We start from the raw sequence: 48,387 nt of genomic DNA, 5'->3' as shown, positions 1-48,387 counted from the left end.
GTTGAAGGAGGACGGGGCTCGTTAAAGGAGGGCGGGGGGTCGTCGTGAAGGACGGTGGGGGGTCGTTGCAGAAGTGCGGTTGACCTGTTGAAGGAGGGCGGGAGGTCGTCGTTGAAGGACGGTGGGGCCGTTGCAGAAGGGCCGGGTCGTGTTGCGAAAGGGCCGGGTCGTTACAAGAGGACGGATGCCTGGGCGCTCAGCGGGCGGGGACGGTGTCGGCCGCGCGGGCCAGGCGCGGAGCGCCGAGTCCCAGGCGCTCGCGGAGCGTGTCACCGGTACGGCCGATCAGGCCGCGACGACGCAGCTCGGGCACCGCGAGGCTCGTGAAGGCCTCGAACTGTGCCGGCTGGAACGCGGACAGCACGTTGAACCCGTCGGCAGCACCGGCGTCGCGCCACGACTCGAAGTGGTCGGCGATGACAGCAGGACCGCCGACGACGAAGTTCGCGGGCACGGCGTGGGCGGCGATGAGGTGCCGCCAGGTCACGGGATGCCCTCCCCCGACGTCGCGACCGGTTCGTGTGCGCACCGTTTCCAGCGTGCGGGCGGCCGCGTCGGCGAATCGGGCGGCCGTGGCCGCGGGCACGATGTCGTCGACGGCGGAGTCGCGCACCGGGTCGCCGGGATCGACGCCCGCGACGTCGAGGAACGAGGCGAGCGACCGGTTACCGGGGAAGCCCGGCCGCACAGCGTGCGCCGGGCTGCCGTCGTCGATGGGCACGAGCAGGAGCAGACTGTCGACGATGGCGCGGGCGGCAGCATCCGTCTCGGACACCACCGGCACGACGGGCACGATGACCTTGAGGTCGTCGGGGTCGCGACCCGATGCCGCCGCGAGCGACCGCAGTTCCGCGCGCGCCGTCGCGGCAACCGTCGGGTCGCCGGCTGCGATGAGAGCGAGATCGGCCTCGGTGGCGGCGAGCGCGCGCGAGCGCGCAGAGGTGCCGGCGTGCACGACGGGCGGATGCGATTGCGGGGGCCGGGCGACGTTCAGGGGGCCCTCGACCCGCACCTGGGCGCCGGCGAAGGCGGCCGGCCGCAGACCCTCGGCATCGATGAGCACCCCGCTCGCGGCGTCGGCCACCCAGGCGTCGGCATCCCACGACTCCCAGAGCAGCCGCAGCGCTCGCACGAACTCCTCGGCGCGGTCGTACCGCGTCTCGTTGTCGGCGTGGGCGTCGCGGCCGTGGTTCGCCGCGGCGCGGGGCTCGGCACCGGTGACGAGGTTCACGCCCGCCCGGCCCCCGGTGAGGACGTCCAGGGATGCCGTCGCCCGCGCCGTCGCGTACGGGTCCGCGTACGTGGAGTTGACGGTCGCGATCAGCCCGATGCGTTCGGTCACCCCTGCGAGATAGAGCACGGCGCTGAGCGGATCGATCCGGGCGAGCAGGTAGGGGTCGCGGAACTCGAGGTCAGGTCCGGTGGCGAGCCAATCGCCGAAGAAGAGGTAGTCGAGACCGGCGTCCTCGGCGACCTGTGCGATGCGGCGCAGGACGGGGGCATCCGCCTGCGGGTCGCGATGCGCGCCCGGGTACCGCCACCCGGACGGATAGGCGCCGAGCGTGCGCACCATGGCGCCCACGATGAGCGGGGCGGTCATACCGGCACCACGTCCAGCGAGGGCGCGGGCCCGACCGCCGCCAGCCGGCCCCGTGAGCGCGACCACTGGCTCCACGAGCCCGGGTACACGACGACGTCGATGCCGGCGATCACGCCGGCCAGCGCCGTGTGCGTGGCGGCGATGCCCGAACCGCAGTAGGCGGCGACCGCGACGCCGTCGCGCACCCCTGCGGCCGCGAACTCCGCGCGGATCTCGTCGGCCGAGCGGAACTTGCCGGCAGTCAGGTGCACGGTCGTCGGCAGGTTGACCGCGCCGGGGATGTGCCCGCCGACGGGATCGAGAGGCTCGCTGTCGCCGCGGTACCGTTCGGGCGCCCGCACATCCAGCAGCAGCCCGTGGTCGGGCCATTCCTCGACACCGTCGATGTCGGCGATACCCGTGCTGATCTCGTCGAGCACGACATCCCCGGGCGGACGGGGCAGCACGTCGCCGGTCTCCAGCGGCAGCCGCTCGGCCAGCCAGCCGCGCAGGCCGCCGTCGAGCACGCGCACGTCGGCCAGGCCCGATCGGGTCAGCACCCACCACGCGCGCGCGGCGGCGACCGAGTGCACGTCGTCATACGCGACGACGGTGTCTCCCGCGCGGATGCCCCAGCGCCGCGCGGCGGCCTGCAGCTGCTCACGCGGCGGGAGCGGATGCCGCCCCTCGCGCGGATCGCCGCGACGGGCCAGCTCGTGGTCGAGGTCGACGTACACGGCGCCGGGCAGATGCCCTTCGAGGTACGCCGGGCGTCCCTCCGGCTGGTCCAGGCGCCACCGGACGTCCAGGATGCGCGGCGGGCTGCCCGCGCGGATGAGGTCGGCGAGCTCGGTCGGCGAGATGAGTGGGGAGGCCATGCGGTCATGCTCGTCGCCTCGCTGCGCGTGCGGAACGCCGTGACGACACACACCGCGACATGGTGAAACGCAGCGTCATGAGAGGACTTCGTCGCCGGACCACGCGGATCGCGTGATGGCAGGAGTTCGGCGCCGCCCTACGATCGGCGCAGGTTCGGGAAGGGGAGTCGGATGCCGAAGCCGCTCAGTGGCAGACAGCGCCGAGGTGGTGGTCCGTGGCGCGGCACCCGCGCCACGGCCGGAGCCGCGGCCGTCGTCGCTGCATTGCTGCTCGCCGGGTGCGGGAACGGCACTGTCGCGCTTCCCACAGCCCTGCCGACATCGCTGCCCAGCAGCTTTCCGACGGCGTTGCCGACCGGTCTGCCCACGGCCCTGCCGAGCGCTCTCCCTACCGCGCTGCCGAGCGCTCTCCCCACCGCGCTGCCGACGGCCCTCCCCACGGCGCTGCCGACGGCGCTTCCGACACTCCCCGGGCGCCCGACCGCTACAGCCGAGCCAGCGCCGACCGGGGAGCCGGAACCCACGACACCGACAGAGCCCGAGCCGACGACGCCGCCGGCCGGGCAGCCGACGCCGACGGAGAACGCCGCGACCGAGTTCGCGCCGACGCCGACGCCCGCCACGCCCAGTCCGACCGTGGAGCCGACCCCCACCTCGACGCCATCGGTCACCGCGGAGGCGGCCGGCGCCGACGTGGATACGTGGCTCCCCTGGCTCGTAGGTCTCGGCGTGCTGGCGGCCGGTGCGGTGACGTACCTCGTCGTCCGCCGTCCGCGCCGACCGGGCCCTCCCCCCGCCGCGTGAGGCGCGCAGCCCCTGCCGTACGACAGGCGCGCAGCCCTGCCGTACGACGCACCCTCCCTCGGTGGCTTGGCCTATATGTATGGGAGCACCGGCGTGTCGCGTACATATAGGGCAAGTCGACATCGGGCAGGGGGCCGGGGCGTGCGCCACTGGGACGGAAGGCCGGGAGGAAGGTGCGAGCGGTGCGCCAGCACGTTCACGGCGCGCGATGCGACGGGGTGCGCACCCGGGGGGACGGGCCAGTCAGCCGCGGATCGCCAGCGCGAAGGGGAGGACCTCCGTTGCCCCCGCCCGCCGCAGCTCGCGCGCGGCGACCGTGAGCGTCCAACCGCTGTCGACCCGATCGTCCACGAGCAGCACCGGGCCCGACGGGATGTCCAGTCCGTCGGCTGAGAATCGCCCCCATACGCCCGCGACGCGGAAGGCGCTGTTGCCGCCGGGCTGACCGGTCGGCCCGCCGTCCACGAGGCCCAGAGAGCCGAGATACGGCAGGCGCCCGATGCCCGCGATCCCCCGAGCCAGCGAGTCGACAAGGTGCGGCTTCGCACGCGACGGCATTGCGACGACCGCGACGGGGCGGCGCTCCCACCCCCATTCGGCGAGCACGCGCACGCACCCGTCGAGGATGCTCTGCGACACCGGCCCGTCGGGCGCACCGGCCGCGAACAGCTCGCGCAGTGCGCCGCCCCAGCCGAGGTCGGTCAGGCGGGCGAGCGCGCGTCCCTCGGCGGCCTGCTCGTCCGCCGCGATGCGGCCCTTCACCGCGACGCCCAGGCGGTCCGCACCGGTCGGCCACTGGCGCCGCGGTTCGATCGGCACCCCGACGCGGTCGAGGGCGTGGGCTGCGGCATCCGTCGCCTCACCCGAGATGGAGACCGGGAACCACGGCCCCGCGCAGTTGTCGCATCGACCGCACGGTGCGGCGGTGTCGTCGTCGAGCGAACGCTGCAGGAACTCCATGCGGCACTGCGGTGTCTGCTCGTACGCGATCATGTGCTGCTGCTCGGCGACGCGCTCGGCCGCGATGCGGCGGTAGCGCTCTTCGTCGTACGTCCACGGCGCTCCGGTCCAGACCCACCCGCCGCGCACCCGCGCGACCGCCCCGTCGACGTCGAGCACCTTCAGCAGCAGCTCGAGCGGTGTGCGGCGGATGTCGACCACGGCCTCCAGCGCCGGCGTCGACATGGGCCCGCCGGCCTCGGCGAGGGCCGCCAGCACTCGCTCGGCGCGCTCACGGTCGGGCATGGAGGCCGTGGCGAAGTAGTGCCAGATGTCGCGGTCCTCGGTGCCGGGGAGCAGCAGCACGTCGGCGGACTCCGTGGCGCGACCGGCGCGGCCGACCTGCTGGTAGTACGAGACCGGCGACGAGGGTGCCCCCAGGTGCACCACGAATCCGAGGTCGGGCTTGTCGAACCCCATGCCGAGGGCGCTGGTCGCCACGAGCGCCTTGACGCGGTTCTGCTTGAGCAGCGCCTCGGACTCCTCTCGCTCGTCGGGATCGGTCTGTCCCGTGTACGCGCGGACGTCGTAGCCGTGTTCGCGCAGGAGCCGTGCGGTGTCGTTCGCAGCCGCGACCGTCAGAGCGTAGATGATTCCCGACCCCGGGAGGTCGCCGAGGTGGCTGATGAGCCAGGCCAGGCGGCTGGGCGCGTTGGGCAGCTGCAGCACTCCCAGGCGCAGTGATGCCCGCGCGAGCGGTCCCCGGATCGTGAGGACCCCGGATGCCGCGCTGCCCGCGTCGAGCTGCTCGGCGACGTCCGCGACCACACGACTGTTCGCCGTGGCCGTCGTCGCGAGCACCGGGACGGTCTCGGGCATGCGGGAGATCAGCTCGCGCAGCCGCCGGTAATCGGGGCGGAAGTCGTGTCCCCAGTCGCTGATGCAGTGCGCCTCGTCGACGACGAGCAGCCCCATGCGCGCGACCAGGGCGGGAAGCTGCTCATCGCGGAACGCCGGGTTGTTCAGACGCTCGGGTGAGACGAGCAGCACGTCGACCTCGTCACCGTCGAGAGACGCGAGCACGTCGGTCCATTCGTGGGCGTTCGTCGAGTCGATCTTGACGGCGCGCACCCCCGCTCGCGCGGCTGCCGCGATCTGGTCGCGCATGAGGGCGAGCAGCGGCGACACCAGCACCGTGGGCCCCGCGCCACGGCGTCGCAGCAGTAGGGTCGCGACGAAGTACACCGCCGACTTGCCCCACCCGGTGCGCTGGACCACGAGCGCACGCCGTCGCTCGTCTACCAGCGCCTCGATCGCCTCGAACTGGCCATCATGGAACTCGGCGTCCGCGCGGCCCACCAGCGAGCGCAGCACGGCCAGGGCCTCGGCGCGGGTCGTCGTCGTCGCGGTCATCCCTCCAGCCTGCCTCATGCCTCCGACGCGGTGCGGCGAACGCCCCCGCGGGCATCGGGTGGGCCGCGCGCGTGTTACCGTGACCACGACGGAGGGGGTGCACGTGCTCGAGAACCTCACAGCGCTGCTGCGCCTCATCGCCGAGGTGATCGGCATCTCCGCCCGGCCGTGGCTCGTGTTCCTCGAGACGCTCGGGCGATCGCTGGCAGAACTCACGGCTGCGGCCCTGCCCGCCGACGCCGGCACGCTGGTCCTCGTCACGGCCCTTGTCGCCGCGCTGGCCCTGCTGGCGGTCGCCCTCTCGCTGTACGCAGGCCGGGTTCCCGCCGGTATCGCCGTCGCGCGGCCACGCCGGGCCATCCGTGACGCCACGCGGCTCACCCAGTCCCACCCGGACGCTCCCGGACACCCGCGTCCGCGCGCGCCCGGCTCCGCGGCTCCGGCCGCGTAGACCGCCGTCCCTCCCTCGCGAGGACGCTCGGCGTCTTCGTGGCCACACGCCACGAATCGACACCGAAGAACGGACCCGCCATGGACATCTACGCCTTCCCCCCTGTCGCCGCGCTCCTGGATGCCGCCTACGCCATGCTCATGTGGCTCGCCGGCGCCCTCGAGCCACTGGCCGGATCCGCCGCGGCCGCGGCATCCGTTGTCGTGCTCACCGTGCTGGTGCGCGCGCTGCTGATCCCCGCCGGCATCGCACAGGCGAAGGCCGAGCAGACCCGCAGCCGGCTCGCCCCGCGTCTGTGGGAACTTCAGAAGCGTCACCGGCGCGATCCCGAGCGCCTGCAGCGAGAGACGATGAAGCTGTACGCCGATGAGAAGGCGTCGCCGTTCGCCGGCTGCCTTCCGGTCCTGGCACAGGCACCCGTCGTCGGCGTCGTGTACACGCTGTTCCTGCACACGGCGATCGCCGGTCACGCCAACGCCCTTCTCGCCGAGCACCTGTTCGACGTCCCCCTCGGCGCGAGCCTGGTCGGCACCCTCGTCGCCGGCACCGCCACGGCGGCCACGTGGGCGGTCTTCGGAGGCATCGTCGCGGTGATCGTCGTGGTGGCGGAAGTCACCCGCCGCGCGTTCCGGCCGCAGGTGCACGCGCCGTCCGGCGACGCGGGTTCCCCCGGCCTGCCGGGCGGCGCTGCGGTGGCGAAGCTCGCGGGCGCGCTGCAATTCACGACCGCGGTGTTCGCCCTGTTCGTCCCGCTGGCCGCCGCGCTCTACCTCGCCGTGACGGTGACATGGACGCTCGTGCAGCGCCTCGTGCTGCGCCGTCGGTACCCGCTCGCACCCGCCTGAGGGGCACGGGGAAGCGCTGTGCGGCGTTCCCACAGGATTTGCAAAGGATTCACCGAAGTCGCCGGATCGGCCTCGAACGACCCCATAGCCTGACCACGCATGGCTGGGGGACGTCCATGCCTCTGGGGACCCGATCGATGACCAACGACCCGAGAAACGGCACCATCATGAACCCAGAGCCCACCCTCATCGCTGCGCCCGACGAACACCGCCGCTCCCGCTCCGACCGCCGGCGCATGCTGCTGGCCGTCATCGCCGGCGGCCTCGTGCTCGGCGTCGGCACGGCTGTCACGCTCGCCGTCTGGAACGACTCCGAGTTCGCGACCGGGACCTTCTCGTCGGGCCAGTTCGACCTGCAGGGCAGCATCGACGGCACGGCGTTCGACAGCTCCACGACCGCACCCGGCAAGACGCTGACCTTCGCGCTGGACGCCGACGAGCTCTCACCCGGCGCCACCGTCTATGCGCCCTTCGCGGTGCAGCTGTCCACGGAGTCGGACTACGCGGCATCCGTCACGCTCGCCGAGGAACTGGGCGGCGCGATCGGTCAGAATCTCACGTACTCGCTGTACGAGGTCGCCTCGTTCGGCGCGACGTGCTCGGCTGCGACCCCACCGTCGGGCACGCCGCTCATCGCCGACCGCGCCGCGTCGGCGACCGGAACAGTGGCCGCCTTCGACCTCTCCGCCGCCGCGACTCCGACCAACCTCTGCTTCGTCGTGACCGCCGGTGCGGTGCCGCAGGGTGCCACGGGCACCGTCACGTGGGAGTTCGCGGGAACCTCGGGCGACCCGCTCCCGTGAGCACCGGCGCCGAATCCCGGCGTGGCGCGCGCGAACAGCGCTCCGGCGATCGCCGGCGACTGCGCGCGCGCCGCGTCCGCGCGCTCCTGGCCGCGGGCCTCGTGCTCGGCATCGGCACAGCGGTCACCCTTGCCGCGTGGACCGACACCGAGAACGCCACAGGCAGCTTCGGCGCGAGCGTCTTCAACACGGAGTCGCAGAGCGCCGGATCACCGGCGTACGCCAGCAACACGACCGCGCCCGGGGCCGCCCTGACCTTCAACGCCGCCCAGATGTCGCCGGGCGTCTCGTCCTTCGCGTGGCTCAACGTCCGCACGACACCGGCATCGACCGTAGGCGGAACCGTGGCCCTCAGCGCCGTCACGCCGAGCGCCGGCGGTCTGACTCCGGCCCTGCAGTACCGGGCCGTGCGGATGACCAACCCGAGTCCCGGCTCGACGTGCGACGCCACTGCGTTCACCACCGGCACGCCGACGTTCATCGCCGGAGGGTCGGCGACCTATCTGCCCGTGTCTCAGCTTCCGGCGACTGCCATCGCGAACACGATCGGCGCAGCGGGCGCGCAGCTCGGCTTCTGCTTCGAGGTGCGCATCATGACGGGCGCGGCGAACACGTACCAGGGCACGACCGCAACGGTCACCTGGAGCTTCACCGGCACGTCGGCGAACTGACACACGAGACGAAGAGGACGACGAGATGGCACCGCGGCAGCGATCCGCGTGGGGGCGCGCCGGGGATGCCGCCCTCGCCGTGGCCGCCGTGCTCGGTGCCGTCTGCATCGTGCTCGCGATCGCGGCGGCCGTGTTCGACGTGCGCATCGTGTTGTTCCGCACCGGGTCCATGTCGCCGACGATCCCCGCGGGCTCGGCGGCGATCGTGCACGGCATCCCGGCCGACCAGGTGGGGGTGGGCGACGTCGTGATGGTCGACCGGCCCGGCCAGCTGCCCGTCACCCACCGCGTGGTGGCCGTCGAACCCGCCCCGGACGCTGCCGACGCTCGCCTGCTCACCCTCCGCGGCGACGCCAACCCGGTGAACGACCCGGCGCCGTATCGGGTGACGGAGGTGCGGCGCGTGGTGACCTCGGCGCCCGGGGTGGCACCCGTGCTCGCGTCGCTGGGGAGCCCCTGGGTGCTCGGCTCGGTGACGATCGCCGCCACCGTGCTCATCGTGGCGGTGTTCTGGCCACGTCGCCGCGCGCGGCCGGCAGCCGGGGACGCGGTGCACAGCCGCGCCCCGGCCCCGGCGACCCCGAGCCGGGATGCGCCGGCGGGAGCCGAGGCGGATGCCGCCGCCTCCACCCCGGCCCCCGGTTCCCGGCGCGCCAGACGCGCCGCCGGCACGGCGGTCGCCGTCGCCCTCATCGCCGGCACAGCGGCGGGCCCCGCACCCGCCCCGGCACGCGCCGACGGCATGGATACCGTGATCCAGGGATCCGTCATCCGGCTGGTGTCCATCGAGGATCCGGCGATGCAGCAGCTCTCGCCCGGCGGGAGCGCGGTGTGGCAGGTGGGGGGGATGGCGGATGCCGACTCGCCCGGCACCGTGACCGTGTCGCTCTCCGGCACCGCCGCGGACGAGACCGCTCTCCGCTACACGGTGACCGGCTGCCCGCAGCGCTGGTCCGGAGACATCTGCGTGGGCGCCGCGTCCGGCTCGGACGAGCTCATCACCGACGCCCCCGTTCCCACCGACGGACAAGCCGTTCCGCTCGAGGAGATCCCCGACGACCGCCAGCTCTGGCTGCGCGTCGAGGTGCAGCTGCCCGCCGACGCCGATCCGATCGTGCCCCCGGTGCAGCTCACGGTGCGCGCCACCGGCGTCGGCGACGATGTGACGACAGGGCCGGTCGGCGGACTGGCCGCCACCGGCGGCACCGCCCGGTGGGCGCCCGCTGCGATGGCGACGGTCGTGATCGCGATCGGCGCAGGGCTGGTGCTGCGCGGGAAGAGGCGGTCGTGAACGGGGTGCGCCGAGTCGCCGCCGTGGTGGCGCTGGCGGGTGCGCTGTGCCTGGTCGCCACGCCGCCGGCGGCGACCGAGGCGGCATGGGCGGATGCCGAGAATGCCGGCGGCGCGTTCACCGCCGGCACGGTCACGCCCGTCACGCAGATGTCCTGCACGTCCGGACTGTTGCAGCCCGTCACTTTCACCTGGACCGCCCCGTCGGGAGGCCTGACGAGAACGGGCTACCGCTGGACCGTCACCGGCGGCCTCACGGGAAACGGCACGCTCGCGGCCGACGCGACGAGCGTCTCGCTCACCCGCGGTCTTCTCGGACTCGGTTCGGGCACCTTCTCGCTCTACGCGGTCGGCCCGGGCGGTTGGGAGTCGGTCGTCAAGACGGGCTCTCTGGGATTCGTGACGGTGGTGCTGGACGTCGTCTCCTCCTGCTCCGTCCCGTAGCACCTGCCCCCGCGCCCCTCACTCCTCCCGCGCGTGCAGCACGCCACTGAGGGCTCCCAGTGCCGCGCCGGCCAGCGTGTCGACGACGCGCTCCGTCGCGACGGCGACCGTGTCGACGGCCCCGGTGGCTGCCCCGGTGAGCAGCAGCACGAGGGGTGTGATGAACACGAGCGCCAGCGCGTAGTTGCGCACGACGACGAGCTCGATCGTGAACTGCAGCACGCCCAGCAGCAGCGCCAGCCAGAGCGCCGGGATCGGCAGCGGCGCCAGCAGCAGGTACAGCGCCGCGCCCAGGACGGTGCCGATCATGCGGTGGACGCCTCGCGCGTAGGCGGCGCGCCGGTCCGCGGCGACGCCCACGACCGCCACCGCGGCACCGACGATCCAGTACGCGCGGTCCGGGTCCAGGAGCAGCCCGATCCCGATCCCGGCGAGCGTCACCAGCGCGACCCTGGCCAGCAGCATCCGGGCTCCGGCAGAGAGCGCCGGACCGGGCAGCACCTCGCGCAGCGGCCGCGCCCTCACGCGCCGCCTGCTGGGCAGCAGGAGCGGCGCGAGAGATACCGCCGACGCGAACAGGATGCCGCAGCCGACGGCTGTGACGTACGTGGCGGCATCCGCCCCAGAGCCGATGATGTGCGCCGACAGCCCGTAGACCAGTACGACGAACAGCGGCCCCGGCGGTCCGACCGAGAAGGCGAACATCGCCGCCGCCGCGACGATCGGCACGACGGCGAGCCCCGCGATCGTCGCGATCGGGAACGGTCCTGCGACTGCACCGAGCACGGCCGCGGCCAAGAGCCCGGCAGCGAGGAAGGGCACGACGCGTGCTCGCTCGATGACGGGCAGGTGTGTGCCGTACAGCGCGACGAAGGCGCCGGTCGCCGCCTGGAAGCCGAGGTCCGCCCGCCCGGCGAGCGTCATCGCGGCGATGGGCACCGCGATGGCGATCGCCGCGCGCAGCCCGATCGGCCAGCGCGGCGCCGGCGCCGCCGTCAGCCGGAACAGACTCGACAGCGCGTGACTCAGATCGGCCGCGAACCGGCGGCCGGCACTCTTGCGCGGCATCCGCTCTCCCTCCCCCACCATCCTTGCGCCGCCCGGGTGGGACGGCACGGGATGATGGTCGGATGCGCAGCCTCTCCGCTCTCACCGACGACGGCGCCCGCTTCGTCTCGGAGCGCCATCTCGCGACGCTGTCCACCATGGGCCGCGACGGAATCATCCATGTCGTCGCGGTCGGCTTGACGGTGGAGGCCGGGATCGTGCGCATCATCACGTCCGGCGACAGCCAGAAGGTGCGCAACGTGGAGCGGGATCCTCGCGCGACTGTCGCGCAGGTCGCCGGACCGGTGTGGCTGAGCGTGGCCGGTCGTGCCACGGTGGAGCGCGATCCCGAGGCGGTCGCCCATGCGGTCGCACTGTACGCACGGCGCTACCGGCAGCCGCGGGTCAATCCGCGGCGCGTCGTGATCCGCATCGAGCCGACGAAGGTGATGGGATCCACCGGGTTGTTCCGTACGGGCGATGGTGCCTGAGAGGGGGGATGCCGCTGCCCCCGGCGCACCCGCGCTCACGCCGTGGGCTCCGACAGCAGCTGGTCGAGCAGGGCGAGCGCGGCACCCTGCGGTGCGGTCGCATCGAGGAGCCACTGGGTCTGCAGTCCGTCCGACGCGGCGATGACGAGCGCGGCGACCGCGTCCGCATCCACATCGGGGCGGATGCGACCCGTCTGCTGATTGTGGCGCACGCGCGCGGCGAGATCGGCGCGGATGCGGGCGAACCGCTCGGTGGCGAACTGCCGCGCGGCGGGATGGCCTTCTTCCAGCGCTGACGCCACAAGCGTCGAATAGAGCTGCACCAGCCCCTGCACCTCACGGTTGGACTCCGTCCAGCCGCGCAGCAGCTCCGTCGGGGTGGTGTCAGGGTCGACCGGATGATCGTCGCCGCGTCGTTCGGATTCCCGGTACACCGCGACGAGCAGCTCTTCCAGCGAGCCGAAGTAGTGCCGGAGCGCCGCGTGGGTGACCCCCACCTCCTCCGCGATCGCGCGCAGGCTGGTGCGGTCGGACCCCCGCCGTGCGAACACCTCGATGGCACGGTCGAGGATCTCCTGGCGACGCGCCACACCCTTGGCATATGACCCGCGTGGGGCAGCCGGGCGCTCCTCGTCGGACATGGGACCATGCTACCGAATGAAAACCTCCACCCGGAGGTTTTCGTGCTAGCGTGATCCCGACGCGATGCGCCGACGCGATCGCGCCGTCAAACACCCGTCACAGCAGACATCGAAGGAGCGCGACCGATGCCGGTCCAGACATCCATTCAGCTGTTCACCGTCAGGGACGCGCTCGAGGCCGACCTCGACGGCACGCTCGCCGCACTGGCCGCGCGCGGCTTCACGGCCGCCGAGCCCTACGACTTCGTGCATCGCGCCGAGCCGCTGGCGGAGGCCCTCCGCGCCCACGGGATCGTCGCGCCCACCGGCCACGCGTTCCTCGCCTCGACGTCGTTCGTGAATCCCGACGGCACGACGACCACCCGTCCGGTTCCGGCGCCCGAGGCCGTGTTCGACGCCGCCGACACCCTCGGCATGACGACGGTGATCGAGCCCTACACCGACCCGGCCCTCTGGCAGAGCCGGGAGCACATCGCCGACATCGCGCGGCAGCTCAACGCCGCAGCCGAGATCGGCGCCGCGCGCGGCATCCGTGTCGGCTATCACAATCACGCGCACGAGCTCGAGGCGACCTTCGACGGCAAGACCGGGCTGGAGGTGCTGGCAGACCTCCTCGACCCGCGCGTCGTACTCGAGGTCGACCTCTACTGGGTCGCGCGCGCCGGGGTGGACTCGCCGACGCTGCTGCGCACGCTGGGCGACCGGGTGATCGCCGTCCACGTCAAGGACGGCACACTCGACGCCGAGGCTGTGAAGGCCTACCCGCCGGCCGACCAGGTTCCCGCCGGTCAGGGCGTCGTGCCGCTGGAGGAGGCGCTCGCGGCGGCAGGCGCCCTCGAGGTCGCCATCGTCGAGTTCGACCACTTCGACGGCGACCTTTTCGACGCGGTCGAGCAGAGCCGGGTGTTCCTCGACGAGAAGGTGACCGCCTGATGTCGGGCGCACCTGTCGGTGTCGGCCTCATCGGTGCCGGCAACATCAGCGACCAGTACCTCACGCACCTCACGAGCTTCCCCGATGTGCGGGTGCTCGCGGTGGGCGACGTGATGGAGGAGCGCGCGAAGGCTCAGGCCGCGAAATACGGGGTGCCGCGCGGCGGCGGCGTCGATCTGGTGCTGAACGACCCCGACATCGACATCGTCGTGAACCTCACGATCCCAGCCGTGCACGTCGAGGTCTCGGAGCAGATCATCGTCGCCGGCAAGCACGTGTGGACCGAGAAGCCGATCGGCGTGAACCGCGAGGAGTCGCAGCGGCTGCTGGCGAAGGCGGATGCCGCGGGCCTGCGCGTGGGTGTCGCGCCCGATACCGTGCTCGGCCCGGGCGTGCAGACCGCCAAGCGCGCCATCGCACGCGGCGACATCGGCCGGCCGCTGTTCGCGACCACCACGTTCCAGTGGCAGGGGCCCGAGCTGTGGCATCCGAATCCCGCCTTCCTGTATGCCAAGGGCGCCGGCCCGCTGCTGGACATGGGCCCGTACTACGTGTCGACGCTCGTGCACGTGTTCGGCGCCGTCGCGTCGGTGGCCGCCCTCGGGTTGCAGGGAGTGCCCACCCGTACCGTGAAGTCGGGGGAGCTCGCCGGGCAGGAGTTCCCCGTCGAGATCCCGTCGACACTGTCGGTGCTGATGGAGTTCGAACGGGGTGGCCAGGCACAGAGCCTGTACAGCACCGACTCGCCCCTCCAGCGCCACGGCATCGTCGAGATCAACGGCACCGAGGGCACGCTCGTGATCCCGGACCCCAACACGTTCGGCGGCGACATCACGATCACGCGCCCCCTGACGGATGCCTCGGTGCGTGAGCAGGAGGTCATCCAGGTGCCGCAGGAGGGCGTGCTCGTCGGCCGCGGCCTCGGCCTGCTCGACATGGCGCGCTCCATCCGCGAGGGTCGCCCGCACGTGGCCACCGGGGAGTTCGGTTACCACGTGCTCGACACGCTCCTGTCGATCGAGGAGGCTGCCGAGTCCCGCAGCTTCGTCGAGGTGCAGAGCACGCTCGCCGAGGTCGGCTCGCTGCCGGCCGACTTCGACCCGCTGGCCGCCACGCTCTGAGGATCGGTCACGCGAACGGCCCCGCCCACTCCCGGGCGGGGCCGTTCGCGTTCTCGGCGGCGATCCATCCGCTGCGCGGGTCGACACGTCCCGCACGGATCGACACGTTTCGGCCGCGCGGAACGCATCGACTCGTGCGGGATGTGTCGACGCGCGAGGCGAGACGCGCCCAGGCGCGCAGCGTTCCGGAAGGGACCCACGCAGTCCACGGGCCACCCTGTCAAGCCTGTTCTGCGGCATCCGCATCACCGCCACAGTGGAGTCACGCCGGCGACGAACGGAGACGACACGGTGCCACGCGACTTCGGGATCGAGGAGGAGTTCGTCCTCCTGGATCCGCAGACCCTCACCGCCGTCGATCGCGCGCCGGAGGCCATCGCGGCGCTGCGCGACGAGGTGCGCGGTGTGGTGGGCAAGGAGTTCTTCCCCTCCCAGGTCGAGTTCGCCTCGCCCGTGTTCACGACGGCGGATGAGGCGCTCGACGCCGTCCACGACTTCCGCCGCCGCCTGGCGGGGTGGGCGGATGCCGCCGGACTGGTCGTCGCGGCCAGCGGCACGCCGTTCCGCACCCGGGCGCTCGCCGACATCAGCCCCGACGACCGCTACGCGCACATCGCGGGCGACATCGCCGGCGTGACCCCCGATCACCAGATCAACGGCATGCACGTGCATGTCTCCATCCCCGACCGCGAGAGCGGTGTGCGCGCCTCGAACGTCCTGCGCAGCTGGCTGCCGACCCTGCTCGCCATGGCGTCGAACTCGCCATTCTGGCACGGCGTCGACACCGGCTTCGACAGCTGGCGGGCGATCCACAGCCGCCGCTGGACGACGTACGGCGTGCCACCCCGGTTCGCCGACGCCGCCGACCACGACGCGACCATGCAGGCGTTGCGGGGCATCGGCGCCACGTCCGACCCGGGAACGATCAATTGGAACATCCGCTTGTCGGCGCGCTACCCCACGGTGGAGGTCCGCGTGTTCGACACTTCGCTCGACCCGCGATCGAGCGTCGCGCTGGCTGTGGTGACCCGTGCGCTCGTGGCCTCCTCGGAGCGGGAGGAGCCTGCCCGGCCGGAGATCGACATCACGGATGCCGCCCTCTGGCATGCCGCCCGCTACGGCGTGCGCCAGACGCTGGTCGATCCGCAGACCGATCGGTTGATGCCGGCTCGTGATGTGCTCGACGTGCTCGTCGGCGTGGTCTGGCCTCACCTCCGAGATGATGTGGAACGAGAGCTCGTCACCGACCTGCGCGATCGGCTGGTGCGCGAGGGTTCCGGGGCGCAGCGGCAGCGCGCGGCGCACGCGGCCGGCACCGACGCGCTGATCGGCCTCTACCGTCGCCTCCTCGACGATCCGGTCCGGCCGCTCCCCCAGCCCCTGCCCTGAACAGCCGGGTGATATCCGCGCGACCCCGTGGTCGCGCCCGGCTCATCAGTCGTCCGCGCGAGCCTCCAGGGCGCGCCGCGCGGCGGCAACCGCCTCGTCGGTCGCGGCGTAGCCGTGCTCGGCCGCCGGGAACACGCCCTCGCGCACCTCGCGCGCGTACGCCCGGACCCCGTCCACCATCTCGTCGCCCACGGTGCCGTAGCGCTTGACGAAGGCGGCCGTCTTGCCCTCGGTGATCCCCAGCAGGTCGTGCATCACGAGCACCTGCCCGTCCGCCGGTCCCGCCCCGATCCCGATGACGGGGATGCGCAGCTGCGGCAGGACGACGGCAGTGACCTCGGCCGGCACCGCCTCGACGACGAGAAGGCTCGCCCCGGCATCCTGCACGGCGAGCGCCTCGCGCACCACGCGCGCCGCCGACTCGGCCGTGCGCCCCTGGGCCCGCAGGCCGCCCAGTGCGACGGCGGTCTGCGGCGTGAGACCGACATGGGCGACGACCGCGATGCCCGCCTCCGCGATGGCGCGGATGCGGCTCAGCCGCGACGGGCCGCCGCCCTCGAGCTTGACCGCGTCGGCGCCCGCCTCCTTCACGAATCGCACGGCCGTGGCGACCGCCTGCTCGTCGGAGACCTCGGTCGATCCGAACGGGAGATCGCACACCACGAAGGCCGAGGTGACGCCGCGGCGGACCGCCGCGGCCAGCACGAGCATCTCCCCGACCGTCACCCCCACGGTCGATTCGTGACCGAGCACGACCTGGGCACCCGAGTCGCCCACGAGCACCATGTCCACGCCGGCGCGCTCCGCCGTCCGGGCGGTGGGGTAGTCGTACGCGGTCACCATGACGATCGGCCGGCCGTCGGCCTTCATCTCCGCCAGCCGCTGCAGCGTCATCCTCGCCGCCATCATGCGTCTCCCGTTCCGGTGTCGCCGGCAACGACGACGGTGTTGTCGATGAGTCTCGTCGCTCCCACGCGCGCCGCGATCGCCACCAGCACCGGCCGGTCGAGCCGGGTGACCGGCGCGAACGACGCCGGATCGACCAGCGCCACGTACTCGGGATGGATGCCGGATGCCTCGAGCGTCGCGACGGCTCGCGCACGCAGGGTCTCGATGTCGCGGAGACCCGCCAACGCGGCATCCGCCACCGCCTCCAGCGCCCGCGGGATCGCCAGCGCCCGGCGCCGTTCCTCCGGCGACAGACGGGTGTTCCGGCTGGAGCGGGCCAGCCCGTCCTCGTCGCGCGAGGTCGGGCACACCACGACGTCGACGGGTATGCCGAGGTCTGCCACCAGCCGCCGGATGACCGCAACCTGCTGCGCGTCCTTGGCACCGAAGTAGGCCCGGTCGGGAAGCGCCGCAAGCAACAGCTTCGTCACCACGGTCGCGACTCCGTCGAAGTGACCGCGTCCGCGCTGGGCACCCTCCAGCGTCTCGGCCACCGGTCCGGTGACACTGACGGTCGTCGAGAACCCGGACGGATACATCTCGGCCGCGTCGGGAGCGAACACGACGTCGACTCCCTCCGCCTCAGCGAGCGCGAGGTCGGCATCTTCGGTGCGGGGGTAGGCGGCGAGGTCTGCCTGCTCGTCGAACTGGGTCGGATTGACGAAGACGGAGGCGACGACGGTGGCGTCGGCGGCGCGCGCCGCACGGAACAGCGACGCGTGACCCTCGTGCAGCGCACCCATCGTCGGCACCATGCCGACGGCGCCGTCCCTCCGGCCGCGCAGGGCAGCACGCAGGTCCGTGACGGTGCGCACCACGATCACGGTGTCACCGTCCGGTCGCCCGCGACGAGTTCGCGTGTGGCGTCGACGAGGACGTCGAAGAGCGGGGTCCGCGCCGGCATCCGCTCGGCGACCGCCGCGCGCTGCAACGCCACGGTGTGCTCGTCTCCCCGCGCGACCGGACCGGTGAGCGCGGCCGAGCCGTGCCGCTCCCAGTTCTGGACCGTCGCCCGCACGAGCGGTGCCAGCGCGGCGCGATCGACGCCGGCACCGGCGGCCAGCTCTTCGGCGAACGACTCCAGCGTCACGAGGAAGTTCGAAGCGATGGAAGCGGCGGCGTGATAGGCGGCCCGATCTCGGTCGTCGATGCGGAAGGGCAGCATCCCCATGGTTCTGGCCAGCTCCTCCGCGGCGGCCAGCGCCCGCGGCGAGCTCCCGGCGACGGCGGCGGAGACACCGTCGAAGCGGGTGTCGCCCAGAACAGCGGTGAGGGGGTGGATGCCGAGTGCCTCGTGCGGTGCGAGCGGGTCGAGCGTCGTCGCCCCCGAGAAGTGCCCCACCATGGGTCCCGGCGCGATGAGCGCGGCGGCCGCCGCGATCTCGGCATCCGGAACCGCCAGGAGCACGATCTGCGCCCCGGCTCCGGAGGCTCCGCGTCCCAGCGGTCCGCGCACGGCGATGCCCGCCGCCGTCAGGGCTCCCGCGACGGAATGGCCGACGCAGCCCCGGCCCACGATCGCGACGGGACCGAGCGCCGCGCGAGACGCTGCCCCATCGACGGCGGCGAGCGGCGGGTCCTCGCCGTCGAGGTCCGGCATCGTCGTCTCCCGTCGTGCGCGGTGCAGTGGATCGGGTACAAAAATAGTCCACTTGGCCGCACGCTCGGTCTGCGCCTCACATGCCGCGTCCGACGGGGAGGAGCGGGTGCGGCCCCGGCCAGGGGTGTCCGGGGCCGCAACCGGCTTCAGGCCTTGGCAGGCAGCTTGTAGGCGACGTGCACCCGCGAGATGTCGCCGTCGAACGCGAACGGCATCTTGTCGAAGTACGCGCGTGACACGGCGCCGCCGTAGGCGCGTCCGATGTCGAGGCAGTCGTTCGCCGAGAACAGCAGCGGTGCGCTGATCGGCACGACCCCGGACCCGACCTCTTCGCCGTCCACCCGCAGTGTCACGCTGAGCGGGCCGCCGGGACGAGGCTCGACATAGGTCGTCTCGATCTCGATCGTGACGTCACCCGCCGGGATCGGACCGGACGACGCCACCGTCGTGCGCTGCACCAGGAAGAGGTTGTACTCGTACGTGAGCACGCCGTCCGCGAAGAACGCGGTCAGGCCGCCGCCGGCGCCGCCCAGCTTGTAGAGCACGCCGTTGGCCCTCTCGGGCAGCGACGCCTGGATCGTGACCACGTTCGGCTTGTTGCCGAGGGCCGGGGCGCAGAACTCGGGCACGCGGACGGTGTCGCCCGACATCTCCCACTCGCTGTACGGCACAGAGATGCGGTCCTCGGGGTGGTAGACGGGAACCCACAGACCGGCGCCGACCGGCAGCACCTCGTTCTTCGCGGCCTCGATCGCGAACAGCTCCTTCATCTCGGCGAGCTTCTCCGGCTGCTCGGCCGCGAGGTCGCGCGCCTGGCTCCAGTCCTCATCGAGGTGGTAGAGCTCCCACTTGTCCTGGTCGGGCGTCCACGTCGCGATCCCGGGAGGCGCTCCGGGAACCCATGGCAGTCGCGGGCCGGTGGCCGACGCTATCCAGCCGTCGGAGTAGATCGACCGGCTCGCCATGATCTCGAAGTACTGGGTGCGGTGACGGCCCTCGGCCGAGGCATCCTCCACCGCGTAGGCGAAGCTCGTCCCGTCGATGGGGTCCTGATGGATGCCGTTGACCGTATCCGGGTGCGAGATGCCGAGGATTTCGTAGATCGTCGGCGCCAGATCGATCACGTGGTGGAACTGCGTCCGCGGCTTCGGGTCGTGTGCGATGCGGCCGGGCCAGCGGAGGAACATCGGATTCCGGGTGCCGCCGAGGTGGGAGGCCATCAGCTTCATGCCCTGGTAGGGAGACGACCCCGCCCAGGCCCACGCGGCGTGGTACTGGTTGTCGGTCGCCGGCGTGCCCAGTGCGTCCAGGCCGCCGAGCTCCTCGAGCGCGGCGATGTGCTGGTCGATGGTCGTGGGGATCAGGTTCTGCGCGAGGAGCTCGCTGATCGTGCCGTTCTGGCCTTCACCCGACGAGCCGTTGTCGCCCCAGATGTAGATGACCAGGGTGTTGTCGGCGTAGCCCAGCTCGTCCAGCGCGTCCACCACGCGACCCGCCTGCACGTCGGCGTGCTCACCGAAGCCGGCGCACACCTCCATCAGGCGCGCCTGGAAGGGCTTCTGGTGGTCGGGGATGTCGTCCCAGCCCTGAAGGCTCTCCGGCCGCGGCGTCAGCTCGGCATCCTGCGGCACCCAGCCGGCGGCCTTGGCGCCCTCCAGCGCTCGCTCCCGGTAGACGTCCCAGCCGTCGTCGAACTTCCCCTTGTACTTATCGGACCACTCCTTCATGATGTGGTGCGGTCCGTGGATCGCCCCGGTGGCCCAGTACATGAAGAACGGCTTGTCGGGCGAGAGCGCCTTGTGATTGCGCAGCCATCCGATCGCGTCGTCGGCGATGTCCTCGCTCAGGTGGTAGCCCTCTTCGGGCGTCTTGGGCGGCAGCACAGAAGTCGTGTTGCGCACCAGATTGGGCTCGTACTGCGAGGCTTCACCGGCGAGGAAGCCGTAGAAGTACTCGAACCCGTACCCCGTGGGCCACCGGTCGAAGGGACCCGCAACGGTGGTCTCCTCGGCGGGGGTGTTGTGCCACTTGCCCCACGCCGCCGTCGAATAGCCGTAGTTGCGCAGCACCTCGGCGATCGTTGCGCTGGTCTTCGGGATATGCCCGGAGTAGCCGTCCCAGTCGTTGGCGAGCTCGGCGATCTGCCCTTGCCCGATGCGATGGTGGTTGCGACCGGTGAGGAGGGAGCCCCGAGTGGGCGAGCACATCGCGGTCGTGTGGAACCGGTTGAACCCGATTCCCTCTCCGCGCAGACGCTCGAGGGTGGGCGTCTGGACCGCGCCACCGAGCGGAGCCGGCAGTGCGGGGCCCGCGTCATCGATCAGGATGACGAGGATATTGGGGGCATCGTCGTTGAGGTGTCGCTGCGGCGGCAGCGGCGAGTACGTCGACTCCGCCAGGGTGCGCCCCGCGGTGCTGCCCGAGGGCTTGGGTGGGAACGGGAGCGTGCGTGCCGGCGGCAGCGGCGCTCCGATGATCGAGTTGCGGGTGTCGTCTGTCATCTCGGATCTCCTGTGTGTCGCCGATGTCTTCGCGCCGATGCCCTGCTCAGCCGAGCAGCTTGGCCTTCGCCGCCTCGAACTCCGCGTCGCTGAGCACCCCTTGCGACTTGAGGTCTGCCAGCTGCTGCAGCTGGGCGACCACGTCCGTCCCGCCGCCGGCCGGGGCTGGCGGCGCCGCCGCCACGGGTGCGGCGTACTGCTGCGGGGCCGCGTACTGCTGCTGGGGCGTGCCCATGGCGGCCGCCTGCTGCTGCAGCTCGTACTGCTGCGCTTCGTACTGCTCCTCCGCCTTGCGCTGCTGATGACGCATGACGCCGCCGCTCACGGCGGTCGCCGTTCCCGCCACCACCGCAGTGCGCGCGGCCATGCCGATGAGGCCAGGTCGGCCGAATCGTCCCAACACGTTCTTCTCCGTCTTCTCGATCAGGCGCCGACGGCCTCGGCCACGGCGGCGTTCACCACGGGTGCGGGGATGCGTACCGAGTCGACGACGAAACCGCCGGCCGCGGCAACGCGGGACGCGAGGCGCTTGGCCCAGAGCAGCTCGACCACCAGCAGGACCGCGGAGGTCCCAGGCGGCAGGTCGGCACCCAGTTCCTCGACGTCCTCCTGGGCGGCCAGCCCCGCGGCCGCCAGCTCGATCTCGCCGAGCTCGATGCCGGCCTCGTCGATCTCGGCGAAGCGGATGGCCCCGTCCTGGTCACGCGAGACATGCACGAGGTCGATGAGACGGATGGTTCCCGCTTCGACGAGTTCGGCGATCGCCGCGATGACGCCCGGGTCGGGCCGCTCTCCTTCGAATGCGGCCAGCACCATCTCGACCGGCCCGAATTCCAGATCTTCCATGTCGACTCCTTCCGGTCGCCTCAGGCCAGCGCCTTGGCTTTGAGCGCGTCGAACTCCGTCTGCGAGATGGCGCCCGATGAGAGAAGTCCCTGCGCGCGTTCGATCTCGGCGGCCGGGGACGGTGCACCACCGGCGACGCTGCGGATGTAGTCCGCGTTGGCCTGCGCCGCGGCCTGGGCATCGGCCGCCTGCCGCTTGGCCATCGATCCGCCGCGGGCGATGAGGTAGATGAGCGCGCCGAGGAAGGGCAGCACGATGAGGAAGATCACCCACAGCGCCTTGGCCCACCCGTTCAGCGTGTGGTCGCGGAAGATGTCGATGAAGATCCAGACGAAGATCCAGATGCAGACGATGACGAGGTAGATCCAGAGCATCCAGAGCAGGAAGTCGAAGAAGCCCATGCGCGGTCCCCTTTCCGAGCGGCGTTCGAGGGGCAGCCGACCGGCGGCCCGTCGTCACGGTATCCAGCGCTTTGCGACGGCCGCATCACTCGAATCGCGTGAAGCCACTGCGGCGGGGCGACGGGATCATGCGATCTGCATGGTGCGTGAAGCCCGCGGGCATTGTGCACTGGGTTCAGGTTGCCCGGGGGCAGGGAATGGAGGCCGAAGATGGACGACGTCGAGCGACTGCGGCGATTCTGCGTCGACCACCCCGCGCTCGCTGACGACGCCGCCGGCCACTGGTCCGATGCCCTCGATCCGCACACGGTCGCCCTGATCCGCATCGGGGCGCTCATCGCGACCGCGGCGCCGGCGGCCTCCATGCGCACCGCGGTCGACGAGGCCGTCGCGGCCGGCGTCTCGCTCCACGAGATCATCGCCGTGCTGGACGGACTGGTGGGCGATGTAGGCCTGCCGCGCGCCGTCGCGGCCGCACCGCGGATCGCTGCGGCCCTGGGCTACGGCGAGGACATCGTGCCCGAGTCGATGGTCTGACCCCGCGCCGCCGGCAGTCTCGGTCAGCCGCCGAGCAGTCCCAGGGCACTCGCGCGCTCGACCGCGGCGCCCCGCGTCGTCACCGCAAGCTTGCGATAGATGGAGCCCACCTCGGAGCTCACGGTGTTGCGCGAGATGAACAGCCGCTGGCCGATCTCGGCGATGGTGAGGTGCGTCTGCAGATACGGAAGGAGACGCAGCTCCGCCGGGGTGAGTGGCACCGACCCGCCGGCTGTCGGCTCGGCGGCCAGCGCCGCCCGCAGCTCCTCGACCTCCGCGGTGACGACTCCGATGTCGGGGCGCCGACGAAGCAGCTCGTCGATCTCCCGGACGAGGTGCCACGCCGCCGAGCGATCGCCCATCGCCACGTGCGCCTTCGCGAGCTGGATGCGTGAGCGGACGGAGTGGAAGGGCAGCAGGTGCGTGCAGCCGATGCGTGCGCGCATCCCACGGGCGAGCAGCCGACTGCCCGACTCCCGGTCCCCTTCGTGCAGGGCCACGCGAGCAGCCACGGCGAGCGCCAGTGCACTGGTGGGGTAGCCGTCCATGTGGCTCTGATCGATCGCGTCGACGCCGCGGTCGGCGTGGCGGGCGGCGAGGGACCAGCGGTTCTGGCCGATGGCGAACAGCGCCAGCTCCGGCTCGCTCAGGATCACGGTGTCGCTGTTTCCCATGATCGTCGCGACGTCGATGGCCTCTTCGAACGCGGCCGTGGCGGTCGCCGTGTCGTCGACGAGGACGTGCGCCGATCCCCACAGATGCAGCGCCTGATCGCGCCACGGGCTCGTCGTGGGCTCATGCTCGATCGCGAACCGCGCATCGGCCATGACCTGTGCCTGCCCGTGCTCGCACATCGCGGCTCGGACCATCGCACGAGCGGATTCGAATTCGAGCCGGTCGCCCTCGGGAATGGTCTCGATGTCGATGGCGGCGAGGATCCGCGCCCAGCGCTCTCCGGCCGGCACGTCGCCGAGCAGGAGCGCCGTCCACGTCATCGAGACCACCAGGGGCGGGTAGCCGCGCACCAGCGTCTCGCCGAGCTCCGACAGCCATCGCTTGACCGTCGACACCTCGCCTCGCTGGTACATCGGCAAGCCGAGCTCCGCGATGCGCTCGGCCGCGCGTTCGGTCTCCCCCGCCCACAGCAGGTGCTCGACGGCCTGCGCGGACGCGCCGTGCTCCTCGTGCCACGCGGCCGCGCGGCGGTGCAGGTCCGCGACGACCGCCGCGCCTTCGGCGCGCTCGAGCTCGATCATGAGGAACTCGCGGAACAGGGCGTGGAACCGGAACCAGCCGCGACGGCGATCCATCGCCACGAGGAAGAGGTTCGCCGCTTCCAGTTCGTGCAGGCGGGCGCGGGAATCCTCGATGCCGAGGACGGCGTTGCATGACGCCGCTGAGAGCTGATCGAGCACCGACGCCCGTCGCAGGAAGCTCTGCATGTCGTCGGGCAGGCGCGCGAGGCATTCGCGGTAGAGGTAGTCCGCCAGGTAGCGGTCCTCTCCGGTGACGGATGCCGCATCGCCGCCTGACTGCGCCACGAGGGCGCAGAGGTACAGCCCGGTCGCCCAGCCTTCGCAGTGCTCGACGATGGTGTGCAGATCCTCATCCGGGATGTCGGCCGCGCCGGCCGCGTCGAAGATGACCCGTGCGGCGGCATGGTCGAATGAGAGGTCCGAGACGGAGATCTCCCACGCGTCGCCTGCTGCCCGCAGACGCCCGATCAGCGGCGGCTCGCGGCGGCTGGCCACCACCATCTGAGACCCCGCGGGCAGGCGTCGCAGGAGCACTTCCAGGGCGTCCTGACAGTCGGGTGAATCCGCCCAGTGCAGGTCGTCGACGAAGAGGACGAAGCTCTCGGGGGCGGCCGCCAGCGCGCCGGCCAGCATGGGCGCGGAACGGCCGAGCGCCGTGGCGCCGATGCCGCGCATGTCGGCGGCGACGGCTTTGGCCGAAGGCGCGATCTTCACAGATGCCGCCGCGAGCACCGACAGCAAGGACGCCGGATCCCCGTCCGTCCGATCCAGCGACACCCAGCCCACGTTGCGCTGTTCGGTGGCCGCCCACTCGGCGAGGAGGGTCGACTTGCCGTAGCCGGCGGGCGCGGTGACCGAGACGACTCGTGCTCCGCTGGCCCGTGCCTGATCGATCAGACGCTTCCGGCTGACGGCACCCTTGCGGACCTGAGGGGTCTGCACCTTGCTGTTCAGCAGCATGGATTGCAAGTCGGGCCCCCCAAGGTCCGACTCGCGGAGGATCTCCGCCACGTTCGGCATCCTAGAGCGGCGACGAAGCGCACCACAAACACCGGGTCCCCCGGGCGTGCCGACCGAAGTCCGCGCGACGCCGTCGTCCGCGCACGCCGGCTCACCCCTCCCGACAGTTCCAGGATACCCGGGCAGGGGGGCCTTGCGGCAAGACCCCCGGCACGGCGCATACTTGACGGTCGCGACGGCATCCCGTCGCGTCAGCGATACGGAGTGCACCCGGTGAAACCCCTCATGACCAGCGCTTTCCACTTGCCCGCCCGCCTCGCTTTCAAGGGGCGTCCCGAACTCATCGCCGACGACGAGGCCCGCTTCGCCGCCATCGCCGATCGCATCGCGGATTCCATCGCCGCTGTCGAGAGACGCCTCGACGACCTCCGCCGCCTCCCCGGCGGCAAAGGCCAGGCCGCGTTGGAACGCGATCTCGACATCCACCGGCTCACGGCGCAGCTGCGCATGCTCCGCCGTTTCTCCATCGATGCGTGCCTCGGGCGCATCGTGCCCGCGGACGGTTCGCCGCCGGTCTACATCGGCCGCTTCGGGCTCACCGCAGGCACGGATGCCGACGCGGGCGACGAGCCGTCCGGCGGGCGGCTCCTCGTCGACTGGCGCCCCCCGGCCGCCGAGCCCTTCTTCGCGGCCACGCACGCGCATCCGATGGGTCTGGCGAGCCGCCGCCGCTACCGCTGGACGGGCGGCCGCGTGACCGACTACTGGGACGAGGCGTTCACCGCCGAGGGACTGGAGCACCGTGCCGCGCTCGATGACCAGTCGGCGTTCATCGCGAGTCTCGGCGCCAGCCGGTCCCCGCACATGCGCGACGTACTGGGGACGATCCAGGCGGACCAGGATGCGATCATCCGCGCCGGCTCTCGCGGTGCACTCGTGGTGGACGGCGGCCCGGGCACCGGCAAGACGGTGGTCGCCCTCCACCGTGCCGCCTACCTCGCGTATGCCGATCCGCATCTGGGCGCGGGTCGCGGCGGAATGCTGTTCGTGGGACCCAGCGCCGCGTACCTCTCCTACGTCGAGGATGTCCTCCCGAGCCTCGGGGAGGAGAGCGTGCAGACCTGCACGCTGCGCCAGCTGGTCGCCGAGGGAGCGTCGGCTCTGCCCGAGACAGATCCCGTCGTGGCCCGCCTGAAGGCCGACGCCCGCTTGATCGACGCGATCGAGCCTGCTGTGCGACTGTACGAGGAGCCGCCCGCCGAGGGGGTGGAGGTCGAGACGCCGTGGGGGCAGCTGCACCTCGGCGCCGAGGACTGGGCGGAGGCGTTCGCGTCCGCAGAGCCGGGCACCCCGCACAATGAGGCGCGCGACCAGGTGTGGGAGACGGTGCTCGACATCCTCACCGACCAGGTCGACGGCGAAGAGGTGCCGCTGCACCAGCTGCGGCGCGCCCTGGCCCGCCACGAGGAGCTCGTCCGCGTGTTCGGGCGCGCGTGGCCCCTCGTGGAGGCATCCGTCCTCGTCGCGGACCTGTGGTCGGTGCCGGCGTACCTGCGGCGGTGCGCCCCCTGGCTCAGCTCCGATGAGGTCGACGCTCTGCAGCGCACGGATGCCTCCGCTTGGACGGTGTCGGACCTTCCGCTGCTCGATGCGGCGCGGCGCCGGCTCGGTGATCCCGGCGAATCCCGGCGCCGGCGGCGGCGCGAGGCGACCCTGGCCCAGGAGCGCGAGTACATGGGGCAGGTGGTGGACCGGCTGAAGGAGGCCGGCGACGAGCTCATGCAGTGGCTGGACGGCGATGACCTTCGCAACAGCCTCGTCGACGAGGCGGTGCTGCCGGCCGTCGATCCGGATCTGCTCGCGGGACCGTTCGCGCACATCGTGGTCGACGAGGCGCAAGAGCTGACCGACGCGGAATGGCGGATGCTGCTGGCCCGTTGCCCGTCGCGCAGCTTCACGGTGGTCGGCGACCGCGCGCAGGCGCGCCACGGCTTCCGCGAGACGTGGCAGGAGCGCCTCGACCGTGTCGGGATCACCGACGTGACACTCGCCTCGCTCACGATCAACTACCGCACGCCCAGTGAGGTGATGATTCAGGCCGAGCCGGTGATCCGCGCGGCGATCCCCGACGCGAACGTGCCCACCTCGGTCCGCTCCAGCGGCATCCCCGTCGTTCACGGTGCCGTCGCCGAGCGCGATGAGATCCTCGCGGACTGGCTCACCACCCACTCCGAGGGCACCGCCGTCGTCATCGGGGATCCGTCGTTCGCCGCCGGGGAGCGGGTGCGATCCCTGAGCCCGGAGCTGGCGAAGGGGCTCGAGTTCGACCTCGTCGTGCTCGTCGAGCCGTCCCGCTTCGGCGGCATAGAGCGCGGGGGGATCGAGGGCGCTGTCGATCGCTACGTCGCCATGACGCGGGCGACCGAGCGCCTGGTGGTGCTGGAGGACCACGGGTAGCCGGCGAAGCGCGGCGGGCCCGCGTGCCGGCCGCCGTCCTCGGCGCGTCGGCCGGCACCGCTTCGCCTGCGGGCCACGCCTGGCACGATGGAGACGTGATCGTGTCGACCGGCGACTTCTCCCTCACCACCGAGGATCTCAGGGCGGTCGTGGGGTTCGCCCGGGACGCCGCCGTCGAGGTCCTGCCGGTCTTCGAGAGCGATCAACCCGACGACCCGCGCCCGCGCGCAGCGGTCGACGCCGCCCGCACCTTTCTGGAGTCGGGACGCCGCACGACCCTGCAGCGCGTGGCCGCCCTGGATGCTCACCGGGCGGCCCGGGAGGCCGGTTCGGGGCCGGCCCGCCTCGCGGGGCAGGCAGCCGGCGACGCCTCTGCCGCCGCGTACCTGCACCCGCTCGCGAAGAGCCATCAGGTGGGGCACATCCTGCGGGCGGCCGCCAATGCTGCCGCGATCGCGGAGCTGCAGGCGGGAGGAGATCCCGCGGCGGGCCTGGACGCGATCGACCGATGGGAGTCGCGTGCGACGCCGGCCCTCATCGATGTGCTCCGCCGCTACCCGCCGGCGCCCGCGGGCAGGTCACGCGCCGCCGTCCTCATGGCGACGCTCGACACGGCCCTCCGCGCGCGAGGCTGATCGCTCGGCACCGTTCAGCGGTCGCGCAGCTCCTCGGGCTCGACCACCACGTCGACCAGCGCGCCGTTGCGCCACACCGTCATCTCCATCCGTCGACCGATCGCGCCCTCGACCATGCGCCGCTGCAGCGCCGTCGGATCGGCGATCATGACCCCGGCCAGAGACAGTACGATGTCTCCCGCCCGCACACCCGCCACGGCAGCCGGACTGTCGCGCACGACGGAGACCACCTGCATCCCCACCCGTGAGCCGGCCTTCGCCGCCACGTCGGGGCCCAGGGGGACGGTGGACCCCGCGATGCCGAGCCAGGCGCGGCGCACGCGTCCTGTCGTCCGGAGGGCGTCGATGATCTCGCGGGTCGTGGCGTTGATCGGCACCGCGAGACCGAGCCCGATGCCGGCGACGGCCGTGTTGACTCCGACCATCCGGCCCGCACTGTCGGCCAGAACGCCACCGCTGTTGCCCGGGTTCAATGCGGCGTCGGTCTGGATGACCTCGTCGATCACGCGACCGGACCGGGTCGGGAGTGAGCGTCCCAGCGCCGAGACGATGCCCGCCGTCACGCTGCCGGAGAACCCGCGGGGGTTGCCCAGCGCGACCACGAGCTGCCCCACGCCCAGTGCGGAGGCATCCCCCATCGTGACCGGGGGCGGCGTGCCGCCCTCGGCGTGGAGCACGGCCAGGTCCGAGAGCGGGTCGGCTCCCACCACCGAGGCGGCCGCGACCGTGCCATCGGGGAACGCGACCTCGAGGGCGACGGCGCCGTGAACCACGTGCGCGCTGGTGAGCAGGTGCCCTTCGCCGGTGATGACGGACGCGCTTCCCGCTCCCGCACCCTGCCGCGTTCGCACGCTGACGGCCGCGACCGAGGGCAGCACCGTCCTGGCGACGCGCATGACCGCCGTCGAGTACGCGTCGAGCGCCTGCTGGTCGTCCACGTCACCAGTGTCGACCCGTGACGGATGCCGCGGCGCGAGTTCGCGCACGGCGGACGCGCCGCAAGGGCGCATTCGAAGACGTCACGTCAGGCGGAGCCCTGCTGCGCGGCCGCTCGCAGCATCGCGCGATCCTCGAGGAAGGTGCTCACGCGACGGTGCGTCTCGGACAGCGTCTTCAGCTGCGCGGCCAGTTCGTCGCGGACGCGCTCGAGCTGCTCCTCCACCGCCCGGTGCGCGGAGTCCGGCACGTCGCCGATGCAGGTCAGCACCGACGCGACGATGTCGCGAGAGAACCCCATCTCGAACAGCAGGCGGATGGCGCCCGCGCGCTCGATCGCGGACTCGTCGTACTCCCGGTAGCCATTGGCCGACCTGTCGGATCGGATGAGACCGTGCTTCTCGTAGTACCGCAGCGATCGCGGGCTCACTCCGCTGCGCGCGCTGAGCTCCCCGATCCGGAGGTACGGAGTTGACCTTGACACGGTGTCAGAGTTTAGCGTCGGCTTCGTCGCCGATGATCGCGGCGACGGAGGGAGTTCTCATGTCGGACACGATGCAGCTCGGGAACCGCACGCGCACGTACAGCGTCGTCGGAGCGCCGTCGGGGGAGCCGGGACGCGCCGCCGTGCTGGTCTTCCACGGTTCGAGACAGACCGGGGCTGTTCATCGGGAGTTCACCGGCGGAGCACTCGACCGGCTCGCCGCGGAAGGGCGCGCGGTCGTCGCGTACCTCGACGGCTACCGAGGCAACTGGAACGACGCCCGGCGGGAGAGCTCCTTCCCCGCGCGGCTCGAGCAGATCGACGACATCGGCTTCGCTCGCGCCGTCATCGAGCGGCTGCGCCAGACGCACCACATCGATCCTCATCGCGTGCTCGTCGTCGGGTTCTCCAACGGCGGCCAGATGGTGTTCCGTGTGCTGCACGAGGCTCCTGAACTGATCGCCGGCGCGGTTGTGGTCGCCGCCACCATGCCCGACCCCGAGAACTTCACCGCCGGCTTCTCCACGACGTCGGAGCGCGCGGTGCCGGTGACGCTCGTCGCCGGCACCGCCGATCGCATCGCTCCGTACGCCGGTGGGCGGATGGCCTGGTGGGCAAGGAAGCTCTTCAAGGTCGACGGCACAGCCCTCTCCGCCCACGAGACGGCCGGGTACTTCGCCGCACGCAACGGGATCCACTCGACGCCGGTGACGGTGACCCTCCACACAGGCGAAGGTCGGCGGGCCCGCACGCGCACCACGCGTACGGACTATCGCGCCGCCGGAGTCCCCGCTGTGTCGCTGGTCACCATCGTGGGCGGCGGGCATACGGTGCCCGCCGTGAAGGCCGGCCCGGCGATCCTCGGTGCGACGGGTCGTGACCTCACGATCGACCGGATCGTGGAGCAGATGCTCGACACGATCGGCGATTCATCCCCCCTCTGAGTTCGGGGAGCAGAACCGCGGTCATCCCGGGCTCTTCTCGGCGGCATCCCACCACTCGAGCACCCGTGTGCCGAACAGCGTGAGCCAGCGCGACGGCTCGCCCTCGGCCGCGTCGACGTCGAACCACGTCCGCCCGGCCAGCGGAGTCGTCTGCAGCCACGTGCGGTCCGGCTGCCGTGCCGCGCGGACGACCTCGACGGCATCGGCGAGCCGTGGGTCGGGCGGCCTGCCCTCCCACAGCGAGACGTCACGGAAATGGTCCAGCGCCGCCAGGGCGCTGTAGCGGTGCCGGTTGGGATAGACGAACCGCGTCACGAAATCGCCGACCAGTTCGCCGGTGCTCGCCCGGTACATGAGGCGCCGCGACAGCAGGTACTCCTCGCCACCGTGGCGTGCCTCGCGCAGCCGGGTGTCGCCGGTGATGCGCTCGTACGCCAGGATGCCGCGCGCGGCGTTCAGGGTGGAATGGAACGACGAGCGCACGGAGTCGCCCTCTTCGGCCTCGCAGTTCCACCCACCGTCGGCCAGTCGATGCTGGGGGAACCAGTCGACGAGCCGTGAGACGTCGGCGCCGAGCCACGCGCCGGTGGCCAGGGTGTAGGAGTTGATGCAGACGTCGACCTCACCGCCCCAGTACGGCATGTCCTCGTACTCCCAGCGGGTGTTCGCGGCGAGCTTCTCGGCGGTTCCGGCGAGGACCGCGGCATCCAGTCCCCATTCACGCAGGTCTTTGAGCACCCACGTCGTCGCCACCCACGGCTGCCCGGGCGCCTGGGCCTCGGGACTGCCGAAGAAGCCTGCGGGGAAGAAGGCGCCGCCTGCCCATTGACCGTCGGGGTCCTGCAGGGCCAGCAGCCGCGCGCCGAAGCCCTCGGTGGCCACCTTCGCCCGCGTCGCCTGCCAGACAGCGGGCGGCGCACCCACGAGATCCCGCTCGACCTGCCATCGAAGGGCCGGGTCGGAGTCGAGCAGCCAGTCGATCACCCGCTGGTCCGTTGCCATGCCGGCAGGGTACCCGCCGCATCCGACACCACGGCTCATGCGTTGGCGTCAGACGGCGCGCAGGGAAGAATCGACAGATGCCCATCGTCGACAACGGCGTGTACGTCGCCGGAAAGCGGATCCAGGATCCGTCGAGCCTGTCCGAGACCTTCGAGTACACGCGCGATCACCATGGCATGGCATGGATCGGCCTGTTCCGTCCGTCGCCCAAAGAGATCGCGCAGGTCGCCGACGAGTTCGGGCTGCACCCCCTCGCCGTGGAAGATGCGCTGACGGGGCATCAGCGCTCGAAGCTCGAGCGCTACGGCGACATCCTGTTCGTGGTGCTGCGGCCCGCGCGCTACATCGACGAGACCGAGAGCGTCGAGTTCGGCGAACTGCACGTGTTCGTCGGCCCCGACTTCATCGTGACGATCCGGCATGCCGAGTCTCCCGATCTCAGCAGCGTGCGGCGACGCATGGAGAGGGATCCCGCGCTTCTCGCGCTCGGTCCCGAGGCGGTGCTCTACGCGATCCTCGACGAAGTCGTCGACGAGTACTCGCCGGTGATCGACGGCGTAGAGAACGACATCGACGAGATCGAGGACGCGCTGTTCGAAGCCGGCGGCGTGTCGCTGTCCAAGCGCATCTACGACCTCTCGCGCGAGGTCATCGCGCTTCAGCGCGCCGTGGCGCCGCTGGCCGACATGCTCGAGGGCCTGCAGCGCGGGGCGCCGAAGTACTCCGTCGACCTCGAACTGCAGCGGTCCCTGCGCGACGTGCACGACCACGCGCTGCGCGTCATCGAGAAGACCGCGGCGTTCCGCTCGATCCTCGAGTACGCGCTCACGGTGAACGCCACGATCGTCACCCAGCGTCAGACCGACACCGCTCTCGTGCAGAACGAGCAGGTGAAGAAGATCTCCGGCTGGGCGGCGATCCTGTTCGGTCCCACGCTGGTCGGCACGATCTACGGCATGAACTTCAGGTACATGCCCGAGCTGCAGTGGCCGCTGGGCTACCCGATGGCACTCGCACTCATGGTGGCCACGAGCGTCACGCTCTACGTCGTCTTCCGCAAGCGGCACTGGCTCTGAGCGCACCGCCGACGAGGTGTTGCGGCCTCGCCCCTCAGGTGACGATGCTCAGGTCCCGGTGCTGGTGCATCCGACCACGCTGGTCGAGCTCTACGACGGTGCTGACACCTATGCGGCCCAGGAACGCAAGGTCGTGACTGACGATCAGGAGCGCTCCCCGGTACGCGTCAAGCGCTTCGGCAAGTTGTTCGACGCTGGCGGTGTCGAGATTGTTTGTCGGCTCATCCAGGATCAAGAGCTGGGCGGGTGGGTCGGCAAGGAGGAGTCGGGCCAGCGAGACCCGGAAACGCTCTCCGCCGGAGAGCGTACGGACCGGGCGGTCGACGCTGTCGCCGCGAAGGAGCAGCCGCGCGAGTTGGTTGCGGATGGTGGGGGCGGGTGTGCCCGGTGCGACTGCCTGGACGTTCTCCACCGCGCCGGCATCCTCGTCGAGGCCGTCGAGGCGCTGCGGGAGGAAGCCGGCGAGTTCTGTGAAGAGCCGGCCGTGAGGGCGCCCGGCGACCGGCTCAGTGCGTCGCACGAGCTGCTCGATGAGGGTGGTCTTCCCCGTGCCGTTCGCGCCGATGAGCGCGACGCGTTCCGGTCCCTGGATCACGATCGTCAGGTCCTCGTCCTCGAGTTCCGCGATGCGGCGGCCGCGGGGGACGCCGGGGTCGGGAAGGACGAGGCGAATGTGCTCCTCGACCCGCACGCGGGCGTCCGCGACGTCGACAGCCGCCTGCGCGGAATCCACGTTGCTGTCCAGAGTGGACCGCAACGACCCGGCCGACGCTTGCGCTCTGCTGGCGCGGTTGCCGGCGAGGATCTTCGGGATGCCGCCGTCCTTCTGGGCCTTCTTCCCGGTCCGCTCGCGGCGCGCGAGCTTGGTCTCCGTTTCGATGCGCTGCCGCTTCTCCACCTTGAGCGCCTGCTGAGCGGAGCGAGCGGCCTGAACAGCAGCCGCCTGCTCCTGCTGCCGATGTTCCTTCCACGCGCTGTAGGGGCCGCCGAACGTCTCGAGACTGCCACCGTAGATTTCGGTGATGGCGTCCATGTGCTCCAGCAGCTCGAGGTCGTGACTGACGACGACCAGCGTGCCCGGCCATTGATCGACGAACTCGGCCAGCGTCGCCCGCGTGGCGCGATCGAGGTTGTTGGTGGGCTCGTCCAACAGCGTGATCGGCGTGCGCCGGACGCGCAGCCCGGTGATGGCGATGAGCATGCTCTCCCCTCCGGAGAGCTCGGCGACACGGCGATCCAGGTCGTCAGCCGAGAACCCGATCTGGTGCAGTGCTTCGTCGGCGCGCGACTCGATGTCCCAGTCGTCGCCGATCGCGTCGAAGTGCCGTTGATTCACGTCGCCGGACTCGATCGCCTTCATCGCGTCGAGGATCACCCGGATGCCGAGCAGCTCGGCGATCGTGACGTCCCGTCGAAGAGTCAGGTTCTGCGGAAGATAGCCGACTTGGCCGCTGGTCTGGATGTGGCCGGCCGTGGGCTGGAGGTCGCCGGCGATGAGGCGCAGCAGGGTCGACTTGCCGGCTCCGTTGGGGCCGATCAAGCCCGTGCGTCCGTCGCCGAAGGTTCCGGTGACGCCGGCCAGGGCAACCGTCCCGTCCGGCCACTCGAAGGTCAGATCGCGCAGCGTGATGGCGGATTTCATAGACATGGCAGTGCTTCTTTCTCGGGGTCAACGGCCGACCGGCGTGACGGGGATGAGATCCGAGCCGCGAGGAGCGGTACCCGCGGACGGTGCTGTGAGGTACTTCGCGTGCAGCTGCCCGCAGGCGGCATCGATCCGACCGCCAAGCTGACGTCGTCTGGTCGCGCGGATGCCACTGGCGGTCAATCCGCGGACGAACTCTTCGACGCGCGTGGAGGACGGAGCACGATATTGCCGAGCAGCACCGACCGCCTCGTTGTATCGGATGACACTGACGTGGAACAGCTCGGGTCGGGAGCGGCGGCGAATCAGAGCGGCGAGGGTGGCGAGGTGCTCATCGCTGTCGTTCATGCCGGCGATGAGGAGATAGGCGAGGTAGACCTTTCGGCGATTCGTCGCGGCGTGCCGGTCGAGGATTTCGAGGCTCTGCCCGAGCGGGAACCGCTCCTCGAGCGGGATGATGCCTGCGCGTTCTCGCGGGAACGGCGAGTGCACCGAGAGTGTGACCGTCACCTGCGGGTACTCGGACACGAGGCGTTCCAGGTTCGGCGCGAACCCGACCGTGGACATCGTGATGCGGCGGGCCGACATGCCCGCGTACGCATCATCGGTGAGCAGTCTCAGCGCGTCGAACACGTGCGGGTTGGCGAGGGCTTCGCCCATGCCCATGAACGCGACGCTCGCCGGTCGCGGCTGCCCTGCCCGCCTCCACCACGGGTGCATGACCTGAGCGACGATCTCGTCCGCCGTGAGATTTCGGATCAGACCGACCGCGCCTGTGGCGCAGAACGTGCACCCCAGGCCACATCCAGCCTGAGAGGAGATGCACATGGAGTCCCACCCCGCTCGATAGTGCGACACGACGGTCTCGATGCGTGCCCCGCTGTCTGAGACGAACAGCACCTTCTCCACCTGCTCGTCTCGCTGCACGTGCATCAGCGTCAGGGGGTGCAGTCGGGGACCGAAGCGCTCGGCGAGCTCCCCCCGAAGCCGCGCCGGAAGCGCAGAGACGTCCGCGAAGGTCTCGGCAGTCGAAGCCTGCCAAGCGGCGACCAGCTGACGGAACCGGAACGCCGGCTCGCCGGCCTGCGCGAGGTGCTCACGGATGCGCATCCACCGACTCCGTGTCGTCAGGGTCGGGTTCATGTGTCACCGCCGGACATGGACCAAGCCACACGACCGCGGGAGACGTCGCATCGCCGGCGTTCGCGGTGCGCAGGCGTGCTCCTTCCACGGTCGGGGTCGGTGAAGGTGCGGCACGCGGGAGCGTCGATCTTCCCGCGGGCGGGACGTCGACGTGTGCGAGAACGGGAAGTGCGGTGCTGCATGGCAATGCCTTTCGTGAGCAGGTTGAAGAGCCAGCGGAACTGGCGGGACAACCGACCCCGGGGCGGTCATGTGCGGACGTGCGGGAAATCGCCCAGCGGAAACAACGTGCACCCCGCCACGAAGAGGTGGAGAGTCTGCTCAGCTGTCACGAACGTGGCGAGGCACCGGAAGGCGGAATCGCCGTGCGCGATCATGCGCTCGGGGACCGAGGTCGGTGGGTGCGAACATGCCGGTGCGATTCACGCGACATCGACGCCCGAGAGCGGGCGGACGCGCGCGAACGTGTCGAGCGTACGAAGACTCGCCGAGACGGGCGATTCCGAAGGCGCGAGAGTCACCGACAGTTCGGTGACTAGGGTCTGTCTACCTCGGTCAGTTCCACGCGGTCCACCGTACCAGCCTCCTCGCCCACACGATCGTCAGCACCGTGAGCATGTGTGGCATCGATCCCACATTTGCGGCAGACTCGACGGGTGACCCGGATCCTCACACTCGACGGCGACGACTGGGAGTTCCGCGAGGCGCTCGGCGACACGTGGGAGTGGTACGTCTCCAAACCGGTCGACCGGCGCAACAGCGTCACGCGGGCAGCAGGCGCGAACGCCTGGCTCGACGGCCGCGTGCCCGGGTCCGTGCTCGACGACCTCGTGCGCGCCGGCGAGGTGCGCGAACCGCGATACGGGCGGCGCAGTCGTGACGCCGAGTGGGTCGCCGACCGGCACTGGGTCTATCGCCGGCTCGTGGAGCTTCCACCGCTTGACGCGGACGATGACGTCTGGGTGGCGTTCGACGGCATCGACCCGGGAGGCCGCATCTTCTGGGACGGTGAGGAGATCGGCACCCTCGACGGGCTCAACCGGCCGGCGTGGCTCCGGCTCGCCCGCGCCGGGGACGAGCGGGTCCGCGAGCGCGATCACACGCTCTCGGTCGTCGTGCTGCCCGCGCTGGACACCGAGCCGCAGGTCGGGCGCACCGAACGGGTCCGCCGCCTCGCGCCGCGCGTGGGCAGCGGCTGGGACTTCGCACCGCGGCTGCGGCATCAGGGAATCTGGCGCAGCGCCCGGCTGGTGATCGGTGCGGCTGCCCTCAGCTCCGTCAGCGCGCGCACCGCGGTTGATCTAGTCGAGCGCCGTGGCACCGTCGTCGTGGATGTCCTGGTCGACGCCGGCGCAGGATCGGATGCCGCACCTCCGGCGACCGCGGAGCTCAGCCGCGACGGGGCCGTCGTCGGCAGCGCGAGCGCGCCGGTGTCCGGCGGCGCCGCGCGCGTCGTCCTCGAGCTGCGCAACGTGGACTTGTGGTGGCCGGCGGGCATGGGCCCGCAGACGCTCTACGACCTCCGCGTGACGGCGGGCTCGGACACCAGAGAGCTCAGAGTCGGCTTCCGGGACGCACGCCTGGCACCGAACCAGGGCGCGCCCGCGGGCGCGCTCGGTTACACGGCCAGCGTCAACGGCCGGACCTTCCCGCTCCTCGGATGGAACTGGGCGCCCGTCGACCTCATGTTCGGGGCCGTCGATGCCGCCCGCACACGTCACCTGGTGGAACTCGCGGCCGACTCGGGCGCACGCATCCTCCGCGTCTGGGGCGGCGGCCTCGTGGAGTCGGATGAGTTCTACGACGCCTGCGACGAGCACGGCCTCCTGGTGTGGCAGGATCTCAGCCAGTCCAGCTCCGGCATGCAGAGCTCGCCCGCGTCCGATCCCGAATTCGTCTCGCATGCCGTCGAAGAGGCGGTGGCCGCGGCAGCGCGGCTGACGCGGCATCCGAGCCTGTTCCTGTGGTGCGGGGGCAACGAGCTGGAGGACGACGCCGGACCGCTGGACGAACGCCGCTCCCCCGTGCTCGCCGCGCTGCGCCAGGCGCTGTCCACCGTCGACCCCGACCGCGCGTGGCTTCCCACCTCACCCAGCGGCCCGACCTTCCACCATCGCCTGGATCGCATCCGGGCGGATCCGGAGGGGCAGCATGACGTGCACGGCCCGTGGGAGCACCAGGGTCTCGAACAGCACTACACGCTCGCGAACGCGGGCACGAACCTCGCCCACACCGAGTTCGGCGTCGAGGGCATGGCGAGCCTGCGATCGCTGCGCGCGATCATCCCGCCCGCCGAGCTGTGGCCGGCCGACCGCTCGAATCCGACCTACCGGCACCTCGGCGAATGGTGGAACAACGCCGAGCTCGTCTCCGCGTGCTTCGGCGAACGCCTCATCGATCTCGACCTGATGCAGCGGGCCAGCCAGTGGCTGCAGACGACCGGCCTGCAGTACGCGATCGAGGCCGACCGGCGCCGGTGGCCACGCTGCAGCCTGGTGCTGCCGTGGCAGCTGGCCGAGAGCTTCCCCAACGCGTGGTGCACGAGCGTCGTCGAGTGGTCGGGTGAGGCCAAGCCCGCCCTCCACGCGGCTCGCCGTGCGTTCGGGCCCACCCGTGTGACCGTGCGGACTCCCCGTGCCGCCTGGGACGGGCACAGCGAGCTCGCCTCTGAGGCGTGGGTGTGGAGCGAGCAAGAGGTGCCCGCCGGGTCCCGCGTGCACCTGCGGCTCCGCGATGCGGCCGGCACCATGCTCGACGAGGTCTCCTCCCCAGAGCTCGACACGGTGACCGTGCCGAGCGCTGCGGTCGCGTGGACCGCCGCACGCCCTGCCGCCGCCGGCATCGTGATGTGGGAGGCGGAGTGGGTCACCTCCGACGGCTCGCTCCTCGATCTCGAGCGCACCGTCGCCTCGCTCGGAGCGGACCTCACCCCGCTCCTCGACCTGCCTGCCGCCGACGTGAGCGCAAAGGTGCACGAGGACGGCGATCGATGGCGGATCCAGCTGACGCACCGGGGCGGCGGCGCGCTCATCGGGCCCGTCATCCACGACGCGCGTCCGTGGGGCTCCCCCGGCCGGCTCATCCTGCACGATGACCCCCGACCGCTGCTGTCCGGCGAATCCCGCACGCTGTGTGTGCGGTGGCGCGACGTCCCCCCGCATGCGCGTGCGCTCACCCTCGACGGCTGGAATCTGCGCCCCCTCACGCTCACCCCGACGGAACGGAGCACCACCCGATGAGGACCGCGGCGTCCGCTGGGCGAGAGGCCTCGGGCGCCTTCGGCTGAGCGGATGCCGCGGCGCGGCGTCAGGCGCCGGGGTCGTCGGCCGACTCCGCCTGCCACGACCGCCACAGTGCGCCGTACTCGCCTCCCATCGCGATGAGCTCGTCGTGGGTGCCCGACTCCACGATCCGCCCGTCGCGCATCACGATGATGCGGTCGGCATCCCGCGCCGTGTGCAGCCGGTGGGCGATCGCGATGACGGTGCGCCCCTCGAGCACGCGGTCGAGCGACTGTTCGAGACCGCGCGCGGCGCGGGGGTCAAGCAGCGACGTCGCCTCGTCGAGCACGAGCGTGTCGGGGTCCAGCAGCACGAGCCGGGCCAGCGCGACCTGCTGCGCCTGCGCGGGGGTCAGCACCACACCGCCGGAGCCGACGACGGTGTCCACCCCGTCCGGCATCGCGCGCACCCAGCGCAGCGCACCGACAGCCTCGAGCGCCTCCTCCAATTCGCTGTCGCGGGCGTCCGGGGCCGCGAGGCGAAGGTTGTCGGCGAGTGTCCCGACGAACACGTGATGCTCCTGTGAGACCAGCGCGACATGCTGGCGCAGCACATCCAGCGGAATGCGCATGACGTCGGCGCCACCGACCCGCACCGTGCCGGCGGAGGGCGCCGTGATGCCGGTGAGCAGCCGCGCGAGCGTCGACTTGCCCGACCCCGACGGGCCGACGATCGCGATCCGCTCTCCGAGGCGCGGCACGAGGTCCACATCGCGCAGCACGTCGACACCCTCGCGATACGAGAAGCGGATGCCGCGCGCCTCCAGTTGCGCACCGTCCGGCGTCTCGTCGGCACCGGGCCGGTCGGTGGGCACCTCGGCCACGCCCACGATCCGCGCCAGCGCCGTGGAACCGACCTGCAGCCGGTCCATCCAGTTGACGAGCTCTTCGACGGGACCGGTGAGCTGCATCGCATAGAGGGCGATCGAGGTGACATCGCCCACGGTGGCCAATCCCTGCCCCGACAGGTACGCGCCCCACAGCAGGACAGCGATCACGGGGAGGAGGAAGCCGAGGGTGGTCAGCGGATACCAGACGCTGCGCAGGCCGAGCGTGTACCGCTCCGCCGCGTTGCGCGCTGCGAGCGCGCGGTCGATCTTCACCCGCTGCACGGGGGCGAGATCGAGTGCGTCGATGGTCCGCGCACCCTCGACGGTCTCGTTGACGACCCCGACCAGGCGCCCGTACGAAGCGAGCTGGCGACGGTAGCCCGGGCCGGACCTCTTGAGGTACCAACGGCTGCTGAGGGCGATGAGCGGCACGCCGGCGAGGATGGCGGGTGCCACGAGCGGGTTGATGATGAACGCCGCGCCGAGGGTGAGGATCACCGTCATGCCGGTCACGAGGATCCGGGGCACGCCGAACCGCACCGTCTGCGCGACGGCGTCGACATCGCTCGTGGTGCGTGAGAGCAGGTCCCCGGTGCCGGCCCGCTCGACCACCGCCAGCGGCAGCGAGGTCACCGTGGCCAAGAAGTCCTCGCGCAGCTTGGCGAACACGGATTCCCCGAGGCGCAGCGACCAGAGCTGCGCGAACCGGGTCACGAGCGCCTGGGCGACGACCGCGCCCGCCAGTGCCGCGAACATGAGGTCGATCGTGGTCATGCCGGCGGTGCCCGACGACAGCGCGTCGATCATGCGACCGATGACCCACGGGCCGACCAGACCCGCCAGAGCGGCAGCCGCGTGCAGCGCGATCACCAGGAGCAGCTCGCCGCGGTGGCGTCGCACGAGGCCGCGAGCGACCTCGCGGATCCTGTCGCCTCCGGCGACCGGCAGCGCCGTGTCAGTCATCGCCGGGCTCCTCTCGCACGGTGCGGATCGCACCCGTCTCGGTCGCCTTGGTCCAGAGGGTCTGGATGGACCCGGTCCACGGCGCGTCGAGCTCTTCACCCGCCGGCGGCTCCGCGTCGCTGGTTGTGCGCGCCACGATCCGCCGGTACCGCGCTCCGACCGGGTCGTCCCGGCGCAGCAGCTCCGCATGGGTGCCGGACCCGACCACGCGGCCGTTGCGCATGACGTGGATGACGTCCACGCGATCCAGCAGCAACGGGCTCGCCGTCACCAGCACGGTCGTGCGCCCGGCGCGCGCACGATGGAGCCGCGCCGCGATCGTCGCCTCGGTGTTGGCATCCAGCGCGCTCGTCGGTTCGATCAGCACGAGGACCTCGGCGTCGGTGAGAAGGGCGCGGGCCAGACTCAGCCGCTGGCGCTGGCCGCCCGAGAGCACGCTGGCACGTTCGGGCACGTGCTCCTCCAGACCAGCGGGCAGCGCCTGCACGGCGTCGTCGGCCGCCGCGATGCCCAATGCCTGGTCGATCTTGGCCCGCCGCGCCGACGGCGATGGCGCACGATCGGGAGCGCGCACACTCTGGACGTCGAGTCCGTCGCGCAGCCTGCCGGTGAACAGGTGCGGGGTCGCGTCGCTGACGACGATGCGGCGGCGCACCTCCTGTACCGGCACGCGCGTGTGATCCACGCCACCCCACAGCACGGGGGCGATCGTGTGCTGCCGGTCGTCGAACCGGCCGAGGCGCGTCGCCACCGTGGCCGCGGCATCCGGATCCTCGTCCACGAGCGCCGTGAACACCCCCGGTGCGATGACGGCGCCCGAGGCCACGTCGACGATCTCGGCGCTTCCCTGCGGCGCCCGCTCCGGGTGCTCAGGGTCGCGCACTGCCCGCTGCACCCGCAGCACATCGAGCACGCGACCGGTCGCCACGAACCCCCGCGCGAAGGCCTGGCTCGCCTCGACCGTGGTGCGCAGGGGCACGATGAGGAAGATCGAGTACCCGTAGAACGTGACGAGCTCGCCGGGGCTGATCTCGCCGGCCAGCACCAGCCGCGCGCCGAACCAGACGACGGCGGCCACGAAGAGACCCGGCAGCAGGATCTGGAGCGCGTCGAGCCATGAGCCCAGGCGCGCGACGTCGACCGCACGACCGCGCAGATCGGACGATCGCCGCGCATAGCGCTGGACGAACTGCTCCTCACCGCCGATGCCTCGCAGCACCCGCAGCCCCACGACGGTGTCGGCGGCGAGTTCTGTCAGGGCCCCCTGCTCGCGCCGCCAGGCCGCCTGCCGTCGGGCGAGCGGGCGGACGAAGAGGGTCAGCACCGCCACGAGCACCGGCATCCCGAGCAGGACGAACAGCCCCAGGGCCGGCGACGTGAACATCGCGATGACGCCGACCGCGACGTAGGCCACGACGCCGCCCGAGAACCGCGCCGTCACGTCGAACATCTCGCCCACGCGCAGCGCGTCGTTGGCGACCGTGGAGGCGACCTCGCCGGCCGAGCTGTCGGCGGCGATCGCGGCACCGGTCTCGGCGCTGTGGTAGCCGATGATCCGGGAGACACCCAGCGACGAGCGCAGCCAGTTGGACACCGCCATGCGATGGCGCAGCACGGCGAACAGCGCCTGGAGGACCGCCACGACACCGAGCGCCGCACACCAGGGCAGCACACCGCGCACGCCGGCCGCCAACCCGGCGTCGATCGCCTGCCCGAGCAGGTACGGCCAGACCACCTGGCACAACATCCACAGCACGCCGAAGAGCACGCCTCCGGCCAGCGTCGCCGGCTGGCGCGCCGCCTGCCACAGCAGCAGGCGCAGCGGGGAACCCGTGGGCGCCTGAAGAGAGCTCACGGTCTGCGCGCTCCTTCCCTTCCGCACGAGCGTCGCATGGTGCCGGCCGCCGGGATCATCGGGGATCGAGCAGGACGTCGGCGGTCCCCGCGGCGGGCACGGTGACCGAGACCGCAGGCTCGCCGGAGCGAGTGACCGACGCCGTCACCTCGACGGCGGAGATGTTGCGCAAGCGCGCACGGACCGCGCCCTGCGACGTCGGACGCAGCTCGACCAGGAGCGCGTCCGCCGGCGTGATCGCCAGCGGCGCGGTGACCGGCCGGGCGGGCGGTGCGATCGTGTGCCGCGCCTGCAGCGGTTCCAGCAGGTCACGGCCGTAGCGCCGCACATCGGCGGCGCCGAGGTCGCGGACCGGGCGGAACCGGTAGCGGAAGCGGCGGGTGACCTCCTGCCGTGCCTGGAAGTTCGTGAAGTGCAGGTTGTTCATGAGCCAGCTGTTCACGTGGCCGATCGGGGCGTCGAGCCGGGCCGCCCACTTGCCGGTGTGGAAGCCGCCCAGTTGCACGAGGGGTGCGTCCAGCGATCCCCACAGGATGCCGCCACCGCCGCCGCGGACGCCGACGGCGTGCTGGATCGAATACCAGTCCTTGCTCGTGTCGGGGAGCTGCTCGCGGTCGGCCGCGAACACCGCACCCGCGGTCTCGAGGAGGAACTCGGGCTCCGTCACGGCGAACGGGAAGGCGACGAACACGCTCTCGGGGTCGAACCGTTCCGGCTTGGTCACCCGGACGTCGAGGTCGATGTCGGCGGACCCGTCGGCGATCACGAGGGTCGAGGTGATGCCCGGGATGCCGGCGACCGTGGTCTCCCACACGATCTCGGTCACCGCGCCCGAACGCCGCACGCGGACCGGCCCGTCCCCGGCTGCGACCTGCCGGTCGAAGAGCGGACCGGGGTGTTCGGGGTGGAAGAGTTTGGGCGACTCGGTGATCATCGGATGCCGTGACCCCGGCCGCACCACCTCGTCCACGATGGCGCCGAGCCCCGCCGGCGCAGCGGGGTCGATGAGCTCTCGTCCGTCCGTGGTGTCGACGAGCGACACCACCCCGCCCCGGGCGGGGTCGACGGTCACCAGGTAGCGTCCTGCCGCGATCGCGCCGGTCGCCGGCTCCGCCTGCGCCGGCTCCGGGACGGGGAGCACCGCGACGCCGAACGCGTCCACATCGGCGAGGACCCGCACCCGTCGCACGCCGGCGACCTCCACGTCCACCAGCTCCCGGCGCGCGGCCTCCGTCGGGTTGACCACCACGACCGCGTCAGTCCGGCCCTCGGCTGTCCCGCCGCCCGCGTACGCGTAGCGGAACCATCCTTCGATCGCGAGATCGCGAGCATGGTCGAAGGCCTCGTAGGCGAACGCCGACTTGGCGTTGTGATGGGAGTGGCTGAAGGTGGAGTGCGGCTTGGAGTACGTCTCCCAACTTCCCCACGTGTGCTCGCCGTACAGCAGCAGCTGCTCGTCGACGTGGTCGAGGGTCTCGGTGATCTCGTCGTGCGGCCGGAGGCGCACGGGTCCACGACGATAGCCGAGCACGTCGAAATGCGGCACGGACTCGCCTCGGGCAAGCGTCGCGAGTGAGAGCGTGCTCTGCGCCGCGCGGGCGAAAGTTCGCGCCTCGCGGTAGACAGCGACCTCTCGCGCGGTCGAGCCGTGCCCGTGCGACCACCAGTCCGCCCATTCGCCCCGCACCGTCGGCACGTCGAAACCGCCGGCCTCGGCCTGCAGGGCATCGAGCGCCTGATCGATCGTCGCGGTGCGCATCGGGCGGTCGGGATGCCGGGCGTTCCAGTGGCGGACCACGTCGAGGAACAGCACCGTCGGCCACCGGTTGTCGTTGCCCGCATGAACGACGGCTCGGGTCCACGGGTAGTCCTCGCGGCGTTCGAGCTCGTCGACGAATGCAGCGATGTGCTGCTCCGCGAGGTCCACCTCGCCGTCGACGATCCCCCACTCCTCGCCGAAGCCGTAATGGGTCGACAGCCACACGAAGACGCGCCGGCCGGACGGCCCCTCCCACCAGAATCCGCTCGGCTGGGGGAACGGGGGCCGTCCGTGGTCGGGGTTGAGGGCCATGACGAGCCGCGTGATCCCGGCATCCGTCATCTGATCCACCGCGCCCCACGACAGCCCGTTGACGTCGCCGTGCTGCTGCGTGCGGACCTCGACGCCGGCGGCCCGGATGCGCGCGAGCTGCGCATAGGCGGCGTCGAACTCGAAGGTGCTCGGCAGCTGCGTCATGTTGAGGTAGCCGCCGGTCACGGCGATCGTGCCGTTCTGCGACAGCTCAGCCAGGCGCCGGACATGGTCGGGGAGGGCGCGCTTCAGGAACGACAGCACGGGCCGAGACCTCGAAGGTCCACCGGAAGCCGTCTGGCCCATCGGCCCGGTTCTCGTCCGCGAGCTCGAGCACGCGGTCGACGATGCGGCCGTGCATCGTGTCGATCAGACGCGGGCTGTTCGTGTAGCCGACGTCGTGGTGGGTGTGGCCGATGAGGAGGATCTCGCGGATCGACATCGTGCGCGTGGTTCCGTTTCCGTGGCGAGGGTGTTTCCAGCTGGCGGGGGACGAGCAGGGGCGGGTCGACCGGAGTCGACCCGCCCCCGTTTCCTCCCGGAGTGCGAGTGCCGTCTGTCAGCCGGCGGTCGCGTTGTCGTAGGCCCGCATCGCGGCGGACTGGGCGTCCTTGAGGGCGTCCTCGATGGACTTGTCACCCAGCAGGGCGGCGGTGATGGCGTTGTTCAGCTCGTTCTGGATGTCCTGTCCGGCCGGCGAAGAGCCGAACGACTGGCCGTAGTCCAGCACGTCGTAGTACGTCGAGATCGTCTGGTCGAAGCCGGCGTTGCCGCTCTCGACGACGTACTCCTCACGCAGCGACTGGTCAGGGCCCGGCGAACCGGTGAACAGGCCGGTGTTGATGCCGCCGTCCTCAGCGCGCGTCTCGGCACGCGCCGCGCCGGCCGCGGCCCACGCGTCCTCGTTGGTGAGGTCGATCATCCAGGCGCATGCCGCCGCCGGGTTCTTGGCTCCGGCGGGGATCACGAAGGCCGTGCCGCCCGACACCGAGAACGGGTTGCCTTCGCTGTCCTTGAAGGGCACCGCCTCGATCTGGATCTGGTCGACGTAGGGCGACAGCACGTTCGGGTACCACTGGGCGTTGACCTGCGCGCCGACCTGGTCGGTGACGTACTGGTTGTTGTCGCCGAAGGTGTCGAACGAGTCGGTGAAGCTCTTCACCGCCGCGTAACCGCCTTGCGCGTCATTGATCTGCTTGAGCAGCTCGACACCCGCCACGTTGCTCGGGTCGTCGAGCGTCGGCTTGCCGTCGGCGTCGGTGAGCTGTCCCCCCATGCCGAGGACCCACAGTGCCGCCTGGCCCGTGGAGACCGGGTCGAAGCCGAGGCGCGTAGGCACCCCGCCGGACTCCTGGTACATCTTCGCGATGGCGCCCAGCAGCGCGTCGGGGTTGGACGTGTCGATCTCTTCGTTCGTCACGCCCGCCTGGTCCATGACGCGCTTGTTCAGGATGATGGCCGGCGGCTGGTAGAACTGCGGGACCGCCCAGATGGCGTCGTCGTAGCGCACGTCGTCGACGACGAACGGGTACCAGTAGTCGTCGGGGCTGACGTCCTGCGCTTCGAAGCACTTGTCCAGCGGCATGATGAGGTCCTGCGCCGCGTACTGGGTGACGTACCGGCGGTCCATCTGCACGACGTCGGGCACGTCACCGCTGGCAAGGCGCGTGGTGAACTTCTGGGCGTCGAACGCGGTGGCGTCGAGGTCGACCTTGACGTCGCTCAGCTGCTCCGCGGCGTAGTCGAGGCGGGACTGGCCGACGTCGTCGGCGTTCTCGAAGCCCCACGCGGACATCGTGCCGGTCGGTTCGGCCGTGAAGTCGACGTCGCCGGCGGCTTCGCCGCCGCCACCGCCGCCGCCACAGCCCGCCAGCAGGACAGCGGACGCCGCGATGGCGGCGATTCCGATAATGCGCTTGCGCATCTGTTTCCCTTTCGATCGGGGCGGCTTCGCTGCCGCCGCCGCGTGAGGGGTTCCTGTATGGGAACCTTCCCACATGACGGTACCCACCAGACGGGGGTCCAGCAACGGTTCAGCCCGCGTATTTATTGGTTTGTGATGTGTACGTTGTGGAATCGATGTCAGTAAGACGGAGGCATCCGCTCAGCCCTTGCGTCCCTGCGTGGCGACACCCTCGATGAAGTACCGCTGCCCGAAGGCGAACAGGATCAGCATCGGCAGCGTGACCAGGAGAGCGGCGACCATGACGTACTGGTAGTCGCCGTGACCGCCGGCGGTCGGGCTGTACTTCGTCATGGCATAGGCGATGCCCAGCGGCGCCGTGAAGTCGTCGACGGACCCCGCGTTCAGGTAGATCAGGGCCGACTGCAGGTTGTTCCAGCTGGCCTGGAACTCGAACAGGAAGACGATCACGAACGACGGGATCGACAGCGGCATGGCGATCCGCCAGAACAGCCCCCAATAGCTCGCACCGTCCAGGCGCGCCGCCTCGAACAGCTCCTTGGGCAGCCCGAGATAGAACTGGCGCTGCAGGAAGATGTAGAAGGCCGAGCCGAAGAGGTTCATGCCCCACAGCGGCACCCAGGTGCCCAGCAGCCCGGTCTCCTTCCAGATGAGGTAGATCGGGATCATCGTGACGGCGCCCGGGAGCATCATCGTGGCCAGCACCAGACCGAACAGGATGTTGCGGCCCGGGAACTTGAAGTACGCGAAGCCGAACGCGACGATCGAGCTCGACACCGCCACCGCCGTAGCGGCCAGCAGCGCGATCGCGATGCTGTTCCACATCCAGCTGAGGAGGGGAAGCTGGTTCCAGACCTCGATGTAGTTCTCGGGGACGAAGGTCTTGGGGATCAGCGCATTGTCGAAGACCTCGCCGCGAGGCTTGAAGCTCGCCGCCAGCAGCCACGCGAACGGGTACAGGAACAGCAGGGCGAACCCGACGAGGACGATCGTCAGCACGATGCGCCCAGCGAATGACTTCGGCTGTGCCATGTTGCGACGCCAGCGTGAGCGCTTGGGCACGGTGACCGCGACGGTGGCGGCCTCGGGCGCGGGCCGGGACACGCCCGGGGTCTGCAGCGACGCCGACATCAGCGGTCTCCCTCGTAGTAGACGAAGCGGTTGCCGAACTTCACCTGGATCACCGTGATGATCATGATGATGACGAACAGCAGCCAGGCCATCGCGGCGGCGAAGCCGAAGTTGAACTGGCGGAACGCCTGCTGGAACAGATAGATGGCGTAGAAGAGGGATGCCTCGGGTGAGGCGTTGCTCTGATCCCTCCAGAACAGGATGTAGGCCTGGTCGAAGACCTGGAAGGCCGCGATCGACAGCACGATGACGTTGAAGAACATGGCTCCCGAGATCATCGGCAGCGTGATCGAGAAGAACTTGCGGATCGGTCCGGCGCCGTCCAGCGACGCGACCTCGTAGAGCTCCACCGGGACGTTCTTCAGCGCCGCGAGGAAGATGACCATCGTCCCGGCGACCGTCCACAGCGTCATGATCACGATGCTGGGCTTCACCCACGCAGGATCCACGAGCCACTGCGGTCCCTCGATTCCAAAGAAGCGCAAGCCCTGGTTGATGGCACCCGTGTTGCCGTTGAGCAGCAGGAAGAAGACGGCCGCCGTCGCGACCGCGGGAGTCATCTTCGGCAGGTAGTACAGGGTGCGGAAGGCGCCGGCACCGCGGCCGACGCGGTTCAGCAGCATGGCGAGCGTCAGCGCGAAGATGATCTCCAGCGGCACCGCCATCACGACGTAGAACAGCGTGTTCCCCAGCGAGACGGCCACGCGTGGGTCTTCGAAGAGGTTGGCGTAGTTGGTGACACCCACCGGACGCGCCGTGTTCGTCGCGAGGTTGTAGTTGCTGAACGAGATGTACAGGCTGTAGATCATCGCGCCCGCGGTGAACACGAGGAACCCGATGATCCACGGCGAGATGAAGAGGTACCCGGCCAGCGCCTCGCGCTTGTTGTAGTGCACCTTGACCTTGGGCGGCCGTTCCTTGCGGCGCGGGCTCGGGCGCCTGCGCTCCTTCGTGCTGCCGGAGGCCTCTTCGAGCGCTTCGACGACCGCGTCCGGCTGCGACGTCACGCTCATCGCGAGGCCTCGCTCTCTTGATGCCCGGGGCGAATCTTGTTCGTCATCTCACTCTCCACGTCGAGATGTGGCATCGTTACCACATGCCAGTGATCATACGGCTCCACATCAGTTCCCCGCAACCGGGCCGCGTCCTCGGTCCCCGGGTGCGGATCGGGCGCGGCGGGCACACGGGCAGCACAACGCCCGGAGTCAGGGGCGATCATGTGC

The 48,387-nt window shown here is 71.1% G+C and carries 42 protein-coding genes; 17 read left to right on the top strand and 25 right to left on the bottom strand.

Annotated elements, in window-relative coordinates:
• Positions 1-196: 196 nt before the first annotated feature.
• Together C9992_RS15015 and C9992_RS15010 are read right to left on the bottom strand one after the other, a co-directional pair.
• Positions 197-1,600, bottom strand: coding sequence for an NtaA/DmoA family FMN-dependent monooxygenase (locus C9992_RS15015; RefSeq protein WP_106816461.1), 1,404 nt, complete (start codon positions 1,598-1,600; stop codon positions 197-199).
• Positions 1,597-2,457, bottom strand: coding sequence for a sulfurtransferase (locus tag C9992_RS15010; RefSeq protein WP_106816428.1), 861 nt, complete (start codon positions 2,455-2,457; stop codon positions 1,597-1,599). Before C9992_RS15010 ends, C9992_RS15015 begins: the two co-directional genes overlap by 4 nt.
• 171 nt (positions 2,458-2,628) lie before the next feature.
• On the opposite strand from C9992_RS15010, the gene C9992_RS15005 reads away from it, so the two are divergent.
• Positions 2,629-3,261, top strand: a complete 633-nt coding sequence (locus C9992_RS15005; RefSeq protein ID WP_106816427.1) for a hypothetical protein — start codon at positions 2,629-2,631, stop codon at positions 3,259-3,261.
• 243 nt (positions 3,262-3,504) lie between these two features.
• Here C9992_RS15005 and C9992_RS15000 read toward each other — a convergent pair whose 3' ends face one another.
• Entirely contained in the window at positions 3,505-5,613 is a 2,109-nt protein-coding gene (locus C9992_RS15000; protein WP_106816426.1) for a RecQ family ATP-dependent DNA helicase, read from the bottom strand.
• 79 nt (positions 5,614-5,692) lie between these two features.
• On the opposite strand from C9992_RS15000, the gene C9992_RS14995 reads away from it, so the two are divergent.
• The 6 genes from C9992_RS14995 to C9992_RS17980 all read left to right on the top strand — a co-directional run bounded on the left by C9992_RS14995 (position 5,693) and on the right by C9992_RS17980 (position 10,117).
• Complete coding sequence (locus C9992_RS14995; RefSeq protein ID WP_235008263.1) at positions 5,693-6,064, top strand: DUF6412 domain-containing protein; 372 nt, start codon at positions 5,693-5,695, stop codon at positions 6,062-6,064.
• Positions 6,065-6,144: 80 nt separating this feature from the next.
• Entirely contained in the window at positions 6,145-6,909 is a 765-nt protein-coding gene (locus tag C9992_RS14990; protein WP_106816425.1) for a YidC/Oxa1 family membrane protein insertase, read from the top strand.
• A 167-nt stretch (positions 6,910-7,076) separates the two neighbouring features.
• A complete protein-coding gene (locus C9992_RS14985) occupies positions 7,077-7,712 on the top strand; it encodes a SipW-dependent-type signal peptide-containing protein (RefSeq protein WP_235008262.1) in 636 nt (211 codons plus the stop codon).
• The gene (locus C9992_RS14980) at positions 7,709-8,383 is read left to right on the top strand and encodes a SipW-dependent-type signal peptide-containing protein (RefSeq protein WP_160150904.1); all 675 of its coding nucleotides are present in this window, start codon (positions 7,709-7,711) and stop codon (positions 8,381-8,383) included. The genes C9992_RS14985 and C9992_RS14980 overlap by 4 nt, the downstream gene beginning before the upstream one ends.
• A gap of 25 nt (positions 8,384-8,408) precedes the next feature.
• Positions 8,409-9,674, top strand: a complete 1,266-nt coding sequence (locus C9992_RS18260) for a S26 family signal peptidase (protein WP_106816423.1) — start codon at positions 8,409-8,411, stop codon at positions 9,672-9,674.
• Positions 9,671-10,117 carry a hypothetical protein gene (locus C9992_RS17980; RefSeq protein ID WP_146145340.1) on the top strand — a complete coding sequence of 149 codons (447 nt, stop codon included), beginning with the start codon at positions 9,671-9,673 and terminating at the stop codon, positions 10,115-10,117. Before C9992_RS18260 ends, C9992_RS17980 begins: the two co-directional genes overlap by 4 nt.
• Positions 10,118-10,135: 18 nt before the next feature.
• On the opposite strand, the gene C9992_RS14970 is transcribed toward C9992_RS17980, so the two are convergent.
• Positions 10,136-11,185 carry an FUSC family protein gene (locus tag C9992_RS14970; protein WP_235008261.1) on the bottom strand — a complete coding sequence of 350 codons (1,050 nt, stop codon included), beginning with the start codon at positions 11,183-11,185 and terminating at the stop codon, positions 10,136-10,138.
• Between the two features lie 62 nt (positions 11,186-11,247).
• Between C9992_RS14970 and C9992_RS14965 the strand changes: the two genes are divergently transcribed.
• Entirely contained in the window at positions 11,248-11,655 is a 408-nt protein-coding gene (locus C9992_RS14965; RefSeq protein WP_106816422.1) for a PPOX class F420-dependent oxidoreductase, read from the top strand.
• A gap of 35 nt (positions 11,656-11,690) precedes the next feature.
• Here the strand turns inward: C9992_RS14965 and C9992_RS14960 are convergent, their stop codons facing one another.
• Positions 11,691-12,296, bottom strand: a complete 606-nt coding sequence (locus C9992_RS14960; protein WP_106816421.1) for a TetR/AcrR family transcriptional regulator — start codon at positions 12,294-12,296, stop codon at positions 11,691-11,693.
• A 126-nt stretch (positions 12,297-12,422) separates the two neighbouring features.
• On the opposite strand from C9992_RS14960, the gene C9992_RS14955 reads away from it, so the two are divergent.
• The 3 genes from C9992_RS14955 (at position 12,423) to C9992_RS14945 (ending at position 15,739) form a co-directional block, all read left to right on the top strand.
• The gene (locus tag C9992_RS14955) at positions 12,423-13,229 is read left to right on the top strand and encodes a sugar phosphate isomerase/epimerase family protein (RefSeq protein ID WP_106816420.1); all 807 of its coding nucleotides are present in this window, start codon (positions 12,423-12,425) and stop codon (positions 13,227-13,229) included.
• Positions 13,229-14,350 carry a Gfo/Idh/MocA family protein gene (locus C9992_RS14950; protein WP_106816419.1) on the top strand — a complete coding sequence of 374 codons (1,122 nt, stop codon included), beginning with the start codon at positions 13,229-13,231 and terminating at the stop codon, positions 14,348-14,350. The genes C9992_RS14955 and C9992_RS14950 overlap by 1 nt, the downstream gene beginning before the upstream one ends.
• Positions 14,351-14,641: 291 nt before the next feature.
• Positions 14,642-15,739: a carboxylate-amine ligase gene (locus tag C9992_RS14945; RefSeq protein ID WP_160150903.1), complete on the top strand. Its 1,098-nt coding sequence runs from the start codon at positions 14,642-14,644 to the stop codon at positions 15,737-15,739.
• Between the two features lie 45 nt (positions 15,740-15,784).
• On the opposite strand, the gene panB is transcribed toward C9992_RS14945, so the two are convergent.
• From panB to C9992_RS14910, 7 genes are all read right to left on the bottom strand, one after another.
• The gene (gene panB / locus C9992_RS14940) at positions 15,785-16,633 is read right to left on the bottom strand and encodes a 3-methyl-2-oxobutanoate hydroxymethyltransferase (RefSeq protein WP_235008260.1); all 849 of its coding nucleotides are present in this window, start codon (positions 16,631-16,633) and stop codon (positions 15,785-15,787) included.
• 11 nt (positions 16,634-16,644) lie between these two features.
• Positions 16,645-17,511: a pantoate--beta-alanine ligase gene (gene panC / locus C9992_RS14935; protein ID WP_106816416.1), complete on the bottom strand. Its 867-nt coding sequence runs from the start codon at positions 17,509-17,511 to the stop codon at positions 16,645-16,647.
• Complete coding sequence (locus tag C9992_RS14930) at positions 17,508-18,287, bottom strand: DUF2520 domain-containing protein (RefSeq protein WP_106816415.1); 780 nt, start codon at positions 18,285-18,287, stop codon at positions 17,508-17,510. Before C9992_RS14930 ends, panC begins: the two co-directional genes overlap by 4 nt.
• A gap of 146 nt (positions 18,288-18,433) precedes the next feature.
• Positions 18,434-20,788 (bottom strand): arylsulfatase, encoded by a 2,355-nt coding sequence (locus tag C9992_RS14925; RefSeq protein ID WP_106816414.1) that lies wholly within the window; start codon positions 20,786-20,788, stop codon positions 18,434-18,436.
• A 46-nt stretch (positions 20,789-20,834) separates the two neighbouring features.
• On the bottom strand, positions 20,835-21,155 hold the full coding sequence (locus tag C9992_RS14920) for an SHOCT domain-containing protein (protein WP_106816413.1): 321 nt from the start codon (positions 21,153-21,155) through the stop codon (positions 20,835-20,837).
• Positions 21,156-21,211: 56 nt separating this feature from the next.
• A complete protein-coding gene (locus C9992_RS14915; RefSeq protein ID WP_106816412.1) occupies positions 21,212-21,634 on the bottom strand; it encodes a DUF6325 family protein in 423 nt (140 codons plus the stop codon).
• 20 nt (positions 21,635-21,654) lie between these two features.
• On the bottom strand, positions 21,655-22,035 hold the full coding sequence (locus C9992_RS14910; RefSeq protein WP_106816411.1) for an SHOCT domain-containing protein: 381 nt from the start codon (positions 22,033-22,035) through the stop codon (positions 21,655-21,657).
• A gap of 210 nt (positions 22,036-22,245) precedes the next feature.
• Here C9992_RS14910 and C9992_RS14905 point away from each other — a divergent pair, with 210 nt between their 5' ends.
• Entirely contained in the window at positions 22,246-22,572 is a 327-nt protein-coding gene (locus C9992_RS14905; protein ID WP_106816410.1) for a carboxymuconolactone decarboxylase family protein, read from the top strand.
• A gap of 23 nt (positions 22,573-22,595) precedes the next feature.
• Here the strand turns inward: C9992_RS14905 and C9992_RS14900 are convergent, their stop codons facing one another.
• On the bottom strand, positions 22,596-24,839 hold the full coding sequence (locus C9992_RS14900; protein WP_160150902.1) for an AAA family ATPase: 2,244 nt from the start codon (positions 24,837-24,839) through the stop codon (positions 22,596-22,598).
• A 234-nt stretch (positions 24,840-25,073) separates the two neighbouring features.
• On the opposite strand from C9992_RS14900, the gene helR reads away from it, so the two are divergent.
• Both helR and C9992_RS14890 read left to right on the top strand, forming a co-directional pair.
• The gene (helR, locus tag C9992_RS14895) at positions 25,074-27,245 is read left to right on the top strand and encodes an RNA polymerase recycling motor ATPase HelR (protein ID WP_200826355.1); all 2,172 of its coding nucleotides are present in this window, start codon (positions 25,074-25,076) and stop codon (positions 27,243-27,245) included.
• A gap of 95 nt (positions 27,246-27,340) precedes the next feature.
• Positions 27,341-27,880, top strand: coding sequence for a putative immunity protein (locus tag C9992_RS14890; RefSeq protein WP_106816457.1), 540 nt, complete (start codon positions 27,341-27,343; stop codon positions 27,878-27,880).
• Positions 27,881-27,894: 14 nt separating this feature from the next.
• On the opposite strand, the gene C9992_RS14885 is transcribed toward C9992_RS14890, so the two are convergent.
• Both C9992_RS14885 and C9992_RS14880 read right to left on the bottom strand, forming a co-directional pair.
• Entirely contained in the window at positions 27,895-28,818 is a 924-nt protein-coding gene (locus C9992_RS14885; RefSeq protein ID WP_235008259.1) for a S1C family serine protease, read from the bottom strand.
• An 86-nt stretch (positions 28,819-28,904) separates the two neighbouring features.
• A complete protein-coding gene (locus C9992_RS14880; protein ID WP_106816406.1) occupies positions 28,905-29,300 on the bottom strand; it encodes a MerR family transcriptional regulator in 396 nt (131 codons plus the stop codon).
• Between the two features lie 59 nt (positions 29,301-29,359).
• Here C9992_RS14880 and C9992_RS14875 point away from each other — a divergent pair, with 59 nt between their 5' ends.
• Positions 29,360-30,244, top strand: coding sequence for an alpha/beta hydrolase family esterase (locus tag C9992_RS14875; RefSeq protein ID WP_106816456.1), 885 nt, complete (start codon positions 29,360-29,362; stop codon positions 30,242-30,244).
• Between the two features lie 21 nt (positions 30,245-30,265).
• Here C9992_RS14875 and C9992_RS14870 read toward each other — a convergent pair whose 3' ends face one another.
• A complete protein-coding gene (locus C9992_RS14870; protein WP_106816405.1) occupies positions 30,266-31,246 on the bottom strand; it encodes a squalene cyclase in 981 nt (326 codons plus the stop codon).
• A 77-nt stretch (positions 31,247-31,323) separates the two neighbouring features.
• Between C9992_RS14870 and C9992_RS14865 the strand changes: the two genes are divergently transcribed.
• Positions 31,324-32,322, top strand: coding sequence for a magnesium and cobalt transport protein CorA (locus tag C9992_RS14865; RefSeq protein WP_106816404.1), 999 nt, complete (start codon positions 31,324-31,326; stop codon positions 32,320-32,322).
• A 34-nt stretch (positions 32,323-32,356) separates the two neighbouring features.
• On the opposite strand, the gene C9992_RS14860 is transcribed toward C9992_RS14865, so the two are convergent.
• Complete coding sequence (locus C9992_RS14860; RefSeq protein ID WP_106816403.1) at positions 32,357-33,970, bottom strand: ABC-F family ATP-binding cassette domain-containing protein; 1,614 nt, start codon at positions 33,968-33,970, stop codon at positions 32,357-32,359.
• A gap of 21 nt (positions 33,971-33,991) precedes the next feature.
• On the bottom strand, positions 33,992-35,077 hold the full coding sequence (locus tag C9992_RS14855) for a radical SAM protein (RefSeq protein ID WP_235008258.1): 1,086 nt from the start codon (positions 35,075-35,077) through the stop codon (positions 33,992-33,994).
• A gap of 689 nt (positions 35,078-35,766) precedes the next feature.
• Between C9992_RS14855 and C9992_RS14850 the strand changes: the two genes are divergently transcribed.
• On the top strand, positions 35,767-38,349 hold the full coding sequence (locus C9992_RS14850; RefSeq protein ID WP_106816401.1) for a glycosyl hydrolase 2 galactose-binding domain-containing protein: 2,583 nt from the start codon (positions 35,767-35,769) through the stop codon (positions 38,347-38,349).
• A gap of 67 nt (positions 38,350-38,416) precedes the next feature.
• On the opposite strand, the gene C9992_RS14845 is transcribed toward C9992_RS14850, so the two are convergent.
• The 7 genes from C9992_RS14845 to C9992_RS14820 all read right to left on the bottom strand — a co-directional run bounded on the left by C9992_RS14845 (position 38,417) and on the right by C9992_RS14820 (position 48,177).
• Positions 38,417-40,183 (bottom strand): ABC transporter ATP-binding protein, encoded by a 1,767-nt coding sequence (locus C9992_RS14845; RefSeq protein WP_106816400.1) that lies wholly within the window; start codon positions 40,181-40,183, stop codon positions 38,417-38,419.
• Complete coding sequence (locus C9992_RS14840) at positions 40,176-42,038, bottom strand: ABC transporter ATP-binding protein (RefSeq protein WP_235008257.1); 1,863 nt, start codon at positions 42,036-42,038, stop codon at positions 40,176-40,178. The genes C9992_RS14845 and C9992_RS14840 overlap by 8 nt, the downstream gene beginning before the upstream one ends.
• Before the next feature lie 55 nt (positions 42,039-42,093).
• Complete coding sequence (locus C9992_RS14835) at positions 42,094-44,373, bottom strand: polysaccharide deacetylase family protein (protein WP_235008256.1); 2,280 nt, start codon at positions 44,371-44,373, stop codon at positions 42,094-42,096.
• A complete protein-coding gene (locus C9992_RS18445) occupies positions 44,321-44,551 on the bottom strand; it encodes a polysaccharide deacetylase family protein (protein ID WP_235008255.1) in 231 nt (76 codons plus the stop codon). Before C9992_RS18445 ends, C9992_RS14835 begins: the two co-directional genes overlap by 53 nt.
• 117 nt (positions 44,552-44,668) lie before the next feature.
• Positions 44,669-46,033 (bottom strand): ABC transporter substrate-binding protein, encoded by a 1,365-nt coding sequence (locus C9992_RS14830; protein ID WP_106816399.1) that lies wholly within the window; start codon positions 46,031-46,033, stop codon positions 44,669-44,671.
• A gap of 180 nt (positions 46,034-46,213) precedes the next feature.
• On the bottom strand, positions 46,214-47,164 hold the full coding sequence (locus tag C9992_RS14825; protein ID WP_106816398.1) for a carbohydrate ABC transporter permease: 951 nt from the start codon (positions 47,162-47,164) through the stop codon (positions 46,214-46,216).
• The gene (locus C9992_RS14820; protein ID WP_235008254.1) at positions 47,164-48,177 is read right to left on the bottom strand and encodes a carbohydrate ABC transporter permease; all 1,014 of its coding nucleotides are present in this window, start codon (positions 48,175-48,177) and stop codon (positions 47,164-47,166) included. Before C9992_RS14820 ends, C9992_RS14825 begins: the two co-directional genes overlap by 1 nt.
• Between the last annotated feature and the right edge of the window lie 210 nt (positions 48,178-48,387).

This window comes from Microbacterium timonense, assembly GCF_900292075.1.
Taxonomy (GTDB): domain Bacteria; phylum Actinomycetota; class Actinomycetes; order Actinomycetales; family Microbacteriaceae; genus Microbacterium; species Microbacterium timonense.
Note: the sequence above shows the minus strand (reverse complement) of the source record. Positions and strands in the feature narration are given on the sequence as shown.

Coding starts and splice junctions, on each gene's coding strand:
- C9992_RS15015 (WP_106816461.1), bottom strand. CDS start 1,600: ATGACCGCCCCGCTCATCGTGGGCGCCATGGTGCGCACGCTCGGCGCC.
- C9992_RS15010 (WP_106816428.1), bottom strand. CDS start 2,457: ATGGCCTCCCCACTCATCTCGCCGACCGAGCTCGCCGACCTCATCCGC.
- C9992_RS15005 (WP_106816427.1), top strand. CDS start 2,629: ATGCCGAAGCCGCTCAGTGGCAGACAGCGCCGAGGTGGTGGTCCGTGG.
- C9992_RS15000 (WP_106816426.1), bottom strand. CDS start 5,613: ATGACCGCGACGACGACGACCCGCGCCGAGGCCCTGGCCGTGCTGCGC.
- C9992_RS14990 (WP_106816425.1), top strand. CDS start 6,145: ATGGACATCTACGCCTTCCCCCCTGTCGCCGCGCTCCTGGATGCCGCC.
- C9992_RS14985 (WP_235008262.1), top strand. CDS start 7,077: ATGAACCCAGAGCCCACCCTCATCGCTGCGCCCGACGAACACCGCCGC.
- C9992_RS18260 (WP_106816423.1), top strand. CDS start 8,409: ATGGCACCGCGGCAGCGATCCGCGTGGGGGCGCGCCGGGGATGCCGCC.
- C9992_RS14970 (WP_235008261.1), bottom strand. CDS start 11,185: ATGCCGCGCAAGAGTGCCGGCCGCCGGTTCGCGGCCGATCTGAGTCAC.
- C9992_RS14965 (WP_106816422.1), top strand. CDS start 11,248: ATGCGCAGCCTCTCCGCTCTCACCGACGACGGCGCCCGCTTCGTCTCG.
- C9992_RS14960 (WP_106816421.1), bottom strand. CDS start 12,296: ATGTCCGACGAGGAGCGCCCGGCTGCCCCACGCGGGTCATATGCCAAG.
- C9992_RS14955 (WP_106816420.1), top strand. CDS start 12,423: ATGCCGGTCCAGACATCCATTCAGCTGTTCACCGTCAGGGACGCGCTC.
- C9992_RS14950 (WP_106816419.1), top strand. CDS start 13,229: ATGTCGGGCGCACCTGTCGGTGTCGGCCTCATCGGTGCCGGCAACATC.
- panB (WP_235008260.1), bottom strand. CDS start 16,633: ATGACGCTGCAGCGGCTGGCGGAGATGAAGGCCGACGGCCGGCCGATC.
- C9992_RS14930 (WP_106816415.1), bottom strand. CDS start 18,287: ATGCCGGACCTCGACGGCGAGGACCCGCCGCTCGCCGCCGTCGATGGG.
- C9992_RS14925 (WP_106816414.1), bottom strand. CDS start 20,788: ATGACAGACGACACCCGCAACTCGATCATCGGAGCGCCGCTGCCGCCG.
- C9992_RS14920 (WP_106816413.1), bottom strand. CDS start 21,155: ATGGCCGCGCGCACTGCGGTGGTGGCGGGAACGGCGACCGCCGTGAGC.
- C9992_RS14915 (WP_106816412.1), bottom strand. CDS start 21,634: ATGGAAGATCTGGAATTCGGGCCGGTCGAGATGGTGCTGGCCGCATTC.
- C9992_RS14910 (WP_106816411.1), bottom strand. CDS start 22,035: ATGGGCTTCTTCGACTTCCTGCTCTGGATGCTCTGGATCTACCTCGTC.
- C9992_RS14905 (WP_106816410.1), top strand. CDS start 22,246: ATGGACGACGTCGAGCGACTGCGGCGATTCTGCGTCGACCACCCCGCG.
- helR (WP_200826355.1), top strand. CDS start 25,074: ATGACCAGCGCTTTCCACTTGCCCGCCCGCCTCGCTTTCAAGGGGCGT.
- C9992_RS14875 (WP_106816456.1), top strand. CDS start 29,360: ATGTCGGACACGATGCAGCTCGGGAACCGCACGCGCACGTACAGCGTC.
- C9992_RS14870 (WP_106816405.1), bottom strand. CDS start 31,246: ATGGCAACGGACCAGCGGGTGATCGACTGGCTGCTCGACTCCGACCCG.
- C9992_RS14865 (WP_106816404.1), top strand. CDS start 31,324: ATGCCCATCGTCGACAACGGCGTGTACGTCGCCGGAAAGCGGATCCAG.
- C9992_RS14860 (WP_106816403.1), bottom strand. CDS start 33,970: ATGTCTATGAAATCCGCCATCACGCTGCGCGATCTGACCTTCGAGTGG.
- C9992_RS14855 (WP_235008258.1), bottom strand. CDS start 35,077: ATGCGCATCCGTGAGCACCTCGCGCAGGCCGGCGAGCCGGCGTTCCGG.
- C9992_RS14845 (WP_106816400.1), bottom strand. CDS start 40,183: ATGACTGACACGGCGCTGCCGGTCGCCGGAGGCGACAGGATCCGCGAG.
- C9992_RS18445 (WP_235008255.1), bottom strand. CDS start 44,551: ATGTCGATCCGCGAGATCCTCCTCATCGGCCACACCCACCACGACGTC.
- C9992_RS14830 (WP_106816399.1), bottom strand. CDS start 46,033: ATGCGCAAGCGCATTATCGGAATCGCCGCCATCGCGGCGTCCGCTGTC.
- C9992_RS14825 (WP_106816398.1), bottom strand. CDS start 47,164: ATGTCGGCGTCGCTGCAGACCCCGGGCGTGTCCCGGCCCGCGCCCGAG.
- C9992_RS14820 (WP_235008254.1), bottom strand. CDS start 48,177: ATGAGCGTGACGTCGCAGCCGGACGCGGTCGTCGAAGCGCTCGAAGAG.